51 protein-coding genes and 3 tRNA genes (1 of these 54 running past the window's edge) are annotated in these 57671 nt (G+C 26.6%); 38 read left to right on the top strand and 16 right to left on the bottom strand.

All coding sequences use genetic code 4. From position 1 onward, the window contains the following. On the bottom strand, positions 1-737 hold the 5' portion of the coding sequence (gene nadE, locus ACWXVM_RS01675; RefSeq protein WP_455994002.1) for an NAD(+) synthase. It extends 31 nt beyond the left edge of the window; 737 of the gene's 768 nt are visible here — the first part of the coding sequence; the start codon lies at positions 735-737; its stop codon lies off the left edge, out of view. 139 nt (positions 738-876) lie between these two features. Here nadE and efp point away from each other — a divergent pair, with 139 nt between their 5' ends. Genes efp through ACWXVM_RS01660 form a run of 3 tightly spaced genes read left to right on the top strand, consistent with a single transcriptional unit; the run spans position 877 to position 3579 of the window. Beyond that, positions 877-1434: an elongation factor P gene (gene efp, locus ACWXVM_RS01670; protein ID WP_438340799.1), complete on the top strand. Its 558-nt coding sequence runs from the start codon at positions 877-879 to the stop codon at positions 1432-1434. Further along, positions 1434-1745, top strand: coding sequence for an MMB_0454 family protein (locus ACWXVM_RS01665; protein WP_438340798.1), 312 nt, complete (start codon positions 1434-1436; stop codon positions 1743-1745). Before efp ends, ACWXVM_RS01665 begins: the two co-directional genes overlap by 1 nt. Then, positions 1738-3579 (top strand): hypothetical protein, encoded by a 1842-nt coding sequence (locus tag ACWXVM_RS01660; protein WP_455994000.1) that lies wholly within the window; start codon positions 1738-1740, stop codon positions 3577-3579. Before ACWXVM_RS01665 ends, ACWXVM_RS01660 begins: the two co-directional genes overlap by 8 nt. A 17-nt stretch (positions 3580-3596) precedes the next feature. Here ACWXVM_RS01660 and ACWXVM_RS01655 read toward each other — a convergent pair whose 3' ends face one another. Next, entirely contained in the window at positions 3597-4304 is a 708-nt protein-coding gene (locus ACWXVM_RS01655; RefSeq protein ID WP_438340796.1) for a pseudouridine synthase, read from the bottom strand. A gap of 124 nt (positions 4305-4428) precedes the next feature. Here ACWXVM_RS01655 and ACWXVM_RS01650 point away from each other — a divergent pair, with 124 nt between their 5' ends. From ACWXVM_RS01650 to ACWXVM_RS01630, 5 genes are all read left to right on the top strand, one after another. Beyond that, positions 4429-4737 (top strand): MG284/MPN403 family protein, encoded by a 309-nt coding sequence (locus ACWXVM_RS01650; protein ID WP_455993998.1) that lies wholly within the window; start codon positions 4429-4431, stop codon positions 4735-4737. Beyond that, positions 4721-5854, top strand: a complete 1134-nt coding sequence (locus tag ACWXVM_RS01645; protein WP_444705105.1) for an MHO_1580 family protein — start codon at positions 4721-4723, stop codon at positions 5852-5854. Before ACWXVM_RS01650 ends, ACWXVM_RS01645 begins: the two co-directional genes overlap by 17 nt. Further along, positions 5854-6399, top strand: coding sequence for an MHO_1590 family protein (locus tag ACWXVM_RS01640; protein WP_438340793.1), 546 nt, complete (start codon positions 5854-5856; stop codon positions 6397-6399). The genes ACWXVM_RS01645 and ACWXVM_RS01640 overlap by 1 nt, the downstream gene beginning before the upstream one ends. 8 nt (positions 6400-6407) lie before the next feature. Then, positions 6408-6632 carry a phosphopantetheine-binding protein gene (locus tag ACWXVM_RS01635; RefSeq protein WP_438340792.1) on the top strand — a complete coding sequence of 75 codons (225 nt, stop codon included), beginning with the start codon at positions 6408-6410 and terminating at the stop codon, positions 6630-6632. Between the two features lie 36 nt (positions 6633-6668). Then, positions 6669-6743, top strand: a tRNA-Trp gene (locus ACWXVM_RS01630). 101 nt (positions 6744-6844) lie between these two features. Here ACWXVM_RS01630 and ACWXVM_RS01625 read toward each other — a convergent pair. Next, positions 6845-6919 (bottom strand) — tRNA-Thr (locus tag ACWXVM_RS01625). Between the two features lie 95 nt (positions 6920-7014). Here ACWXVM_RS01625 and prfA point away from each other — a divergent pair. From prfA to ACWXVM_RS01575, 10 genes are all read left to right on the top strand, one after another. Beyond that, positions 7015-8094 carry a peptide chain release factor 1 gene (prfA, locus tag ACWXVM_RS01620; RefSeq protein ID WP_444705103.1) on the top strand — a complete coding sequence of 360 codons (1080 nt, stop codon included), beginning with the start codon at positions 7015-7017 and terminating at the stop codon, positions 8092-8094. Beyond that, on the top strand, positions 8094-8804 hold the full coding sequence (locus ACWXVM_RS01615) for a peptide chain release factor N(5)-glutamine methyltransferase (RefSeq protein ID WP_438340790.1): 711 nt from the start codon (positions 8094-8096) through the stop codon (positions 8802-8804). The genes prfA and ACWXVM_RS01615 overlap by 1 nt, the downstream gene beginning before the upstream one ends. A gap of 35 nt (positions 8805-8839) precedes the next feature. After that, the gene (dnaJ, locus tag ACWXVM_RS01610) at positions 8840-9946 is read left to right on the top strand and encodes a molecular chaperone DnaJ (protein ID WP_455993996.1); all 1107 of its coding nucleotides are present in this window, start codon (positions 8840-8842) and stop codon (positions 9944-9946) included. A 90-nt stretch (positions 9947-10036) separates the two neighbouring features. After that, entirely contained in the window at positions 10037-11878 is a 1842-nt protein-coding gene (gene topA / locus ACWXVM_RS01605) for a type I DNA topoisomerase (protein ID WP_438340788.1), read from the top strand. Positions 11879-11959: 81 nt separating this feature from the next. Beyond that, complete coding sequence (locus ACWXVM_RS01600; RefSeq protein ID WP_455993994.1) at positions 11960-13069, top strand: hypothetical protein; 1110 nt, start codon at positions 11960-11962, stop codon at positions 13067-13069. A 3-nt stretch (positions 13070-13072) separates the two neighbouring features. Then, the gene (locus ACWXVM_RS01595) at positions 13073-13363 is read left to right on the top strand and encodes a hypothetical protein (protein ID WP_444705101.1); all 291 of its coding nucleotides are present in this window, start codon (positions 13073-13075) and stop codon (positions 13361-13363) included. Further along, positions 13363-14031, top strand: a complete 669-nt coding sequence (gene cmk, locus ACWXVM_RS01590) for a (d)CMP kinase (RefSeq protein ID WP_455966296.1) — start codon at positions 13363-13365, stop codon at positions 14029-14031. The genes ACWXVM_RS01595 and cmk overlap by 1 nt, the downstream gene beginning before the upstream one ends. Beyond that, on the top strand, positions 14031-15347 hold the full coding sequence (gene der / locus ACWXVM_RS01585) for a ribosome biogenesis GTPase Der (RefSeq protein WP_438340784.1): 1317 nt from the start codon (positions 14031-14033) through the stop codon (positions 15345-15347). Before cmk ends, der begins: the two co-directional genes overlap by 1 nt. Positions 15348-15349: 2 nt before the next feature. Further along, positions 15350-16324 carry an NAD(P)H-dependent glycerol-3-phosphate dehydrogenase gene (locus ACWXVM_RS01580; RefSeq protein WP_455993992.1) on the top strand — a complete coding sequence of 325 codons (975 nt, stop codon included), beginning with the start codon at positions 15350-15352 and terminating at the stop codon, positions 16322-16324. A 29-nt stretch (positions 16325-16353) separates the two neighbouring features. Next, positions 16354-16650, top strand: a complete 297-nt coding sequence (locus tag ACWXVM_RS01575) for an HU family DNA-binding protein (protein ID WP_438340782.1) — start codon at positions 16354-16356, stop codon at positions 16648-16650. On the opposite strand, the gene recU is transcribed toward ACWXVM_RS01575, so the two are convergent. The 5 genes from recU to ACWXVM_RS01550 all read right to left on the bottom strand — a co-directional run bounded on the left by recU (position 16640) and on the right by ACWXVM_RS01550 (position 22155). Beyond that, on the bottom strand, positions 16640-17143 hold the full coding sequence (gene recU / locus ACWXVM_RS01570; RefSeq protein ID WP_438340781.1) for a Holliday junction resolvase RecU: 504 nt from the start codon (positions 17141-17143) through the stop codon (positions 16640-16642). The genes ACWXVM_RS01575 and recU overlap by 11 nt on opposite strands. Before the next feature lie 51 nt (positions 17144-17194). Then, positions 17195-19321 carry a UU173 family protein gene (locus ACWXVM_RS01565; RefSeq protein ID WP_455993989.1) on the bottom strand — a complete coding sequence of 709 codons (2127 nt, stop codon included), beginning with the start codon at positions 19319-19321 and terminating at the stop codon, positions 17195-17197. Continuing rightward, complete coding sequence (locus tag ACWXVM_RS01560) at positions 19311-20162, bottom strand: MAGa7180 family putative nuclease (RefSeq protein ID WP_455993987.1); 852 nt, start codon at positions 20160-20162, stop codon at positions 19311-19313. The genes ACWXVM_RS01565 and ACWXVM_RS01560 overlap by 11 nt, the downstream gene beginning before the upstream one ends. A 185-nt stretch (positions 20163-20347) precedes the next feature. Further along, a complete protein-coding gene (msrA, locus tag ACWXVM_RS01555) occupies positions 20348-20866 on the bottom strand; it encodes a peptide-methionine (S)-S-oxide reductase MsrA (RefSeq protein WP_455993985.1) in 519 nt (172 codons plus the stop codon). Between the two features lie 221 nt (positions 20867-21087). Further along, on the bottom strand, positions 21088-22155 hold the full coding sequence (locus ACWXVM_RS01550) for a hypothetical protein (RefSeq protein WP_455966302.1): 1068 nt from the start codon (positions 22153-22155) through the stop codon (positions 21088-21090). Positions 22156-22378: 223 nt separating this feature from the next. Between ACWXVM_RS01550 and ACWXVM_RS01545 the strand changes: the two genes are divergently transcribed. Genes ACWXVM_RS01545 through ACWXVM_RS01535 form a run of 3 tightly spaced genes read left to right on the top strand, consistent with a single transcriptional unit; the run spans position 22379 to position 25490 of the window. Further along, positions 22379-23314, top strand: coding sequence for a Vmc-like lipoprotein signal peptide domain-containing protein (locus ACWXVM_RS01545; RefSeq protein ID WP_444705096.1), 936 nt, complete (start codon positions 22379-22381; stop codon positions 23312-23314). Between the two features lie 51 nt (positions 23315-23365). Beyond that, the gene (locus ACWXVM_RS01540) at positions 23366-24325 is read left to right on the top strand and encodes an ABC transporter permease subunit (protein ID WP_438340775.1); all 960 of its coding nucleotides are present in this window, start codon (positions 23366-23368) and stop codon (positions 24323-24325) included. Further along, positions 24315-25490: an ABC transporter permease subunit gene (locus ACWXVM_RS01535; protein ID WP_455993983.1), complete on the top strand. Its 1176-nt coding sequence runs from the start codon at positions 24315-24317 to the stop codon at positions 25488-25490. Before ACWXVM_RS01540 ends, ACWXVM_RS01535 begins: the two co-directional genes overlap by 11 nt. Positions 25491-25551: 61 nt before the next feature. Here the strand turns inward: ACWXVM_RS01535 and ACWXVM_RS01530 are convergent, their stop codons facing one another. Continuing rightward, positions 25552-26562, bottom strand: a complete 1011-nt coding sequence (locus tag ACWXVM_RS01530) for an HxHSH motif-containing lipoprotein (protein WP_438340773.1) — start codon at positions 26560-26562, stop codon at positions 25552-25554. Positions 26563-26565: 3 nt separating this feature from the next. Next, complete coding sequence (locus tag ACWXVM_RS01525; protein WP_455993981.1) at positions 26566-28431, bottom strand: MAG3240 family lipoprotein; 1866 nt, start codon at positions 28429-28431, stop codon at positions 26566-26568. A 101-nt stretch (positions 28432-28532) separates the two neighbouring features. Here ACWXVM_RS01525 and ACWXVM_RS01520 point away from each other — a divergent pair, with 101 nt between their 5' ends. The 4 genes from ACWXVM_RS01520 to ACWXVM_RS01505 are packed head-to-tail and all read left to right on the top strand — an operon-like array spanning position 28533 to position 32957. After that, positions 28533-29483: a hypothetical protein gene (locus ACWXVM_RS01520; protein WP_444705092.1), complete on the top strand. Its 951-nt coding sequence runs from the start codon at positions 28533-28535 to the stop codon at positions 29481-29483. 22 nt (positions 29484-29505) lie between these two features. Continuing rightward, on the top strand, positions 29506-31854 hold the full coding sequence (locus tag ACWXVM_RS01515; RefSeq protein ID WP_455993979.1) for an OppA family ABC transporter substrate-binding lipoprotein: 2349 nt from the start codon (positions 29506-29508) through the stop codon (positions 31852-31854). Positions 31855-31864: 10 nt separating this feature from the next. Continuing rightward, complete coding sequence (locus tag ACWXVM_RS01510; RefSeq protein ID WP_455993977.1) at positions 31865-32338, top strand: hypothetical protein; 474 nt, start codon at positions 31865-31867, stop codon at positions 32336-32338. A 37-nt stretch (positions 32339-32375) separates the two neighbouring features. Beyond that, complete coding sequence (locus ACWXVM_RS01505; RefSeq protein WP_455993975.1) at positions 32376-32957, top strand: hypothetical protein; 582 nt, start codon at positions 32376-32378, stop codon at positions 32955-32957. 78 nt (positions 32958-33035) lie between these two features. Here ACWXVM_RS01505 and ACWXVM_RS01500 read toward each other — a convergent pair whose 3' ends face one another. Next, positions 33036-34088: a helix-turn-helix transcriptional regulator gene (locus ACWXVM_RS01500; protein WP_455993973.1), complete on the bottom strand. Its 1053-nt coding sequence runs from the start codon at positions 34086-34088 to the stop codon at positions 33036-33038. A 12-nt stretch (positions 34089-34100) separates the two neighbouring features. After that, the gene (locus ACWXVM_RS01495; RefSeq protein WP_438340766.1) at positions 34101-34505 is read right to left on the bottom strand and encodes a cytidine deaminase; all 405 of its coding nucleotides are present in this window, start codon (positions 34503-34505) and stop codon (positions 34101-34103) included. Between the two features lie 195 nt (positions 34506-34700). On the opposite strand from ACWXVM_RS01495, the gene rpsP reads away from it, so the two are divergent. The 3 genes from rpsP to rplS are packed head-to-tail and all read left to right on the top strand — an operon-like array spanning position 34701 to position 35981. Then, positions 34701-34961 carry a 30S ribosomal protein S16 gene (gene rpsP / locus ACWXVM_RS01490; RefSeq protein ID WP_438340765.1) on the top strand — a complete coding sequence of 87 codons (261 nt, stop codon included), beginning with the start codon at positions 34701-34703 and terminating at the stop codon, positions 34959-34961. Between the two features lie 2 nt (positions 34962-34963). Next, positions 34964-35641, top strand: a complete 678-nt coding sequence (gene trmD / locus ACWXVM_RS01485; protein ID WP_455993971.1) for a tRNA (guanosine(37)-N1)-methyltransferase TrmD — start codon at positions 34964-34966, stop codon at positions 35639-35641. Further along, positions 35631-35981: a 50S ribosomal protein L19 gene (gene rplS, locus ACWXVM_RS01480; RefSeq protein ID WP_438340763.1), complete on the top strand. Its 351-nt coding sequence runs from the start codon at positions 35631-35633 to the stop codon at positions 35979-35981. Before trmD ends, rplS begins: the two co-directional genes overlap by 11 nt. A 697-nt stretch (positions 35982-36678) precedes the next feature. Here rplS and tyrS read toward each other — a convergent pair. Beyond that, positions 36679-37911, bottom strand: a complete 1233-nt coding sequence (gene tyrS, locus ACWXVM_RS01475) for a tyrosine--tRNA ligase (protein ID WP_444705085.1) — start codon at positions 37909-37911, stop codon at positions 36679-36681. Positions 37912-38182: 271 nt separating this feature from the next. Here tyrS and ACWXVM_RS01470 point away from each other — a divergent pair, with 271 nt between their 5' ends. From ACWXVM_RS01470 to ACWXVM_RS01435, 8 genes are all read left to right on the top strand, one after another. Continuing rightward, a complete protein-coding gene (locus tag ACWXVM_RS01470; RefSeq protein ID WP_438340761.1) occupies positions 38183-39061 on the top strand; it encodes a DegV family protein in 879 nt (292 codons plus the stop codon). Between the two features lie 140 nt (positions 39062-39201). After that, positions 39202-42000: an Ig-specific serine endopeptidase MIP gene (mip, locus tag ACWXVM_RS01465; RefSeq protein ID WP_455993969.1), complete on the top strand. Its 2799-nt coding sequence runs from the start codon at positions 39202-39204 to the stop codon at positions 41998-42000. After that, the gene (locus ACWXVM_RS01460) at positions 42000-43481 is read left to right on the top strand and encodes an MSC_0624 family F1-like ATPase-associated membrane protein (RefSeq protein WP_455993967.1); all 1482 of its coding nucleotides are present in this window, start codon (positions 42000-42002) and stop codon (positions 43479-43481) included. The genes mip and ACWXVM_RS01460 overlap by 1 nt, the downstream gene beginning before the upstream one ends. Continuing rightward, positions 43468-43977 (top strand): MSC_0623 family F1-like ATPase-associated protein, encoded by a 510-nt coding sequence (locus ACWXVM_RS01455; protein WP_438340758.1) that lies wholly within the window; start codon positions 43468-43470, stop codon positions 43975-43977. The genes ACWXVM_RS01460 and ACWXVM_RS01455 overlap by 14 nt, the downstream gene beginning before the upstream one ends. Position 43978: 1 nt before the next feature. Continuing rightward, the gene (locus ACWXVM_RS01450) at positions 43979-44887 is read left to right on the top strand and encodes an MSC_0622 family F1-like ATPase gamma subunit (protein WP_455993965.1); all 909 of its coding nucleotides are present in this window, start codon (positions 43979-43981) and stop codon (positions 44885-44887) included. Further along, positions 44887-45360 carry an MSC_0621 family F1-like ATPase epsilon subunit gene (locus ACWXVM_RS01445; protein ID WP_438340756.1) on the top strand — a complete coding sequence of 158 codons (474 nt, stop codon included), beginning with the start codon at positions 44887-44889 and terminating at the stop codon, positions 45358-45360. Before ACWXVM_RS01450 ends, ACWXVM_RS01445 begins: the two co-directional genes overlap by 1 nt. After that, positions 45344-47473 (top strand): MSC_0620 family F1-like ATPase-associated subunit, encoded by a 2130-nt coding sequence (locus ACWXVM_RS01440; protein WP_455993963.1) that lies wholly within the window; start codon positions 45344-45346, stop codon positions 47471-47473. The genes ACWXVM_RS01445 and ACWXVM_RS01440 overlap by 17 nt, the downstream gene beginning before the upstream one ends. A gap of 267 nt (positions 47474-47740) precedes the next feature. Beyond that, positions 47741-52135, top strand: coding sequence for a hypothetical protein (locus ACWXVM_RS01435; RefSeq protein ID WP_455993961.1), 4395 nt, complete (start codon positions 47741-47743; stop codon positions 52133-52135). Positions 52136-52268: 133 nt separating this feature from the next. On the opposite strand, the gene ACWXVM_RS01430 is transcribed toward ACWXVM_RS01435, so the two are convergent. Beyond that, positions 52269-52344, bottom strand: a tRNA-Arg gene (locus ACWXVM_RS01430). Positions 52345-52801: 457 nt separating this feature from the next. Between ACWXVM_RS01430 and ACWXVM_RS01425 the strand changes: the two genes are divergently transcribed. Continuing rightward, on the top strand, positions 52802-54496 hold the full coding sequence (locus ACWXVM_RS01425; protein WP_455993959.1) for a S41 family peptidase: 1695 nt from the start codon (positions 52802-52804) through the stop codon (positions 54494-54496). A gap of 61 nt (positions 54497-54557) precedes the next feature. On the opposite strand, the gene ACWXVM_RS01420 is transcribed toward ACWXVM_RS01425, so the two are convergent. Both ACWXVM_RS01420 and ACWXVM_RS01415 read right to left on the bottom strand, forming a co-directional pair. After that, a complete protein-coding gene (locus ACWXVM_RS01420) occupies positions 54558-56252 on the bottom strand; it encodes a GIY-YIG nuclease family protein (RefSeq protein WP_455993957.1) in 1695 nt (564 codons plus the stop codon). A 3-nt stretch (positions 56253-56255) separates the two neighbouring features. Then, on the bottom strand, positions 56256-57170 hold the full coding sequence (locus ACWXVM_RS01415; RefSeq protein ID WP_438340751.1) for a gamma-glutamylcyclotransferase: 915 nt from the start codon (positions 57168-57170) through the stop codon (positions 56256-56258). Positions 57171-57364: 194 nt separating this feature from the next. Here ACWXVM_RS01415 and ACWXVM_RS01410 point away from each other — a divergent pair. Continuing rightward, a partial coding sequence (locus ACWXVM_RS01410) for a hypothetical protein (RefSeq protein WP_455993955.1) occupies positions 57365-57671 on the top strand: 307 nt, incomplete at its 3' end.

Here is a 57671-nt window from a genome sequence, read left to right as displayed (position 1 = left end):
TTTCTTTTATGGCTTGTTTTTTTATGAAAATACTCAATTTTAGTTGAAATATCACTACTTATTAAAGTGTTATCCATAATATATTTTTCGAAATCATCATATGAAAAGCCAAGTTCATCTTCATCATATTGATCATTAAGCAAATTAGCAGAAGGCCTCTTATCCAAAATTTCTGTTGGTGTATTTAATAGTTTAGCCATTTCATAAATATCAAATTTAAATATATTTGCAAATGGTAATAAATCGCAACCACCATCACCTCATTTGGTAAAATATCCTAAATAATATTCATCAAAATTGTCTGTACCCAATACCAATGAGTTATTTTGTTGTGCTTTGGTATATAAAACATTCATAAAATATCGTGATTTAGTGTTGGCTTTTATTCAATCCTCCTTTAAATTAAACTTATCAGAAAAATCGTTAAATTCCTTTGTTAAATCAATTGTTTCAATCTTATTTTCAACAACTAAATTTAACTTCTTGATGTGCATTTCATTAATATCATCTGCCCTTGTTTTTAAATAATAAAAATGAGCATCTTTTTTAAAAACTTGATAACTAATAATTGCCAAGGTTGAACTATCAATGCCGCCAGAAATCCCAAGGACAACCCCACTAGCATTAGCTTTTTTCACCTTATTTCTTATCCAATTTTGAATTTTTTTAATCATTATCAAGTATTTATTGTTTAAGTTTTTTTTATCATTATAATTATTTAATTCATTTTTTTTCATAGTAATTATTCTATTATTAATTTAGATTTTATAAATGTTTTTAAATTAATATTAATTTATTAATTTATAATTTAGATATTTTTATTATAACAATATAAAGCAAATATAATTAATAAACAATATTTTAAGGAGTTAAATTATGATAAATGTTAATGACCTAAAACCGGGTGTAACCTTTAAATTAGACGGTAATATTTATGTTGTTTTAGAAGCACAGCACTCAAAACAAGGAAGAGGCCAAGCCAATGTTAAAGCAAAGGCAAAAGATCTAAGAACCGGATCGATAACTGTAAAATCTTTTACTGGTGGTGAAAAAGTAGAAAAAGCAATGATTGATAAGGTCTCAATGGACTATCTATACAATGCAGGAGATAACATTGTGCTAATGGACCAAGAAACATTCGAACAAATAGAAATACCTGTATCAACAATAAAATGAGAAGTCAATTTTTTAAAAGAAGGTATGAAAGTTATTGTTAGAAAATATGAATCAGAAGTTTTGGATATTGAATTACCAGCTAATGTTGGATTAGTAGTAACAGAAGCACCAGATGCAGTTAAAGGAAACACGGCTCAAGCCGCCCAAAAGAAAGTTACTTTGGAAACCGGTTATGTAGTCGAAACTCCTCTATTCATCAAAGAAGGAGAAACAATTTTGGTTTCAACTGAAACTGGTAAATATGTAGGAAGAGCATAATGAGCAATTTTATCTCAGTCAACACAAGAATGAATTTTGACTTCAAGGTTGAAGAACATGTTATTTATCAAGCAATAAATCAATTCTTTGAGTCTCAAGACTCAATAATTCTTACAAAAAAACCTATTATTAATATAAAAAATAGCACAAATAATATTGAGATTTTTATTTCTTACAAGTTAAAAAAAGAAGCTATATTATCATTCGAAACTAAGAACGCAATATTCATGCTTGAACAAAGAATTTATTCATTAATCAATGTTAGACCAAACAATATTAACATTGTTTTTGAAGGAATTGAAAATGTTTAAAAATAGAAGAATTAATAATTTAGCTATTGATAATATCAAAATTAATTCATTAGCCCAGATAGCAAATACTAAAAATCCAAATGTAGCAATTAATATTAGCGCTGCAAAGATTTTTCATGCACTCTTTGCTTTTCATTATAAATTTGATATAAATAATCCCCAGTGAATATCTAGAGATAGATTCATTCTTTCGTGTCCGGATGTAAATACCACCTATTACACAATTTTATATTTAATGAATCTTATTACGAAGGAAGAAATTGAAAGCATTAATAAACCAAGTTGCAAATATCATAACTATTTAAAACGCAATAACAAACTTGGTATTGACTTTTCATCAGGCAAACATGGTTGTGGTATTGCAGAGGCTGTTGGTATTGCGGTTGCTGAGGCCTTTTTATCAAGTAATTTTTCTGAAATAAATCACTTTACATATGTTTTCGCTTCAAGCAAAGATCTAGAAACAAGCATTGCGACTGAAGCTCTACAATATGCAGGATCAATCAAACTAAATAAACTAATTGTGCTATATGATTCAAACACATTATTAAATAACTTTAATTCTAAAAAGAATAGTAATGACATTAGAAAAACATATGAATCATATGGATTTAATTATATTATTTTAAAGGATGCTAATTACAAATCTATTGCAAACGCAATATCGAAAGCTAAGAAAGCAAAAAAACCAACACTTATCGAAATCAAAAGTTCAATTGTTGAATTAGCAGTTAATAATTTTAACAACTACTACAATAATAAATATTATTTAACAGTAGATGAAATTGAGGAATTCAAAGAAACAACTAACTTCAAGCGTGGTGACTTTTTTGAGAAATATCAAGAAGTGGTAGATGAGTATAAGAAAGTTATTAATTATAATAACGATTTATTTAATAAATGAACTGCTTCAGATAAATTAATTGAATTCTTGGGAGAAGATCTAAAAGAAAATGTAAATGATAACTTTATATCAAATTCAGGCGATATCTACTCTAATATGGTTGTTATCTTAAATAATATATTTGATAAATACAAAAACGCTTTCCTACTTTCTTCTTCGCTAGATCCAATAACAAGAATTAAATCAACTAACGGAGTTTTTGATTTTAACAACAAAGATGGCCGTTCTTTACTATTAGGATTAAAAAACGAGGCAATGAGTTTAATTGCAAATGGTATATTTGGACACTCAAATTTTAAACCAATAATAATTGACTCCTTATCAAATACAGACAAGTTAATTCAAGGAATCAAAAAATCTGTTAGTGATAACCTAAAGGTATTATATATTCTAAAAAATGACTTAAATTCTGTTGAAAACTCTAATATTTATTACCAAAATGAGGAACAAATAGGTATTTTATTGCAAATTCCTAATATAAAAATTTTATATCCTGGCGATCTTAATGAATTGATGGGCTCTATTGAATATTACCTTAATAAATTTAATGGTCCCGTAATCATTATAGCCAATTTTCATAGCAATTGAAATTGTGAAAAAACTTCAAAATACAAATTTCTATCAGGGTCTTATCATGTACTAAAAAATGATTCAAAATATAGCCTTTTAGCCAAAGGCAACGATCTCCAGATTGCATTCAAAATTGCTAATAAACATAACTTGAATTTAATTTCAATATCAAATGATGAAAATATTGCAAAATTAAATTATGATAAAAAAACGGCTATAACATTCACAAAAGATATTTCTGAAGGTTGAATGAAATATGCTAAATATAACCTCAACATAAATAACTCAAACAACAAAATTAAATCAGATTTTAATTATATTGAAAAAAATATAAAATTAATCATTAATAACAAAAGCTAGGTTCTTATATATCTTACCTAGCTTTTTTTAATTTTTTTAAACCATTCCAACTCAGAGGCCGTAATATGCCTATGTTCTCCAACTCTTAAACCATCATCTGTAATAACTCCATATCTTTTTCTGTGTAATTTTTTAACAAAATTATTAACTAATAAAAAGAGATTTTTCACATGATGATTTCTACCTTCTTTAAGAACTATAGAGTAGGTTAAATCTTTGATATGTTTTATTGTTTGTTTAGAAAAAACACCATTAAGTTTTACAAAATTAGAGTTTAAAAAATTTAAATCTTTTTCACTCATTGGCTTTTCCAATGTTGCAATGTATTCTCTTTCTATATTAGATGAAGGATGGGCCAAAATATTAGCAAAATTGCCATCGTTAGAAATAATTATTACTCCTGTTGTATTAAAATCAAGCCTTCCAATTGAATAGCAATATTTATCCATTCCCATTCATTCATAAATAGTTTTTCTGCCCTGCGGATCTCTTAAAGTGCAAATGGTGTTTCGAGGTTTATTAAGTAATATATAAAATTTTTTATCACTTCTTTCGATGATCTCGCCATCTATTTTAATAACAGCCTCAGCATCAACTCTCTGACCAATTTTTGCAACTTGACCATCAACTAATACTCTTTTTTGCATAATCATTTTTTCGGCCTCGCGTCGCGAACAAAAACCAAAATCCGAAATCATTTTTTGCAATTTAACCTTGTTTTCCATAATTAACAAACCCTTCAAATAACACGTTAAAAAAAATATATTTATATTATAAATATTTTGCGTTCATAGTTTCTTTTTTATTTATCTTTTTGATTTATCTAATTTAATTAAAGCAGGAGGAAAAATGTTGGAAAACAAAATTAAAAATCTTAAAAGTATGAGTTTGCAAAGAAAACGAGCTTTTATAATTGATTTTTGCCTAAATCAAAAACTTAAAAGAATACAAAACAACATGAAAGATACTAAGAATGTAGGATTGTTAGATTTTTTCATAAGTTCGCTAAGTGAGGACTATAAAAAAATCTTCATTAATGATTTCATTACAGTAGAGGGTGATTCGTCGTGATATCTTGAAAACTGATCTAAAAATGCTTATTATAAGAAATTAAATTATTTAGTAGACCTATTTATAGATTATGTTTATTGCTTTTAATGAAACCCCCAAACTTCATTCATTAGAAAATAAGCAAGAACAGTGAATGGAAGAATATATCATAAATGCAAAACAAAGAAAATATTTAGAAAACTGAAATAGTTTCAATGAATTAACCACAATTAAAATCAGACGCATTATAAGAAGCGATAAATTCATTATTACATTTGAGCATAAAAATCCATTAAAAGAAATAGAGGCCATAAGAGTTAATGGACTAATTAATAATAAAATAATAGAATTCAAGCCAAAATATGAATATAATAGTGGGCATTTTATACTAACTTATAATAGTGATAATGATTCTAAAAATAAATTGGAATTTAATGACATAGCAAATATCAATTTTGAAATTGAATATAAGGTGAAAAATTTATGATATCAAGCAAAAGCATTTACCTATTGAATTAAAAACAATCCAAGATCTAAAAATATAAATCTAAATAATACGAAGGCCATAAATGTATTAAGTGAAATTGAAATAAAATCACTACCAGACCGCATTAATAAGAACATAATTAACCATAAATTCAAAACAAAATATTTGAATTTATTCTTTAATACCAACAATTTAAAACAAGGAATTCATAACATCAAACTATTATCACTAAAAATTGCCAAAAGCGATCAAGAGACTAATGAAGAATACATTCTAGATAATAGCGATATTTATGATTTAACATTTTCATCTGCAAACATTTATGACTACGCAAAAAATAAGTATGATACTAAGCTTAGCTATCATAATTTTAATAATGCAGACTTAGTTATAGATACATATTCTTATTATGATAAATTTTCAGATACTGTTATGGTAAATAATCAAAACCTTAATGCAAAATTAGGGATTCTAATACCATTAAAATACAAGGGAACATATGGTTATGAAATTAACCTTGATATAGGCAAAAATTTAAAGTCCTTCAAAATGAGTTATTCGCAAGAAATTGAAAAACCTTTTTTTGATATCAACAATGGATTAATAAGAATGAATACAAGATCAATTAAAGGTTGACTTACAGATGAAAAATGGCACAAAATTAAATACGATAATTTTGCGGACGTAATCAAAATGGCAAACTCTTTGCAATCAATAGAACAAATAGGAGGTAAATAATGAGTGAAAAAAGTAAAAAATTATTATTATGAACATCATTAACAATAGCGATTGGTGGTTGTGCTGGGTTGGCGACAGCATTTGTAGTATTACAACAAAAAAACAAAGAAAAAGAAAGTAGCCAAGTCGATACTATTCAAAAAGAAAAATTAAACGACAAAACTAATAAACTATCAATTAAAAAAAGCCAACAACAAAAAGATTTAAAAAATAAAGAGAATGAATTAGAACAAAATGACCATAAAGAAGATTCATACATAGAACCACAGGAAAAGAAAAATATTAATTGAAATGATGTTTTCCCTAATATAAAGAGCAGTGACTATTATGACAAATTAAACTATAGAAACGGGCAGGCTTGAATTGATGAAGACATGATAGTTTATATCATAAAAGACATCATAAATAGAATGCTTGTAACTGAAGGCGAAGTTGAATATGCTTACAAACAAATTGATGACCAAAATTTGTTAATAACTTTTAAATGGAGCAGTGAAAAAGAAAAAAGTGTTGTAACATACAAGATAAATACAAATAAGTTATAATAATATTTATGAATTTTAAAGAATTAGTATTTAACGAACTTAAAAAACATACAAAAAAAATTTTTAATAACGAAACATTAATTAAGGATCTTGATATCGATAGTTTAGATCTGGTTCTATTAGTTTCAGATATTGAAGTAAAACTAAAAATAGAAATAAAAGACGAAGAACTAATAAAATTAAAAACCATTGGTGATATTATTTACATAATAGAGCAAAAATATACAAAATAGAAAAAAAATGTATAATATTCTATGAGCGTTTCTTATACGGGTATAGTTCAATGGTAGAACAACGGGCTTCAACCCCGTGTGTTGTGAGTTCGAGTCTTGCTACCCGTGCCATATCATTAATAAATGTTTTAATAGAACAACTAAGGTTGTTCTATTTTTCTACAAAAAGCAAAATAAAAGCCAATTGAATTGGCTTTTGGCAATTAAACATATGGTGCCGTCAACTGGAATTGAACCAGCGACCCCTTCCTTACCATGGAAGTGCTCTGCCCCTGAGCTATGACGGCAATATTTAATACGCTAATAATTATATAAAAAAATGCATATTATTTTTAATAAATTTGACGCAAATTATAGTAATTTAAAATATACTTTTATTACTATGGAAAAAACAATGTATGAATCTCTATGCTCAATAAAGAAGCAATTCCTGGAATTAGAGCAAAAACTAAACGATCCTGAAATCTATAACAACATCAAACAATACACAAAAATATCTAAAGAAAAAGCAAGCATTGAAGATATCTATGTATCATTCAAAAAATACCAAGATATTGAAGAACTATACTTATTATCAAAAGATATTATTAACAATGAAAAAGATGCTGAATTGATTGAATTAGCAAGAAATGATATTAATAGACAAATAGAACAGATGCATGAACTTGAAGAAACAATAAAAGAATTACTATTGCCAGTTGATGAAAACGATGAAAGAGATGTTATTGTGGAAATTCGCGGGGCTGCTGGCGGCGATGAGGCCAATATTTTTTCAGGCGATTTGTTTAGAATGTACCAAAAATTTTGTGAAGAAATGGGATTTAAAATAAAAATTATTGATTACACATACGGTTCAGCAGGTGGATATAGTCAGATAGTTTTTAGTATAAAGGGTGAAAAAGTGTTTTCAAAAATGAAATTTGAAAGAGGAGTTCATCGAGTCCAAAGAGTACCATTAACTGAAACACAGGGAAGAGTTCATACTTCAACAGCGACAGTTACGGTTTTACCTGAAGTAGATGATGACGTTCATATCGAAATTAAGCCTGATGAAATCGAGATTGATGTGTTTAGATCTTCAGGAGCAGGAGGCCAGTCAGTTAACACAACGGACTCTGCAGTTAGAATTACACACAAACCATCTGGAATAGTAGTTACATCACAGGATGAAAGAAGTCAAATCCAAAATAAAGAAACTGCTTTAAAAGTATTAAAAAGTAGACTTTATGAACTAGAAGTTCAAAAACGCGAAGAAGAAGAAAGTGGACTTCGAAAACTTGCGGGTACTGGGGAAAGAAGTGAAAAAATTAGAACTTACAACTATCCACAAGATCGGGTTACAGATCATAGAATCGGGTTTTCAACTTCCTTAAAAATAGTTATGGAAGGTGATTTGAAAAAAATTATTGAGGCGCTAATTGCTGATGAAAAAGCTCACAAAATAAAAGAAGCAGGTTTATAATGATTAAAAAAGAGGTATTGCTACAAGAAAAAAGAAGATATGAGCTACCTCTTTTTGTTTCAAAAAAGGAAGAAAAATTATTAAAAAAGGACTATCCGGTACAAAAAATTATCGGATATCAAACAATGCAAAATATCCACATCGATATTAGATATAATGTATTAATTCCACGATACGAAACAGAAGAGGTTATCATCGAATCATATAATTACATTAGCAAATATTCTGATGTCCTAGATTTATGCTGCGGTTCAGGTTTTATTGGTCTTGCTATTTGCAAAAATATAGGATGTAATGTAACATTATCAGATATTTCAAGACAAGCAATCAAACAAACTAAATTAAATGCAAAAATTAATAATCTATCAAAATACAATATTATAAGAAGTAATTTATTTAAAAAAATAAACAAAAAATTTGATTTAATTATCTCCAATCCACCCTATTTAAATAAGAAACATTTATTTTCTTCTTCTTTAAAATGAGAACCAAAGCAAGCGCTATTTGCCAAGGATAATGGATTATTTTTTTATAAAAAAATTACAAAAGAGGCACCGAATTTCTTAAAAAATAATGGTTACTTAATTCTTGAAATTGATGATTATGCTAAAGAATGAATTGAAAAGGAATATTCTAATGTTACATTTAAAAAAGATATTAATAAAAATTTTAGAATTGCAATTCTAAAATATGATGACCTTAAAAAATAGCACTCTAATTAAAAATGTGCTAAAATTTTATTATTATGATGAATAAAAGAGACTATTATGAAGTTTTAGGCATAAATAAAAGTGCGACCGAAAAGGAAATCAAAGCTGCCTACCGTAAATTGGCAATGCAATATCATCCAGACAAAAACAAAAATGCTGATGCTGAAGAAAAATTTAAAGAAATATCAGAAGCATATGAAATTTTATCAGACACAAATAAAAGAGCAAAATATGATAAATTTGGTCATAACGCCTTTGATGCTAATGGATATCAATTCGGGGATTCGGAGGATATTTTCCGTAGTTTTTTTGAGGGTTTTGGCGGAGGTTTTTCTGGTGCTGATATCTTTGGGGATATTTTTGGATCATTTTCAAATTTTGATGAATCAAACCATCAAAGAGGTCAAGATCTACAACTAATATTAAACATTGATTTTGAAGATGCACTATATGGAAAAACAATTGATCTTAACCTAGATAAATATGATGTTTGCGGTCATTGTAAGGGCAGCGGTGCAGACACCCCTTCTGATGTAATTTTATGTAATAATTGCCATGGTTCTGGAAAAATACAACAAAGAGTTGCAATATTTACTACCATAAAGCCATGTCCAGTATGTTTAGGATTGGGCAAGAAAATAAATAAGATATGCCATCAATGCCACGGCAAAAAAACAGTAAATTCAAAGACTATTCAAAAGATAAATATTCCGGTAGGGATTGAGGATGGGGATACAATTAGAATTGTTGGCTTTGGGAAACCTTCATCAAACGGAAATAATATTGGAGATTTATATATAGTATTCGCTATTAAACCTAGCAAAAAATACAAAAAAATAAATAATGATCTTTACATTGAAATGCCTTTATCAATTAAGAGCTTATTACTCGAAGAGGAAATTAATGTTCCAACACCATACGGAACAAAAAAAATTAAGTTAGACCATAGCATTAAAATAAATGAACCATTTAAAATCAAAAATTGCGGATACCCATATAAAAATTCTAGTTCCAAGGGCGATTTATTCATTAAATTTGATTTATATGTTCCTAAATTAAGCAAGAGCGATAATTCTCAAATTAAGGAAATATTTAAAAATACAAGTGATACAAAACGAGAAGAATGATTAAAAAAATTCTAATCGTTTTTTTAATTCGTTTTTTAAAATAAAATTGTGCTATTATTTTTGATAACATTTTAAAATATTTTACTCAGAAGAGAGGCTTAGCTTATGTCAGAAAAAATAATGATTGTCGAATCACCAAATAAAATTAAAACAATTCAAAAAATTGTTGGTGATCAAATTAAAGTTATTGCTAGTTCAGGGCATATTTTAAAAATGGCAACATCAGGCACAAATAATCTTGGAATAGATTTCGAAAATTGAGAACCAGAGATGATTCCTGATCCAATGAAAAAGTCAACCATTTCAGATTTAAAAAAAGCAACTAAAAATGCTAGCGAAGTTCTAATTGCAACTGACCCCGATCGCGAAGGCGAAGCAATAGCAAGTAATCTAATTTCAACCTTAAAATTAAAAGATAAATACAAAAGAATAAGATATAATGAAATTACAGATGAAGCAATAAAATTAGCAGTTGAAAATCCTTCTGAAATAGACGAAAACCTTGTAAGAGCACAAAAGTCAAGAAGGATGCTAGATAGAATTATAGGCTTTAGACTATCACAATTAATGATGCAAAAAGTAAAAAATGCTCCTACTAACCCTTCGGCAGGAAGAGTGCAATCCATTGCTTTAAAACTAGTTTGTGATCGTGAGCGCGAAATTGAAACATTTGATCCAATAATTTATTCAAAAATTGAAGCAATTATAGATAATGATGTCAACATTCCTTTGTACTTAAAAAAAGACAAAAAATATGAAGATAATACTTGGTTAACCAATGAACAAGGTGAAAAAATACTTTTTGAATTATTAAATAGCAACTATGAACTAATTGTTGATGACATCAATGTTTCTAAACGCAAGGAATCGGCTTATACACCTTTTAAACAATCAGTTTTATACAAGGAAGCAAAACACAATTCCCAGGCAGTGCAATCATCAGCCCAAAAACTTTTTGAAAACGGGTTAATTTCATACCCCAGAACTGATTCAACTAGATTAAGTGAAACATTTGTTAAAAAAGCTCGTAAATACATAACTGAACAATATGGTAGCCAATATGTAGCTAAAGAAATAAAAGGTTTTTCTGGCGCTCAAGATGCTCACGAAGCAATTAGACCCACATACATTGAATTAACACCAGAATTAGCATTACAAAAGTATAATCTTAACAATATCGATTTTGAAATATATAAGATGATTTATGATAAAACAATAATGTCACTAATGAGCTGTCCTGAAAAAGAAATTGTAAGATTTAATTTACATAACGGGAACAATAATTTTAGAATGTCGTATAGTAGAATACTTTTTGACGGTTATTATATTTATTCAGGCAAAGAGTCATTAATTAATATTCCAAATATTAAAATTGGCGATATCATCAAGGCAAAAGATTTTATTAAAGAGGACAAAAAAACATTACCGCCTGCACGTTATAGTGAAGGTTCATTAATTAAAAAACTTGATGATATTAAAGTTGGAAGGCCTTCAACATTTGCTTCAACAATAAAAGTATTAAAACAAAGAATATTTGTTGAACCAATTGACGGACATCTAGTACCCACAGAATTCGGAAAGGTTGTTCTTGAAAAACTTTTAACAAGTTTCCCAAGAACTATTAATGAAGAATATACAGCTAAGGTTGAGGAAAAATTAGACTTAATTTCAGAAGGAAAAGAAGAATACAAAACTTTAATGAAAAAATTCTGAGATAGTTTCAATGAACGCTATGAAGATATAAAGGATCAATTAAATGTTACCATTTTGGAGCCAGCCAAACCTAATGAAAGCTGCCCTTTATGCAATGCAGAACTCGTTTATCGCTATACAAAACTAACTAAACAAAAATTTATTGGTTGCTCTGCTTTCCCTAAATGCAATTTTATTAAGAACATTGATAATCCTGTAAAAAAATTCTACAGAAGAAAAAAAGCAAAAAAATAATAAAATACATAAGTTCGTAAAATACTATGTATTTTATTTTTATTTTATTTAAAAAAAATATTAATATGTAAAATATTAATCATGAAAAATAGGCAAAAGAAAGCTAGGGGAAAATCAGACTTTTGAACACTTTTTGTAATACCAACTGTCACGCTATCTGCAGTAGCAGGTGCTATATATTATATTGTTAAAAATAGTCAAACAATTCAAAAAGAATTTTGGTCAATTGATAAATTCAATAATAAAGCCAAGGAAATTCTCTTAGAAAAAAATATCATAGGATCGTTGCAAGCTAAGAATTTGTATGAAGATTTTAAAAATCAACAAAAACTTGCAGAAATCCGAACCAAAGATTTTGATAACACTTATAAAGATATTATTAAAATGAACAAGAGCAAACTTACTTTTGAACAAAGAAAAATCCTCAATAATCGGCCAAAACCATTTGACGCGGATAAATTTTTAAAAAACAAAATTAATATTATCCTCGATTTTGAAAAATCAAAGTTTTTAGATTTTCATTTTACAGATGTTGAAAGAATTCAGAATAACCCTTTTGACCTTAGAATTCATTATGAAGTTTTTTTAAATTATGAATATGCAAGTGGAGTTTTTGAAGCAAATAAAATAAAATCCACCCCTGAATCAAAATACTATTATAAATCAAGCCAAATTGTAACTTTTTTATCAAATACCTTAAAAACGCATCAAGGCACAGAGTTTTCAAAAGAATGACCAAAAATTAAAAAAGAAGCCGAAAAGATTGTAAGCAAATATGATGAGATAAACAAAAAAATTAAAGAAAAAATTCTGAAATATGAAGAAAAACGAAAAGACATTAATGAAAAAGAATCAAAAACTCCTTTGGAAATGCAGGAATTAGAAGATTTAAAAATTAAAATTAATAACTTAAAACAGGAAGTAGATAAAATCTTCAAGGCCAATAATTTTCAAGAAGAAATTTTTTCATGATTTGTTAAGGCGATAAATGAAACTAATGCTGCACAAGACATATATCCAAAGAAAACTTTTGAAATTGTTCCGTTTAAAGAAAAAGATAATGACCAATATGTTTTATGAAATCCAAAAAAAGGTGTTAATGAATTGACCATCAAATATCAGTTTGTTAATATTAATAACAAAAAAATTAAAAGCAATAATGAAATAAAAATTTTCACCTTGGATGTTTAAAATATGAGTAAGGATAAGGAAAATTATAACAATTTAAAGGCCATCATCAAAAGCGATCATCAAGTCGCAATAAAACTAATTAAAGTAGCGCAAAAATACAACCTTGACATCGACCAAAACGATTTACTTAATAAATTAAATAATAATCAATCTGATGATATCACACTATTAATCAAAAATTTAATCTATTTGCTAAAAAAACAACCAATCCAAGAAAAATTTAAACCTATCAAACTAAAAACTGATAAACAACTAGAAAAACTCATAAAAGACTTTAGGAAGGAAAATAAGTAATGAAAAATAAAATTAATATCGCAATAGATGGACCTAGCGGTGTAGGCAAAACTGTAATGGCCAGAATGCTGGCTAGTGAGTTAAATTATATTTTTATAAGTAGCGGAAATTTATATCGTGCTATTGCATATAATGCTATATTAAATGGCATTGATTCTAATAACGAATCAGAAATTAATAAAGCATGAAATTTTGAGGACTTATTCATAACAAAAGATGAAAAAATTTTTCTAAGAGGAGAAGATATTACCCTAAAAATTCGTGAGGATAGAGTTTCTTTGTATGCATCAGCAATTGCAAAATATCAATCTGTACGTTTAAAAGTTAATACATTCATTCAAAAAAAAGGCGCACAAGAAAAGGGAATAATTGTCGATGGAAGAGATGCTACTTACCGTATTCTCCCAGATGCAGAAGCAAAATTCTTCTTATGAGCCACACCAGAAGTTAGAGCTCATCGCCGTTTAAAGCAAAATAATTTACTTGGTATAGAGTCCAAATATGATGAAATTTTAGAATCAATTAAAATAAGAGATGAAAATGATACAAACCGTGATATAGATCCATTAATAGAAAGTGAAGGCAGTATAAGGATTGACTCAACAAATATGAGTGTGGATGAAAACTTTTTAGTAATGCTAAAAGAGGTCAAGAAGAGGTTAAACTAATGAAAAATACAATAGCGTTAATAGGAAAGCCTAATGTCGGAAAATCAACTCTTTTTAACAAAATAATTGATAAAAGAAAATCAATTGTTTATGATACTCCTGGAGTTACTAGAGATAGAATTTATCATAGCGCAAAATGGTCTGGATATGATTTTAATATTATTGATACCGGAGGAATAACACAAGAAAACGAAGACTTTAAAGAGCAAATTAAAAAACAAGCAGAAGTAGCAATCAATGAATCTGAAATTATCGTTTTCATAGTTGATGGTAGAGAACCGATCACATCAGAAGATTTTTTTGTCGCTAGTTTATTAAGAAAATCAAACAAAAAAGTTTTGCTTGTTTTAAATAAGTTAGAATCAAATATAAAAACATTTTTTGATAATCAAATATATAAATTGGGGTTTCAAAGCATTTTTCCAATAAGCGCTATTCATGGCGATGGAGTTGGCGATTTGCTAGATGAAATAGTTAAAAATCTAAATTTTAATGATGATAAACAAACAAATCATTTTAAACTTACCATATTAGGCTCGCCTAATGTCGGAAAATCCACGCTACTTAACACCCTTACCAATGAGGAACGTTCTATTGTATCGAATATTGCTGGAACAACTAGAGATTCTGTCTCTTCAATAATAAAAATTGAAAATGAGGAATTTGAAATTATTGATACAGCAGGTATTAAAAGAAAAAGTAAATTATCCAATAGCATCGAGCACTATGCATTAATGCGAGCCACAGATTCAATACAAGAAGCTGATTTATGTTTATTAATGTTAGACGCCACAGAAGAAGTTAGTCATTTTAGCCAAAATATTATTGGAATTGCCTATGATTTAAAAAAACCATTAATTATTATTGTAAATAAATGAGATTTAATTGAAAAAGATACCAATACAATGGATATTTACAAAAAAAACCTTTCTAAGAAATTAAAATTTGTAGATTGAGCACCTATTGTTTTTATATCCGCTAAGAACAGAGTCAGAATAAGCAAACTAAAAGATGAAATAATTAAAATTAAAAACAATATTTCTAGAAAAATAGTTACCAATCAATTGAATTCAGTAATGATGACTGCACAAATGATAAAACCCGCTTCACCCATTAAGGGTAAAAGATTATCAATAACCTTTGCAAGACAAATTGATGGAAAAATTCCAACTTTTTTATTATTTGTAAATGATGAAAAATGTGCGCACTTTACGTATTTAAGATATATAGAAAACCAAATAAGGCAAAATTTTGATTTCAGTGGAACACCTATTACCCTTATACTAAAAAATAAAAATAAAAAAGAGGACAAATAATTATGAAAAAAAGAATAGCTATTCTTGGTAGCGGGGCAATGGGTACTGCATGTGGAAATGTTTTAGCTGAAAACGGACATGACGTTATATTTTATGGCATCAATGATAATGAATTGCAGGACCTTGAAAAGGGCTTTAATAAAAAATATTTTGATAATAAATTAATTACCAATTTCAAAACAACAAAAATCCTTGAAAAGGCAATAGAAAATGTTGAATTTATCATCATAGCAATACCTTCAAGATTTATTCCACCTGTTTTTGAAGAATTAATAAAATTAATCAAAAACGACGTCACAATTATTAATGTAATAAAAGGTTTTTGGCCTAATACAAACAGTTTTGTACATAACAAAATGGCCGAAATGGCAAAAGATAACACAAACATCAAAGGCATAACTTCATTAATCGGTCCTTCCTTTGCTATTGATATAATAAATAAACACATAACAATTGTCAATGTCGTTTCAAAGGATATAAATAAAGCTAATGAAGTTAAAACGATATTCACAAATGACTGATTTGCGGTTTCGGCTATTGATGATGTTATTGGTGCTGAAATAGGCTCAATATATAAAAATATACTAGCAATAGCATCGGGCATAATCGCATCATTAGGATATTCGACCAATACACAGGCAGCGCTATTAACTATGGGATTAAAAGAAATGGTAAAATATGGAAAATTTTTAGGCGCTAAAACCGAAACAATATATGATTTATGCGGCTTAGGCGACTTAATTCTTACAGGATTATCAGAAAAATCAAGAAACTACCAATATGGTTTAAACTTCCTAAAAAATAAAATAGATGATAGCCAAACAACCGTCGAAGGGTTATATGCCCTAAAATATATTTATCATCAAAATATATCTAAAAATAAACTAAATTTACCATTAATAAAAGGAATTTACAAAATAGTATATAATAAAGAAAATCCCCAAATTATTATTAATAGCTTAATTAAAAGGGTTTAAACTATTTATTAAATTAAGGAGTCTGAATAATGACAAAGAGAGAATTAATTAAAAAAACATCGGAAGAAACGGGCTTTCAACAAGCAATGGTTGAATCAATTTTTGATCAAGTTGTCGATATCATTATTGAAGAGTTAGCTAATTCAAGACAAATAACTATTTCAGGTTTCGGCGTTTTTTCCTCCAAATATGTAGCTGCAAAAACCCAACAGCATAACATTACAAAAGAGGAAATTGAAGTTCCTTCAAAAATGGACCCAAGATTTAAGTTTTCAGATGTTTTAAAATCAAAAGTTGATGAAATATATCAAAAAATTAAAAAGTAATATTCTCAACTATGTTCAATATTCCAGGAAAAGATAATGATAATTTTTTTCCTCAACACAAGGCTTCTTCATAGTGAAGGGCTTTTTTTGTTTTAAATTTTTCCTGCAAAATATGATGTTCAATTAACAAAAATAAATTTTTAGGCTTAAAATAAATTATTCAAAAAGCAATACCATTATGCTTTTTAATAAGATCAAGGTATTCAATTTGATGCTGTTTAATATTATTAAAAGGTAAAACATCTGATTCAGTACTTTTGGCCTCAAATGCCAAAAACCTTCCTTTATATATTCCGTAATAATCAACAGAGCTTTTGCTGCTGATTATTGCATTATCTAGTTTCAACTTTTTATCATGCAATTGAACAGATTTAAAAGTAATATCAAGATTCTTCTTATGGATAATACAAATGCTATTCTTAAAATAAAACTCTCTCGTTTGATTGATGATTGTTTCTAATAACATACCGCGATTTTTGAAATTAGCTTTCATGTTAGAATTACAACAAAAAAACAATAAAATTTTTCCTTGTTTTTTCTCTAATTATTTATTGTATTTATAAAAATTCTCAAAATATTCGTCCTTATTTTTTAACAAATACTTAACCAGTTCTGCAGCCATTAACATTGCCATAACATCATTATGACAATAAATTTTTAGATCTTTAATTTTTCGGTTTCATTCATTATCCTTAATAAGATTTAGGGCTCTTGTCGTAGCAATTGTTAGCGCCTCCGAACCATTTTTAACATTAAGTTTTGAATATGGAGTGATATTATATTTTAAATGTTTATTTAAATTATTATTTGTTACAAAATATTCAATCTTTTTTATTGAATATGATCCATTAATATATCCTAGATTTATCATTCTATCTACAACAAAAATTTTCTGTTTTCGTCCAGAAAAAAAATTGCATATGTCAACAAGACGGTTTACAATAAAATCGATTTTTTTTGCATATTCATTAAATTGAATCTCGTCTAATTTATTTTGTAAACAATAAATATGAAGCGACTCTTTTATTTCAAGTAATCTGCTCTTCTCATAATTTATATTGTAAATAATATAATATGAAATTTCTTGGTCATATAAATCATCGATAATTTTTTTATATGTATTGATATCAAAAGTTAAAGGATCATAAACATAATCATTACTTTCATAAATTTCATCATTCTGCGTCTTTACAATTGATGTTTGAGATATTACCTGATTTCATGCTGGCAAATAATCGAGCATTGGAGTAGGTAATGTTACACCTTCAAAATCAAACCAAGCAATCTTGGCATTCTTATCCGTTATTACATTATACTCATAAATGCTTTGTATTTCTGGATTTATAGAAATAAGATTATTATCATAAAATTCACTGACAGTTCTCTTTGTTAGTAAATCAACATCATTATTTAAACCGGAAATTAGCTTTAATATTTTTTTGCTTCCAAATTTATATTTAGGGAACTGTTTTTCAACTAATTTATAAAAGAAAATATTCGAATTAAAATTGTCAATGAAATCATCCTTAGTTAAAGTTCAATCCATTTGTAGCGAATCTCTATTATTAATAAAATAAATAAACTCTTTAAATGAACACGTATAATCACTTATATTTTTTGTGTGCTCTTCAATATTTGCCAATCTTTTCTCATTAAAATCGTATCCAGCGGAAATCAATTCACCTTTAACATGGTCAATGATTGATAAATTATTTGTTTTTTTTGATCTTACTGGTTTTGTATATGCAAAATTAGGATCACAAATATATTTAGCTTCAACTTCATCCTCTGATAATAAGACTTTATCATTAGGTTTAATATCTACGCCGCCTTTATTTGGAGAACAATATTTTGACAGATTGAACTTTAGGATATTTTTTCTTACATTCTTTTTCTTTTGATATCTAGGTTTTAACAAAAATATCTCATTAATATCACTATTTAGTGATTTGGTGATGATATTATAATTTCAATATGCCTTTAATAGATTTTTTCTATTCGTTTTTTGCGAATAAATTAAATCACCAAAATGTTTTAATTTTGTATCATAGAAAGCAACTTTTGCATAACAAGATTGATATTCAAAGGCTGGGTTTATAATCAAGCGATAATTTTCATTTATTGATTTAATTGTATCAGCCAATACATCATCCTGCTTTTGCTTCAATGATATATATTTGATTTCTTCGTCCTTTATATGATATCTTTCTTTATAAAAATCAACTAAAAAATCAATTGCCTGATCATAAACGGTATCTAAGCCCGAGGAAAGAATATTAACTGTTGTAAAAATGGAAAAAAGAAAATTTAAATTTTTATATACATCTTCATCAACTGTGTTATTAATTAATTCATGATTATTACGAACTGTTTCCTTTAAAAAATCTATTTTTTCCAGGGTGTCGAGTTCTTGAATATAGTCTTGCTTTTCCTTATCTAAATATTTAGACGCAAACTCGTTTGAAATATTGTCTATTTTATCAAAATAAAAGTTAATAAGTTCATGATTGACACTAGAATCATTATCGTCCTCTAAATCAAAATTAAAATTACCTGCAAAAATTTCATGGCTTGAATCTAAACTGCCATCAATGCTATTAAATACTAACCATGGGTGTGTAGTATTAGCAACTAAAAAATCGCTAAATGAATATCTTGCCTTATTTTTCATACTCTGCCACAGCCTTGCCTTCATTAACTCACTCTAGATATAATTTTTTTCATTCATCATAATTCTTACATTCTAAATATTTTACAATATCAACATCTATACTATTATTTCAAGTGGGACTAATACCTAATTTTGTGTATTTATCATATCATTTTTTGCATGCTACCATATCATCCAAGACTTGTTCTTCATTTACCTCAAAAGGTCAACCCTTAACAACTCGATTATTTATGTCAACTAAATTAGGGTCTTTGTAATCTTCTTCTTCTAAAAAACAAGCAATAATTGCAAAATGTTTGGCCCCCATCAAATACGAATATAATTGTGCTTGTTTTAAATAAGCAACATTAATCATACCTTGTTTCCAAGATTCAAGTTTTTTGCTTCCGACGGTTTTTATTTCAATAATCATCTTCTTTTCAGCAATATAGCCATCTGGTAATCCGCCAAAGAAAACATTATTTTTGAAATAATCATAGTTAAACTTTTCGGCAGGGAACCGTTGAATAGGTAAATTGAATGATTTTTCAATTTTTTCAAGAATTTTAGGTTCTAGAATAACTCCGGCATTTACATATTTCGGATCCAATACTGGAAATCTAAAATTAGCTATTCTCGCAAATGCAGCAAAAGGGCTATTAAACTGAGTTAGTTTTAAAATATCTCCAAGAGCTGAACCAGTTATTTTTCTAAAACCGCCAAATTCACCAGGTTTTTTTGATAATAAGTTTTTATGGTATTCAGCAGTTAATTTAACTGTTTTTGTTTCATGATCAACTACATATTGATTGCCGTTATAATGCAAGCGGTTGGGAATAATTATTTTCTTTTCTTCATTCATTTATTTACCTCACTTATACTTAAAAAAATAAATACATTTAAGTTATTATTTATTAATTTTACTAAGTATTATGTTAACTATATTTGAATTTTTTTAAAAAAATAAACGAAATAATATGGATTTAACTAAAAACATAGCTTTTCTTGCTATGTTTTTTTCTCGTTACCTATCTTAATATAATGATATTATTTTAATAAATTAATAATTTTTTTCTCACTCTCATTTAATTCAGGTTCAATATCAAGTCTTACGTGACAATAACCAGATGGATTTCTTTGCAAATAATCTTGATGATATTCTTCTGCGATTACAAAATTTGTGAGAGGTAAAAGTTCTACATAAAATTCACTATAATTTCCCTTTAAAATATTAAATAACTTTTCTAATTTAGTAAAATCACTTTCATTATCATAGTATACACCGGTTCGATATTGGATACCAATATCACCTCCCTGCTTATTTAAGGATCCTGGATTAATAATTCTAAATAAGTGTAAAACAAGTTCCTCTAAAGAAATTTTCTCATCATCATAAATGACCCTCACTGTCTCAGCATGTAAGGTTGATTTAATTTGATAATATGAGGTTACATCAGTATTACCGTTTGCATAACCAGTCTTAGTTTCTATAACACCTTTTAAACGCGAAAAATAGGCTTGCACACCCCAAAAGCATCCGCCAGCTAGATAGATAGTTTTTTTCATAATTTTCCTCCTTGATTTAATTAGTTTTAAGTTAATATAGTACTTAAAAAACCAAGCTAAATATATCTTAATTTCTATTAGGTATTCATAATTTAAATTATTATTAGTTTATTTTAATATAATAACATTAAAAATAAAAAATAGATATCAGCCTATATTTTATGTTTTTTTATTTTGTTATAAATCAACTTATTTTTAGTAGTTTTTAAAATATTTAGCATCTAAAATTTTATTTTTTTATATTTTTTAGCAATGCTCTTATAAATTTCAAGAATATTTTCATAAAAATTAGCATTATTCTTATCAAGCAAAGAAATTTGCTTAATTCCTTCTAAAATATCATCAATCATTCTTAAATTTCTAGCCTTATTGTATCCTCTTCAAATATCATATTTTTTTCTAAATTCTTCATAATACTCTTCTCTTGATAATCAAGGATTAAAGCAAATCATAATTTCTCTAAATAATGAAAATAAAATCAATATTTCGGAATTATACATATCAGTTATAATAATATATTTTTTAGGACCAAATGAAAAAGTTATCGATCTTGTCATCGTTTTTTCAATATAGGGAAGTTTTATTAACTCAATATTTCTATCTTTAAGAAGCAAAGAAACTTTACTAATTTTTTCATCAAAAGAATCAATTTCATTAAACAGTGTATCAATTAATCTAACAATAACAAATTTTGGTAAATATTCCTTAAATCTTGATCTTGAAGCAATGTCTTTTCCTTTAAAATTTTCTCTAATGAATAATTCACAAAAACGAATAAAAGGGATTCTATTATGTTTTGTAATTTTGCAATGATTAATATACAAATGTTTTGAAATATACTTTGAATATTCCTCAATGTTCAATGTTCCATAATATTTTTCAAGAAATTCAATTATTTCTTCTTCACTGGGCGACTGGCTAAGCCTATTATCGCCTAAGATATTAGTAAGATAACGATTTTTTTCAAGTATCTCCCAGCCTAGTCTTTTAATTATTTCTGCTTTATCTAATGGGCCAACATTAAGATTATTTCTAAAAAAATATCATTTATTTGTTAAATAGCCAATTTTTAGGTCTAGCATTTTTTCTAAATCTTGAATTAAATTAAGACTAACATCATCTCTTAAATCGTTTAACAAGTTAAATATTTTTCTTCGATCGGCTTTAATCTTTTTGCAAACATCATTTGTCTTAATATTGGCAATTGTGAAAATATTTCTTAAAAATTCTCCAAAGGTTGTACATGAATTTATTCGATTCTCTAACATCAATAAATCTTTTTTACTCATATAACATCTTAACCTTTCAGCAACAAGTTTATAATACCAATTGGAAACAATTTTATAATTAATTTTAGTTAATTACTTTGTTAATTTAAATTTTATTTAATTTTTCACATTATTTTAATAAAAATCGCATAAATAAGACAAAAATGCAAAAAAAATAAAAATATAGTTAAACTATTTTTGTTATAATTTATTAAAGTAATTTAATTTTAAATGAGGTAAATATATGAAAAAAAACATAAAGTTATTTTTATCACTATCACCTTTAATAGCAGTTTTAAGCACTCCATTAGTAGTTGCATCATGTAGTAATAAAAATGGCGATTCAACTGCGGAAATCAACCAAATTATTTCAAAAAAAGACCAAATTCAAAAAATTATTAAATATGAGGAAGATTTAAATGAAAAAGAGAATGCTCAAAAAATACTAGAAGAGATAAATAAACTTAAAAAAGATGAAAAAGACGAAAAAAAGGTTAAATCATTATTAGAAAAAATAAAATTAGCAATATCAAGTTTCAATAAAAGAAACACACAAGAAAAATCAGGATTAATTGTTCAAAAAATAGCCGAAAATCAAGAAGAAGTTATTGCTTCTGATGTAGTTAAGGAATTAAAATCAGCAAAAAAATGAGAAGATGTTAAAAAAGTTTTTTCAAAATATTCAATTATTTTTATCGAAAATGAATTAAGAGAAAAAGAAGAATTAAGTATCTCCGCTTCAACTCATTCGCATGATGATGAGGGTGAAATCCACCTAGATATTAAATTCAAGGTTTTAAATACTACAATTAGATTTACATTAATTGGTTTCAAAAAAATCGAACCTGTAAAAACGATTTCAAATTGAAAATTTACAACAAAATTAAAAAATAAAATTGAAGAAAAAGAAGCACAAACTAATTTCTTGAATAAACTAAAAGCAGAGCAAGAAAAAGGCTTTAAAAATTTATTAGAAGAATTACAAAAAACACTACCAATCGAAAAAATTGATAAAAATAAAAATGATATTGAATTTAGTATCAATTTTGATGATTCAAAAACTAAATTTGTAGATAACTTCTTAATATTAAATATAAATTTCTATAACACCGCAGACAAAAAAATAGTTCAAACAGAATCAATTCAAATAGAAAATATCGATGACCATCACGAAGAATAATGCATTCAAAATACGCCAATGATAGATAAAGTTAAAAATAGGGGGTAAATTATGACAACTAAAATTAAAATAAACTTGTTCAAAAATATTGCTTTCTATTTTTTTATTTTCTTTATTTCAATTGTTATTATATTCTTTGCAATAAATGTTTTAATTGAACCTCAAATTAAAAAAAATATAGCTATTTATTCACAAATTTCACATAACTATGGAGCTAGATTTAAGACCTTTTTAACAAATTTATTTACATTTAATCCCGGAAAAATATACTCTCATGAATTAGCAAGTGTTGAAAATAACATTTTATTTCTCTACCTACGGCAATTTCGTTGGACCTTTTTAATAAGTCTATCAGTATTTATTATTAGCTTTATTGTCGGCAACATATTAGGAGTGTTTTCTGCTTATAAATTTAATAAATCATATGATGTTATAACCTCTATTATTATTTCTTTTTTAGGTTCCTTACCAATCTTAATTATTTGCATTCTTGCTTTATCAAGTGCAGACATATTTGGCTATCCCTCGCAGTTTTTAAATAGTAAACTTAGCTTTGCTTCGCTAATAGTTCCTATACTAATTTCTTCACTTCCAACAGTAGCTATCTTCTTTTCTAAATCAAGAAAAAAAACGTTTGAAATTCTTAAATCAGATTATTATCTATTTGCAAAAACATATGGAATGAAAAAGCGTGATTTACTAAAAAAAGTTGTTTTAAAAGAATTGTTAATTGGCGAACTCAACTTATTTTTTGTTCTCTATGTTTTATTATTCACAATAACAATTTTAGTTGAAAGAATTTTTTCAATCCCAGGCCAAAGTTTATTAATTTCATTTGCTTTCAGAAAAGGTGAAGTAGATATTATTATGTTTTACTTTATCTTTAATTTTATTTTACTAAGTTTTCTTTTATTAATCAATAAAATCGCTATAATAAAGTTGAGCCCGAAAAACGAATTCACTTCTTTACTTCTTTTTAAAAAATATAAACGAGGTAAAAATGCACAATAATCTATTTAACTTTGCAAGAGAAAAAAAATCGAATTCGAATCCTTATGTTATCCATACAAATTCTGCAAAACAATACTGAAAAAGATTTTTTGCCAATAAATTTAATCTTATTTGTTTTATATGCTTTGTTATTTTAATATTAGCTTTATTAATTGCCACATTTTTAATTAAAAACTCTCCTACTCACTCAATCAATGAAAATACAACACTAGTTAATGACCTGCCATCAAATATTTCTCAAAAAATAACAAAAAACTTTAATCGTGGTGTTGAATTAGATTTTATAAGAAACATCGCAAAACTGGAAGCAAAATCAGCGGCTAGTGAACATAGAAACTTAATATTTTGAATTGAATTTGACTCAGCGAGAGATATTGGTGGAGAGCAAACTATTTATACAGATATTGTTACTTTAACATACAATCCTTACAATCTAATCAAAGCAGTAAATCTCTTACAATTATCTAAAGATATGCCCATAAAAATTCCTAATGGTTTATTTCTAGGAACAAACAACCAAGGAATTGATATATATGCTAGAACGATAACATCTATTTGGTCAACTATTTTAATAATTCTTGCTGCAATTATCATTAATATTTTTATCGGTTTTAATTTTGCAGTTATTATAAATATTTATAAGCAAAATATAATTGTACGATTTATTGATAGAATAATTAACTCTATTAGTGTTATCCCAGAAATTATTTGAGTTTTTCTATTATCTATTTTTATCGGAACAAGTTTATATGGGTTGTTTATATCATTATCAATAATTTGCTGAATTTCATATTTCAAATTTGCAAAAGAAGAAATCAATTCCTTGCTAACACAAGAATTTATCGTTGCTTCTAGGGCTGTTGGTGCATCAAATTGAAGAATTGCCTATAATCATATTTTCAAAAGAATTTTTGCAAACTTTCTAATAATATTAGTTGAAAGATTTTCTATTAATATCTTAATTGCTTCTTCATTAGCATTCCTAGATTTTATTAATGATTCAAATAGCATAAATATAGGTTTCATTTTAAAAGAAGCAATTAGTTTGGTATCCAATAATCCTGGATATCTCTTAACCGCATCAATATTTATAATTGCTTTTTCAATAAATTTAAAGCTACTATCATCAGGTTTAGCTAATACATTTAACCCAAAAACAAAATAAAATAGGCCAAGCATACTTCGCAAAGAAATTCAACTTAGGCCTATTTTTTTAAAAAATTCAATTAATTAAGATTTAATTTATCAGATATACCTTCCTTTTTAGCAACATCAATCAATATTTTCTTAATACTTTCCATAATTTGTTTAGCTTTGGCTTGATATTCATCATTAATTAGATTATTAGATTTGTTAAAATCCATATTTTCACTAAATAGTTTAATTAAAAAATTATAATCTGATTCATAGTTTTTTTGGCCAATGTTGTCAATAACATTTTCTTTTAAAACTTTAAAATCTTTTTTTAATTCACCTATTATTTTTTGATCCTTTACACTCTTTTTTAACAATAAATGCCATAACCCCATTTCAAAGGTAAGATTAACAATGGCATGTGAATGAGTATGAGAATTCTTGTCACTCTCGATATTTATCTTGTCAAGATCTTCTATTTTCGAAACTTTTTTTTCATTAAATACATTCTTTCTTAAAAAATCTCAGGCATCGATAATGGACTTTTGCAGCTCACCAAGATTAATATCCTTTCCACTCAATCTCTTATCAATAATTTCGATAAATTTAATAAACTGTTGATTATCAAAAACTAAATTAACATCGTTCAAAACGGCATCAACATCTTGAAAAATTAGTTGATATTTATCTAAAAGTTTAGCTAAACTTGTTTTTTGTTTACCTGCTTCTTCTAATCATTTAACAAAAAAATCATTAATTTTTTTTGAATTCTCAGGTTTTCCTTGGTCGATAATTAATGCAGCAACCTTGTTTCTAAAAGCATCTATTCTTCTTATAATTCTAATATATCGCTTACGATAATTTCGATACGTCTGTTTAACTTCTAAAAATAATTTCAAGAGTTCATTATCGTATATTTTTTTTATTTCAAGTGTTGGTTTATTTTCAAGTTTTATCTCAACAATGTTACTCTTATTTTCTATCGATTCATTTAATGATACATTTTCTGAATCATTTGGATATCTTATACATGAAATTGAAATAGCAGGCAATCCAAATAAAGATAATCCCAAAAAACTAGTCAAAATTTTTTTGATCCTCATTAGTTATACCAACCTTTCAAAATTAATAAGTGTAAATATATCATTAGATTTTTGAACATCATAGCCCTTAAAATAATTTCAATAAACAGAAGCCTTTGCTATAACTTTATCATTTTTTGATTTATACTTAAAATCAGACGGATTATTAAATGAAATAAAATTTAATTCAATATATAATTGACCTAATTTATTTTTTTCTGGTTTTAAATTAAGTTCAATTCTCTTTATACCATCTAATGTTTTGCCTTGTTTATTTTCTAGAGCATAAGCTAATAAATAGTTATTAATATATGCTTCAAGCACCTTGACTTGATATGAATTATTATCTAAAAGCGAAACATCAAAATTTTGTCTACTATCGTTATTTCAATAATTAAACAATTTATCCATCTTATTTGATGCTTCATTAAGCCCTTCAATAAACGCTGAATCCTTGTTACTGTTAACAAAATCCGAAAGTTTTATGCCAGCTTTTATCCCATTATTACTTGGTTTAAATGAATAAATATCCTCAGGTAAAATATTTGCGTTATTTTTATTTTTAGTAATCAACCCCTTTAACCTGTGTCCATGATCATCAAAGTTAGAACTTAACCAGGAATATTTCTTTTTTGTGCCATCTTTCTTAGTAACCTGAACAATTGCTCTAAAAACCTGATTAGTGTCAAAATAATCAGTAAATTCAAAATCAACTATTTTATATTCAAGATCTTCTTTTTTTCTATATTCTGGAATCTTTATTACAAAGATCTCATCTTTTAGATTTCAAAATAAATTCATCAAACCTTTGGCATTTCAATAATCTTTTGAACCTGATGACTTTATGAAGTGATTAATATTATCAATAATTGTTAGATATCTCTTTCCATCCATGAATAAAAGGGGATTTTCGACGTAATCAGTAAATAATGGATATTCTTCTTTTATTCCTTTAGTTCCGACACCAAATTTTCCATTTGTGGCATAATTTCTGAAGCCATTTAAATAATACTTTTTATTCTTATTTTTAGATTTTATTAATTCTTGACCGTTCCAATCCTTAATACTACTTATCTCAAAGGAAATATAATCTGTAGCTCCAGAGTATGAATGTTTTATTTCGCTATTGCTTCAATCAATATCGATTGATGCCACATCAACGTTAAACTTATTTAAATAAAGTTTTAATAGTTTTACAAATGTTGATCTCATCTCATTATGTTCATTTGACAAAAAAGATTTTGCTTGTATATATTGAGGTTGAATTCAATTTGAAAACAATACCCTATGCTTTTTAGCATTAATAAGATATTTACGATTCATTATAGAATAATTCAAATCAATATCTTGGTTCAATCTAAAAATTACTGTCTGTATGTCCTCAAAATAGGGATCCCTATTTCTATTAAAATCTTTTCCAAATATCAATGATAAAGTTGTAAATCATTCGTCATTAAAAGAACCTGCTGAGTCAACATCATCAAACGAATATTCATTCAAAAAGCTATTAATATCACTCTTTTCATCTGAATCGAATATACGAATATTATTATTGCCAGTAGTAAACTGCTTTCAATTATTTCTATATGGAAAATCCGGTTTATATTCAACCCATTCATTTTTATTAAGTAGGTACATTTTTTTGTTTTCTATCTTTACTGCATCAAAATTATGGCGGCCATTCTTATCGAATCAATAAAATATATGTTCATCTTTTTCTATTGAGGCTATTTGGCTAAGAGTTAATCTATTCAAAAATACTCTCGATACCTTATCAATATCTAAATATACTTCTTTTTTAATATTTTGACTACAACTTAAAACTGCAAAAGGAATTGCCACAATAGGAGAAATTAATAACAAATTTAATAGCTTTTTTCTTATTTTCATAATACAAATTTTATCACTTTTTTTTATATTATAGTTATAAAAATATTGTATAATTATTACAAAATTACGAATTAATAAACATTGTGAAAGGAGGTAAATATATGATAATAAATAACGTGGGGACTGCATTTGAAAATAATATAGAATTAACCATATTTATAAATATACTAGTTTATATCCCGATATTAATGATTTTACCACTCATATTATTAGGTCTCCTTTCGTTTATAAAGCCATCTGAAAAAGCAAAAAAAGGTAATGCAATTATTTATATGTATGCTTTTTCAACTGGAATGTTTTTAATGATTGGAGCATTCGGTTTTTTGCGAGAAGGATATAAAATTGCTATCGATTTTACACATGATGGCCCAAATAAGTTTGGTTCAGAAATAAACAGGACACTAGTAACTGTCGGTATTCTCGGGATAAGTGCATTAATAGGCTTTAGTGTTGTTATTGCAGGAAGGTATTTATTTATTAGAAAATCTAAAATAGATCCTCATAAAAGTCATGAAGAACATAACCACTCAGATCACCTAATTTCATTCAAAGATATTGATAACCCCAAAGCAGCTTGATTAGCAATTGTTATGTTATTAAGTCACAGAATAATTGATGGTTTTTTTATTGGATATTCAATATTTAAAATAATATTTACTCAAAATACTTTTTCAAGTTCACTTACTCTACTAATAACATTTACCATCCATATCCTTATTGAAGTCACAATCATATACTTCCGTCAAATTCAATATGGAGAAAAAAAAGGAAAGGCAGTTTTATATAATTTCATAACTTTTTTACTTATAATCCCCTTCATTTTTTTAGGAGCATTTACTGGGCGATTCATAAACGATGATTTAAAATGAATACAATCCTCATTATTGATTTTTGGAGGCGCAATTATCATATTTACCGCTATCTTTGAACTAGTCCCTGAATTTATTCATATAAGAAACAAAGATACTAAAACTTTATATCGAACATTAATAATTTTTGCTGCTTCTATTGTCACAACAATAATGCTTTTAAGTTTTCATAGCCATGTTTAAACAAACTAAGGGAGGAAATAAAATGAACAAAAAAATGATTTTATTAACACCGTTAATCAGTTTAATGCCCATAATTACAATATCATGTGTAAAAAATAATTTCAACACCAATAAATATCGTTTCATTGAAAAAAATAATTATGGTAATGATTATGCTAGCTTTAGCTACCTTGATGATAACTATACTAGTAAAAATATTCACAAAATTAACCTAGCAACAGCAGCAAAACTAATACGAATAAAATCAAGCCAACAGCCCTTAATTGATTTTAGAGACAATATTGTTTTAGCTCCCTCAGAACTTCATTATAAATTAGAATGGGCCAACAAAATTAATATCACAACGCCAATAGGCACTAATGAATATAGCAATGATAATACTGATATTGTAGATTATGAAAATGAATCAAACAAACCAGAAAATGGTATTTTTAAGCCTAAAAAGGATAAGGGTAATGGTTTTAACTCACCCTTCCTATTTGTTCCTTCGAGCGATATCAAATCAATAAATAACCCAAACTTTGCTAAAGATTTGAATAACACAAATAAAGTTACAATAGAAATTAAAAATAGAGACAATGTTTGGATTAATTACCTAGGCAATATTATAAATACCAATAACCATATTAACCACAAATCATTTAAACTGGGGTTATTATCAAAATTGTTACGAAACAAAGAATATCGCCACTCTTTTGCTACAAAGCATAAGATTGATCTTTCAAAATATAACAATAAAAAACTACAAAAAAATGATGGTTTCGATCTATATAACTACCTAATTCAAAATGATATTGATGTTGATGCACTACTTAATTTTGATAATAATAAAATTACTATCAAAACAAGGGACGGATCATTTAAAAATCTAAAACAAATATTTGATAATATCCTTATTATTCAAAATTATCTAGATGCAATTCCTTATGAAATAATAGAATCAAGTTACAAAGATCCCCTAAAAAATCTTGATTGATTTTTTAATTATGGTGAAACCTACCAAAACAGATTTTATGCAAGTAATTATTTTATTTCGCATATGAATGCCAATGAAACTACCTTAAAAATAAATAAAAACTATCAAAAAAATGAAGATGATAATCTTAAAGAAATAATCATTCAATACAACTCGTTGCCCTTATCGCAATCTACGTTTTCACTCCAATCATTAAATGCTTTTAAGCAAAATATTATTTCAAAAATAGAATATGAAGACCTTAATTTAGATGAAAAAAACTATATTCTTGAAAACTATAAGAAATATAATTTTTCATATCAAAAAAATTATAATAGATATTCAATTAACAACAATATTATCATTAACCAAAATCCTGATATAAAAACGAAATATATGAATAAAAACTTTATGAAACTATATTATGGATTAAAAGATAATAACTCACTAGAATTTAGCAAAAATAATTTGACATTTCAATCATTATTTAACAACCTAATAAACCAGTATAGCCTAATTGAGGATGACAAAAATCTATGATTAAGTCAAGCACCAGAAAATCTTGATATTTTAGCCTCTAATGATGCTATTGGAATAAGTGAACTAAAGGATGCATATAATCAAATATCGAAACCTATTATTTTTGGAGCGAATAATAAAAAATTAAGTGATACATTCCAATACCAAAATAAAAATAGACTAAATGATCCATTAATTGTTTTTGTTGAAGACAAGATTAAATCAACATGATTTAAATTTATTGAAACTAACCTAAGAAATATAATTGATAATTTTTATAAAACATCTAATTCAAATGAAAATATTTATGTAAATATTCCTATAATGATCACCAAGGATAATCAATTTATTAACAAAAGGATACTGCTGATTAAAAAGATTTTTAATTCTATCGACCGCCGGCTAAACATAGATATAACTAAAATTGATAACTTTGAAAAATATCAAGAATTTTTTGAGAGAAATAAATCAATATACAAAAAATCTACATTTAAACTATTCCAGGGAACAACACCAGAATATTTATACAAACAATTAACAAATTTTGAAAATAATTTAAATAAATTAATTGACCTTATATCTAAAAATAAGAAAGATTATTTAACTAGTTTTGAACAGATTATTTCATTGCATAATTTTTTAGTGAATAATAATATAAATCTCAAAAATAGTTTGAGCAAAACACAAGAAACATTATTTATCACTTATCTAAGTAATTTAGAAGTAGAAAACCAATTAAAACTTATTAATGAAATTAATAATCTAATTAGTTATTCAATAAATCTTATAAATCAAATTAACATCAATAGCTTTTCTAAAATTATTTATCAAAATAACATCATTAAACCACTTGGTTGAAATAACTTAAATTATTTACAAGATATAAAAATTAAATAAGGAGAAAAAAATGATTAAAAATAAGAAGAAAATATTCTTATCAATAATTGCTACTAGTTCTATCCTCACACTGCCAATTGTTACATTATCATGTAATTTTGATAAAAAAAATCCAAATAAACCAAAAGTACAATTATTAACCGACTCACAAATTCAAGAAATAAAAGAAAAATTTGAATTCGCATTAAAACCTGAGGGCAAAAAATTAAATGAAGAAGGAAAATTATATGCCTTATGAGATAAGTTTACAAAATCAAAATATAATACTAAAATAAATACTTTTCAAATCATTAATTGAGATGCTGAATTTAAAAAAAACTTTTCATTTAAATATCATAAATTAAATGGTTTAGGTTCAGCACATATATATGAATTCAAACTGGCATTTGATGGACAAACACCAATAATTAAATACACTATAAAATGTGTCGATAGAAATTATCAAGAAGAAGCTAATGGAATAGTCAAATTGCAAACTGATTAATTTAAAACATTAAAAAATGGAGTGGTATAATATAGATATGAAAAAGATAAAAAAATTTCTAATATTTAGTTCATTTAGTGGAATCGTATTTCCGCTAATAGCTGTTTCGTGTGGAGGACCGACAAATAGCCAAAACAATCAGCTTTTGCCTGACAAAAGTCAAAATAATGCAACAGGCAAAATAAACCCTTTAAAACGTCCTAAAGCAAAACTTCTAACGACTTCACAATTAGGCGAAATAAAAAACTCATTTTCATATACCCTAACAAATGAAGGTAAAAAGTTACCTCGTGAAGAATTAATGAAAATATTGCAAAAAATTAGAGCCGATTCCTATCCAATTGATAGGGGAATTACATCAAAAGCTGCTAATGACCCTTCAAGAACGTTCGAAAATGTTAAAGCAAATGAAAATTTTAAAAAATATTTATCTTTTACATCAACATTAGGAAGCTTAAAATATCTTTCTGGTCATGTTATAGAGATGGAATTTGTACTTGAAGGTCTCGAAAAGAAGCAACCTGCTATCAGATATTCTGTAAAATGCCTAGATATAATTGTTAATGGGAAAATGAACACTGAGGCCACTGAGTATATTTATTTGGATTTAGACAATTAAATAAAAATAGGATCTATTAAGTCAGATCCTATTTTTATTTCTTAATTATTTCATTTAATGAATATTTTACAAGAAATATTAACTAAAAGAAACTTTTTCGTATTTATAAAAAACTTTCTTAGTTATATCGCAAACCTCACCCTTGCGATCATCATGTTGCACTGCACTACACTTGTCAAAAGCCAATAGAGCATCATCAATACCCTCATATTTAAAATTATATTCAGACTTAATTTTATGATATGCCTCAATATAAATATCATCAATTTCATTTTCGCTTTTATTAACAAAAAAACAATGTGTTAATTCATGTAAAATATAGTTAAAAATAAATGCTTCACAATTAAAAATATCCGAAACAAATATAAGTCTTCTAGCTCCTTTTTGAAAAGTAATGGCCGCAATATCGCTATTCTCGATAAAAGGCATTGTAATCAAAATAATTCCTTTAGTCAATAAATAATTTTGTATTTCATCAATTTTATTTTTAAAGTTTAAATTTTTAGCGCATATTAATTTAACAACTCTTTTATACACAACTTCAAAATTATTTTTTCTAAAAACACCAATTTTTTTAGTACTAATTGTTTCTAAAACCGATAATTCACAAAATCGAATTCAAACCTTACTATTAGGGTTGGCATAAATACTTTCATCTGCTAGTGCATTTTCACGCAAATATTGGGTATAATTATCTAAATTAGCAACGCCATAAAACCTATTCATAATCATCAATTTTTTGCTAATAGGCATATCCTTTGTTAATTTAATATTACTTACCAGTGGCAAACTTGGATTCTTAATGATAAAGTCCTCTCCATATTGCACCAAAAGTTTTTCAGCATCTTGTATATTAGATTTTTCCTTATTAGCATATATTGAATAAACCTCAGATAGCGTACCTAATTCCAAATTAAAAACATTTTCCAAGCCTTCAATAATTGCAATACTTAAATTAACATTCGTTTTGCTATTAATGATTATATAGACATATTGAGCACTAAGCCCTAAACGTTGTGCTAATTCTTTTTGTGATATTGAAAATTTTTCTAAATAATAAGAAATTTCTTCTCCAAAATTATTTCCATGCAAATCAAGATGTTTTAAATCGCAAACATGTTCAGTTTCCATAAAATCCCCATTTTATTTTGCAGCGTGGATAATGTCTTCATTTTTTACTGCGCTAGGTATTAATTGATTCATCGAAAATTGTCTTTCCTCAGTTAGATCAGTAGAATGCAATACTACCTTGGAATCTTTATCTAAAAATTGAGACATTACTTGTAGACAGGCACCACATGGGAATAATATTTTATTCAAATTGCTAATTATATGTATTTCCTTAAATGTCCCCACTTCTGCGCCATATGCTACCGAACCAAAAAGTGCAGATCTTTCAGCGCAAAGTCCACTAGGATACGCAGCATTTTCACAATTGACTCCATAATATTCATTGCCCAACTTATCAATAGCTAAAGCTGCCACTTTAACCTTTGAATATGGTGCAAATGAATAGTTTAATTTTTCTTTTAATAATTCTTTGTTCATAATAATAATTATACTATTTATAGTTTTTAAAACTATAAAACTAAATAATACAAATTATCTTTGCTTATATCAAATATAAAAATCAAATTAAAGTGTTAAGCATTTTTACTTAACATTTATTTTTTTATGTTAAAATTTTTTTATTAAAATTTAAATATACTAAAAATATATAAAAAACTTCAAGGAGGAATACTTATGGTTAAATTAAGACTAAAAAGAACCGGAAAAAAATTCCATGCTACATATAAAGTTGTTGCTTCTGATGCTAGAGCACCACGTGATGGAAAATTTATTGATGAATTAGGATACTATGATCCTCATACAAAAAATTTATATCTAAATGAAGAATTAACAACTGTATACTTAAACAACGGAGCAAAGCCTACTGAAACAGTTAGAACTCTTTTAAAGAAGAACGATTTCTACAAAAAATACATCGAATCAAAAAACAAATAGTTATGAAAATAAACATTCTCACAATATTCCCAGAACATTTTGAAGCATTTAAAACCTATAGTGTTATAGGCAAAGCAATACGTCTTGGGCACCTAGAATTAAATATTATTGATTTTAGAAAATTTTCAAAAGAAAAAAGAAATAAGGTTGATGATTGTATATACGGCGGGGGTGATGGGATGCTTCTACAAGTCGAGCCTATCGATCTCGCTCTTGAAACACTACCCAATAGTTATAAAATCCTAATTAGTCCACAAGGACAAAAATTCAACCAAATGAAAGCACACGAACTTGCTAAGCATAATGAAATAACACTCGTGTGTGGCCATTATGAAGGTTTTGATGAACGCGTTTTAAATTTTGTGGATGAAGAATTATCAATTGGAGATTATATTCTAACAGGTGGAGAAACTGCAGCTATGGTTGTTTGTGAAGCTGTTGCTAGATTAGTTCCCGGAGTTTTGCGCAAGGGGAGCCATCAAAACGAAAGTTTTGAAAACGAAGGACTACTTGACTATCCCCAATACACTAGACCAGCAGAATATAAAGGACTAAAAGTTCCTGAAATATTACTTTCTGGTAATCATAAACTAATAAAAGAATGACGTGAGAAACATGCTTATTTAAAAACACTAAAAAATCGTAAAGATATTATCGAAAGGATAAAAAATGAGAAGTAGCTTATTAGAACTTGTAGAAAAAGACCAAATTAGAACAGATCTTCCCGAAATAAGAGAAGGGTACATAGTTAGAGTTCACGTTAGAATTAAAGAAGGCGATAAAGAAAGAATTCAAGTATTTGAAGGGCTAGTTATTGCTGCATATGGTGAAGGTATCAATAAATCTATCACTGTTAGAAAAGATTCATATGGTATTGGCGTTGAACGTGTATTTAAAATTAACTCTCCTTTAATTTCTGCTATTCAAGTAACTAGAAAAAATAAGGTTAGAAGAGCTAAACTTTACTACATGAGAGGTCTTAAAGGAAAAAGCGCAAGATTGAAAGAAATTAAAAAATAGTTATTCTTGTATCTTAAAAAAGCATGTTTCACCTAACATGCTTTTTTATAACAAAAATAATTTTTTCAGCAATCACCCTTAAAATAATTAATCTTGCTGTCTTAGTAAATTAATTGCAAAACATCGTATCCACAGTTTTTCAATAGCTAAAATAATTTTATTAATATCAATATTTTCAAAACAAGGAGCTTTATTACCAAAAGTATTAAAAAAATAGCAATTTAAAATAAGTATCAATACTTCTATTTTGCTTCTAAGGATTGCTATTTAACTTGTGCAAATACATATTCTTAATCTAAAAATTATTACAAAAGCAATTACTAAATTTTTGCTAGGCATTCTATTTTTTGCAAACCATAATATAAGTTTGGAAAATTACTGCCTAGCATACATCAGTTATCTTCATATTTAAATTATAAAAAATTATTCACAGCTAAAATCAGCATATACTCTTGGCTTTGTTAACAGCAAAAAAATTAAGGTTCGAGATTTCTTTGTATTTTTCAAAATTATCTAGTCTTTTATCTCCAAAATATCTTATGTTATAATCATCCTCTATTTTATTTCTGCAAAATCTTTAATAGTAATTTCCACCTTTTGCAAATATCAATTGTACTTTTGCTATTTTGCCTAAAACAAATCAAATAAATTAAATTTTATTTCATTAATTAAATTTAAGGGTAGAATATTTTTTCTTCTAATTTGCATTTATTAAAATAAAAAACTCTTTTTTTCCTTTTTTAAGGACTGCATACTTATTATCATATCTATCAAAATTAATTACAATATTTTCATTTTCAACAATCTCGTTATCAAGCATAAAGGATTTTTTAGCTATAAATTCTCGAGTTTCCCTATTTGAAGAAGTGATTTTATTTTCCTTTATAAAATCAATAAATTTAGTGCCGTGTTTAACACTAAAAGTTTTAAGGGATTCTTTAATTATTTCAATATCGCTAATTAATAATTCCTCTTTACTATTTGCAAATAAAATTTCACTTATTTTTTTTGCCTGATTTGCATATTGTATTCCATGAATATCCTTAACCACTTCAAATGCTAAAATTCTTTGCGCTACTCTTTTAAATTTAGCTTGCTCATGCTCTCTCATAATATTTTGAATTTCATCTAATTTAAGAAAAGTTAATGTCTTTAAATATTCATCCACTTTGGAATCTGATTGATTTAATAAAAATTGATATAGAGAATAAGGAGTTGTCATATTTTTATCTAACCACAAGGAGCCGCCGCCAGTTGACTTACCAAATTTATTTCCATTTTCATCAGTTAATAAATTAATTGTTAAAGCAATCGCACAAGCAGCTTCTCCATAAATTTTTCTAATAAACTCAAGACCAGTTGTAATATTACCCCATTGATCTGAACCACCAGCCTGAATCTTCACATCATACTTTTCGAACATGTTCTTAAAGTCTCAACCTTGAATAAGCTGATAACTAAATTCAGTAAATGTTAATCCATTATCCAATCGAGTTGCAATACTTTCTTTTTCTAATAAATAATTTACATTTATCATTTTTCCTATTTGTGAAAGAAAATCAAATAACGTCATATCTTTATAAAATTCGATATTATCAATCACTGATAAACCAAAATTTTCTAGTTGTTTTTTTATTGATTCCTTATTGTTGATAAGGGTTTTTTGATCAAGGAAGCTTCTTTCACTCTTTCTAAAACTTGGATCACCGATCATCCCAGTAATCCCTCCTAGAATTGCATAAGCCTTATAGCCTTGTTTCTTAAATCTTAATAAAGTAGCAATTTGCAAATAATTTCCTAAATGAAGACTTTTGGCGGTGGGGTCAAAACCAATATAAATTCCTGAATCATGAGAAATTTGAGAAAACTTTTCTTCGTTAGAAATATTATTTAGTATTTTTCTGTTTTTAAGCTCTTCTAAAAAATTCATAATGTAAATAACTCCTTAAATTAAGACCAACTAGTTTGGTTATGATTATTTTAAAACTCTATTGTTTAATATTTTTAAAATTATAGCTAACTTTTAATTTTTAAAACTTTTTATACTAATTAAAAAACGAAAAAGTACTAATGGCAAACATAAATATAAATATAAAAAATTTAATAAATCAACTTATTTTGTGGGTTTTTATAATTTTTTTTTAAATTATTTATATATAATACTAAATTATTTTGCTACAACCATTTTTTAGGAGGAATGTATGAAAATAAAAATTATTGTTGATTCTTCATCTGGATTAACAGAAAAGCAGGCTAATGAGCTTGGTTGAGGATTTATACCATTGCAATGCGAAATAGACGGTAAAACATATCAAATCGGAAGAGACATTGTTGTTGATGATTATGCTAAAATGTGAAGAGAAAATAAAAAAATTAATGCCACCACTGCAGCTTCTTCGCCAGCGATTAATGATATCGAGATAAACAAATACTTAAATGAATATGATTTAATTTTAGTTTATCCTATCTCTAAATTTTTATCATCACAAACATCATTTCTTAAAACACAATTTCAAGATAACAACAAAGTATATATTGTTGAATCAAAAAGAATTTCCTTCTTGATTCTAAAAGATTTATTTAAATTTGAATCTCAAATTAATTCAGGTGTTTCTTTTAAAGATGCTATAAAACATTTTGAAATAAATAATGAAAGATTAATCTTAATTCCACAATTTAACGACGCTCTAGTCAAAGGTGGAAGGCTTTCAAAAGGTGCTGCTGCAATAGCTAAATTATTAAAAATAGTTCCACTAATCGCTTTTGACAATGGTGTATTAGAAAAGGATTCAATTGGGCGCGTATTTACTAAATCACTTGAAAAAACTGTTACAGATATGTGAAATAAAAACAAAGACACTCCTGATGGAAAAGTGCTTTTTGTTCTTCATTCAGATAATGAAATGATTGAGGAGCTTTTGACAAAATTTAAAAACATCATAAATGATCAGATTCCAATTTATACATACAAGTTACCAGCCGATGTTTCTATTCATACAGGAATTGGGGCCGTAGCAGTTTCAATAGTTTCTATAGATAATGAAACCCAAAAAAAATTCGACTCATTACTAAAAAAATAATTAGGTTTAAACAACGAGTAAAAAACTCGTTTTTTAAATAAAAGTAGTATATAATTCCTAATAATTGAATACAAGTTTAATTTATAAATTAAAACCTTAAACTATAAATTATAAAAATATAGCATTTGAAAGGAAAGATTATGAATACAAAGAAAAAACGCACTTTGCTAAATATTTTAATATCATCATCGGTATTAAGTTTTCTGCCCACTCTAGGCTTAATTTCATGTGAAAATGAGCAAGATAAAGAAAAGCGTTTAGTTAAGGAAGCTCTTACTAAATTAGAAGGTTTATTAAAAAATGTTGAAAATGAAAATAAAACAAATTTCAAAAGCAAGGCCTATATCGAATCAAAAAATGAAATTAAAAAAATTAATGAATTGCTTGAAGATAATAACATTAGTAACATTGAACTAAAAAAAGCAAAAACTAAATTATCTCAACTAAACAATCAAATTTCTAGTGAACTAGAAAATATTCGCAAAATTAACGAAGAAAACGATGGTAAACCAAAAATTGATAGCACTCTTAAATATTCTGATGAACAATTTTTAGCTGATTTTAATAGATTAACTAGTTCCCAAGATATTGAGACTAATTTTGTTTTATCTTTTGAAAATCTCTTCCCTTATCATGAAAAAAAGCAAATCTTTCCTAGTCAACTTCAAAAACAATATGCATCACTGCTTATAAAAGCCAAAGATGATGCGATAAACAAAAAAATTGAATTTAGTGTCTTTAATATTGATTTGGAAGATAAGGCCAACACCACTGGCGAAGCTGAAATTAGACTTGTATTTAGAAACAAAGCAACTAACACGCAAAAAAATTACAAATTTAAACTATCAGGTTTAAACAAAAATAATTTCAATGTTGATAGTGAAGGTAATAGACCTAATGGAAGAGTTTCTGATGAAAAAATTGAAGAAAGTGAAATTCAAAAATATCAAAAATTAAGTCAATATGATCGTTATAAAAAAGATAACAATGAATATGTAGAAAGACTGAAAGATAATTATAAGAAAAACGGTATTAATAATTTAAAAGATTTCAGAGCTTTCCTAAATATAAGCGATGCAAAGAAAAAAGAATTTGATCAAAAAGCGCAAGAATTAAAATTAGATACCTATGAAAATTCCGCCTACAAAGGTTTCAGTGTCCCTACATACAAACAAGATGGCACATTAGATGGATTGGAATTAAATGGTGTTGAGGTTGGTAAGCAACCTAGTTTAATTGATTCATTAGGAAAACCAGATATCTTTAAAACCATCGGTGTCGCAAGAACAATCATTAACGAACAGTATCTAAAAATAGCTAAACAAACATTTTCAATTTCAATAAGTAATTACAAAACTTATGAAAAAGAAATTTCTGAATCTAATGATTTAATTAAATTCTGAAAAGATGAAAAAAATGAAGAAACCTTCAAGAAAAAAATTCAAGAAAAAATTACTCAGCTAAAAGAAGATAAAAAACAAGTTGAAGCAGATTGAGATAAAAAAATAAAAGAAAATACTGATGAACATCTTGTGGAAAGTCTTAACAAGCAAAAAACACAAAGTCTTAAAGAATATGATGATAGAATAACTCATTTCGAAAAACATACAAGACCGGCAGAAATTAAGGAATTAGAGCAAAAAATTAATGAATACAAAAAACGTGCTGAATCAAAGAAGGAAAATAATGTTGAATCTGGTACTATGTGAATTCTAGACTTTCAACCAGATAGCACAGGAAAATATCCAACTAAATGATATTTTGGAACAAATGCCCACGTTGCAAGGGCTATAACTAAGGATTTAAGTGGATTCTCATTAACAAGAATTAATAAAGACATTCATAGCGGAGCAAAACTAAGAATATCAGATATGGATGACAATATCACAACTTTTGGAACTCAAAATAAAGATGCAATTAGAACCATTTTTAATGCAACTGACTACCTAAGCACTCATCCAACTGATTTTTTATCAGAACGTCAAAAGAAAATTTATGAAGGTGTTGAAGAATTTGCTGATTTTGCTGTTATTGAAATTGACTTTGAAAAAATTAAAGATTTTTCAGCATCCTCTAATTCAGCAACCTTAACTGAAGCTTTAAAGGCTAAAAAAGATTTCAATCTAGCTAAAGAAGTTACAAATGATTATGCCAATGATAAAAAATCTCATATCAAATTTAGAAGCAAATCATATCTTGTGGATTATCAAGCAATAGATTATCCGTTAAGTGGAAAGATTCCACCTAGTCTTGATCATTTATTTGCCGTTGGATGGCCAAGCGCCCGTGAAGATTTCTATTTAAAAGCATACATCGATGATGATCAAAGAGAAAGAGCAAAGTTTGGTTATTCATTTAGTTTATGATTTAATGCTAATTATGACTTTTATGATGCAAAATTAACCAACTCTGAAAACGGGCCATCTTCATTCCCTAGTGATGTGCTAAATAGAGGAAATTATTTATCATATCAAATTGGTTATCGTTCATTCGCTGACAAACCTGGGGTTCTAGATTCTTTTATTAGTGCGCCAATCAATGGTGATAAATTATTTGAATATGAAAATAAGAAATATATCAGCATGAGCCTTAACTATCTACCAAGAAGATGAGCACCAGCTGGCGGATCATCTGGTTCATCAATTAGAAACCAAAATAATGAATTAGTCGCTATTCACCATACAACCAATCAATTTGCAAGAACTGGGCTTGCTCTTGCGTTTAGATCAGAAGGATTTAATTATCAAGGTTTATTCGGAAAATATAATCTTCCAGAATATGACTTAATTTATGGTGGTGGCAAGGATCAAACAAAATCATATAGACAAGCTCTAAAAAATCTTTATCCAAATCTACAAAAAACCAACCTATTTGCAAACGGATTAGGTGATGAGAATATTCCAGAGCAATTTAAATTCAAGAAAGGAACCACAAGATAATGCAAAATTCCACAGTCAAAGAAAATCGCATATATGATGACTTTGAGTCATTATTCAATAATAAGCGAAAAAATCTGTTAGTATCAATCTTGAAAATTACTATCATTTCCTTGTTTATTTTTTTATCAGGATTAATCTTATTTTTTGCCCCCATAACAATTTTTTCAACAAAACTTTTCGCTCCTTTTACAAATACCCCTGAATACTTCCTAAACTTTTCAAGTTTATCATTGGAGCGTATTAATTACCTCGCTATATTCAGAATTTCACTATTAATTAGTATCTTTTTATACACAATTAGCAAAAACTTTTCTAATATCTTCACCCATAAAGAATCGGCTAAAAAATATATACCTTGATTTATCATATATTCAACCCTATCAATTATTTCTGTAATATTGTTATTTACGATGTTTAGTGAAAAAACACTAAGTTACTACTATTTATCATTCTTATCAGTTATATTATTAATTGTCGATGTTGCCTATGCAATTTATACATACAAATTAAAGAAAAAAACTAATCCTTTATTTTATAAAAACAAAAAAACTCTTATTATTTCAATTATTTCTCGATCAATTTTAGTCATAGGTTTTATGGCTACGATATCAGCATGAATATTCACCATCGAAAAAGATGAGCAAAAATTTGATTTTCTAGATAATAACCCTGTACATCAATTCTTTATAAGTTTATTTTCACAAAAAAGTGGAATTAATCTATTTTACTTAATTCTAATTTTTGTTACATTAGGAGTGCTAATATTTGGAATCAATATCGAAAGAATTTTATGAACCGCATCAAAACAACAAAAAAATAATGAATCTAGAGAAAGACTACTTCTTTATATTGGTTTTGCCTTTACTACTGTAATTTGATTTATTCGTGCACTATTTTATAAAACAAGTTCAAATGTCATTGATGCTGAAAAACCATCAAGAAATTATATTTATCTTATTGGCTTAATATTTATTGTCCTATTTTTTATTAGTTATGTCCTAGTAAGTTTTCTAAAACCACTAAAAATTAAAGGGGTTTTATTAAATACAATTTTTACCGGCTTTATTTTTACACTAATTTGAATAATAACCGCAATTGTAAGTTTAAAAAATCAAGAAATTATTGTCACAAATATTACTCTTTTATTTTCTTCAATATTCAGCATTATAATATTAATGCTTTATAAATACAAAACTTCAAATGAACCTATATATGTTTCAATAATATTGAAGAGTTTGGTTTTATTAGTAATATTTACCCTAATAATTAATGGTTTAAATGCATTACTACTTTCAAATAATAACCAATCATTCTATAATATTCCTTCAAAACTTTCGCTGGACCAAATTTTTGTAATCACTACTTTAAGTTTTGCTGTTTTATTTAACATATCAACTGTTATAAATCTAATTTGAACTCTAACAGTAATTACGAAGAAAAATAATGTCATAAACCAAGGAGTTTCAAATGAAGTTAAGTAGGAAAGAACAAAATATTTTAAAAGCCGTACAAAATGATTTAGAAGTATTTAATTATGATTTCATGCAACTAAAGAAACAACCTAACTTTATCTCCTTTGATAAATTAATGTCAACAATTCAATTAAAAGCTCAAACAAAATCAAAGGATATAGATGTTAAAAAATTGTTTAATTATCTAAAACAGGCTCAAAATAAAAAATATGAAATTATTTTGGATGAATTTGTTTTATCCTATAAATTGGACGAAAGATTGAATAATTACTACCTAGTACCATTTATAAAGCAATTTCCATCAACAAATATTGAATCAATTAATCTAAGAACTGAAACTAACCTATTTAAATCAAAAATAGCGCTTTACTTCAATGAAGAGATAAAGCAATTATTAAATAAGAATTTCTTTGTTGAAATTATTGAAAATATTATTGTTAAAACAGATAATGAATCTAATTTATTAAACATATTTTACAACGAAAAAAGTATTATAGGATGATAGTATGCATTTAAAAAAATGAGAAGAAAAATTACAAAACCTTGAAGGAATATTGACAAAGGTAAATAATTCCAAAAATATTCTTTTGATTGAGATAATGAAGCTTACGAGAAAGCTAAAATTCAATATTTCTAATGCATTGCTAAATATCAACTTAATCAATGCTATTAAGGAAAAATACACAATAAAAAATAAGTTAATTAATGATTCTGAAAATAATAATAAAACTATTCAAAAATTACGTAATATATTTAAAAAACGATCAGTACTTTGGATTTATTTGACCGAGAACCAAAAATACTCAACAGATTCATATAGTAGATATGAAAAAAAGCTACTTACAAATGTAAATCCTAAACACGATGATTTTATAACAATTGGCCAAAGAGCTAGTGAATTTTGTAATCAAAACAAGTTTAACGTAATAAAATCCTTTAGTGAAGAAGAAAAACAGGCTACCAATCTTGCTTGAAGAGTTAGTCAATTAGTTAAGACCTTATATATAGATAATAACTATTCAAAAGTTAATTTTGTTCTTAATACCAATAAAAATTATAACGGGCACTTTACAGTTCTTCCTATCGATGAATTCAACATTAATAAACTAGTAAATGAAGTTGATAAACAAAATTCAGTTGGTGATATTTCTGGTTACAAAATTTATCCCGGTATTGAGGATTTTGTTGAAAATGAAATAAACATCATTTTAGAAAATGCTATATATTCATTGTTAATTGAATCATTTTTCTACAATGCCAAAAATGACCTTGTTACAACCAATAAAATTATTAATCAAATTGAAGAAGATATTGCAAAGGTTAAGAAAAAAATAATTCGTACTAAACGTGAAAAGGAAATTGAAGAAATTGTTTTATTAACAAAAGCAAACGAAGGTTTTGGGGGTATTAAATAATGATTAATAATAATTCATTTAAAATTAATATTCACTTCATTGGTAATAAACATCTATCAATCAGAAATGCCATATTATTTATCAATATTGATGAAGAGGATGAGTGGGGTCTTGCTAATTCAAATTCAATGATGGCATTTGAAAACACAGTTATTAAAATTAGAGACCTTGATCAAGAAAAAGAATTATTTTTATTTTTAATTAACGCAAATATAATCATCAAAGAAAACGAAATTAACATTAATTCATTTAGTAAGTTAGAATTATACAAACAAAACAATAAGATAAAATTTGATAATTTGCAAATCAAAGAAATAACAACTAAAATTAATTACTATGAATCATTGCAAAAAATTGGACTAAGTCTTGACCAATTTCTTGAAGAAAAACATTTAAAACAAAGGCTATATATGTTAAAAATGGAGCAAAAACTAAAATTAGTCAAGGAGGAAAATTATGAAATTAAAAAATAAATTATTCTCTTTAAGTTTAATCAGTGTGATCCCGCTTCCCTCGTTAGCTCTTATTTCTGCCTACAATCGTCAAGACGAAACAAAAGAACTCAAACAAGATGCGCCTCAAAAACCCGCTGATCCAAACAAGCAAAAACCAAAAGCTCCAGAAAAACCTAGCCTAGCTCTCGACTTTGATACCTTTGCCAAATTTACAAAAGATAATGTGGAAAAAAATGTTGAAAAAATAATTGACTTTACCATTAAATATCTTGATAATGAAAAAGGAAAATTGTTGAAAGATTTAGACAAGGATTTTAAACCTAATTTAGAAAAACTCATCTACATCCAAGTCCTACAACAGTATCTTGAAAAAAACAAAGATGCATTAAAAACTAAGCATATGAATAACCTTGGTTTCACAATTGTTTTTCCATATGTAATGTCAACTAATAAAAATTACATTCCATCTGTAGTTGAATACGAAGGGCAAAAATTTGATAACATAAAGGTCGGAAAAACTAAAGAAACTAACTATGAAGAACAAATTAAGCCAAATGGAAAAATTACAAAAGATAAAGAACAACTTAATACAATTACCAAACAAAGACTTGATAAATTAATAAAGGATTACTTTGGTGCGTTGCAAAAGCAACTTCCAAACATGCTTTTCGACAAGGTGGACATCCCTAAAATAGGAGAACAAATTAATATTAAATTCGGCACCTTCAAAGAAAAAGAAAATACAATTAATGGTTTTAGTTTTACTCAGCCCAAAGACTTTGCATCATGAGAAGATTACATTGTTTCGAAATTGCATAAGAAATTTGTTAAATTTGATCTTGATCAGAATAAAAAATTCATTCTTGATGAACAAAAAAATAAAAAAGAAGATGAACCAATAAGAAAACCGCCAATAATTCCCGGGGATAAACAACAAAAAGAAATTGATACCCAAGAGCAAATTCAAGCTCTTCCTTCGCTAATACCTAATGTTTCTTCAATTTACACATCTAAAACAGCAAACAATCTAAAAACGTTTTTTGATAGTTCAAAAGCAGAAGAAAAAGAAAAGATATTCTTTTTTGATAATGCCATTAACACTAGATTTAAATATAGCGTAATTAATCTAAAAAGTGAAGGTGGAAATTCATTATCAGCAACAGTGAGAATTAGTGATAGAGTAGATCCTAAAAAGAGTCGTGATTATGTAATTAAAATAAATATTGATACTTCTCCGGAACAAGAATCACTTAATTACGCATATGAAGAAATAATTAAAGAAAATAAACAACTATTTAGCAAAATATTTACCGCTTTGGGAATTGATGACAAAATAAACTATAATGATTTAAGAAATGATACGCTACGTAGCGTTTTATATAATATGGTTGGTACAGGGGTTTTAATCACTAATAAAGAATCGTATGTAAATGCTGCTAACGATATAATCACAAAAGCTGCTGAAAATCTCTTAAAAAACGAAAATAACAAATCTGTTATCGAAGCCGACATTAAAAACTCAAATTATCTATTATTAACTAGTTTATTTTCTTCAACAATCAATGGTGTAGATTATTTTAGTAGTCTTGCTAACTCTCTTAAAGCTGTTTTAATACAATTTGAAGAAATAATTAAGATAAATAAAGACATTATTAAGAAAAACTTTGCTCAAAATGGATTTGATTTAAATTTAATAAATCAATATTATGACCTTATAAATAAACAAATATCTCGTTTAATTTCTTCAACTGGTTCAAGAACTATTAATATTTTTAGCTGATATGATAATTACACTAAGCAAGTCAAAAACATTATTGAAAGATTTGATATTCTTGCTGCTTTAATCGATAATAAAAAACCAGATAAAAAAGAGGACAAAGAAAAATTTACAAATTCATATCTAAAAGCGGAAATTCAAATTAAAGATAATAATCTAGAAGGAAAAAAAGCTTTAAACCAAGCTGGTTATGCAATATTTGCAATTAGTGCATTATTAACAATAATTGCAATTACCTTTATTGCTATAAAAAGCAAAAAACTCGGTACTATAAAATTAAAAAAACTTTCAATTTCAGTAATCGGCATAATCTTGTTTGTTCTTGTTCTTTCTATTGTAATGTCAATAATCTAATTCAAAATAGAGTTTTTAATAAGAAATTGTTACGCAATTATTAAAACTCTATTTTTTTTTTTTTTTTAAAAAAAAAAAGCAAAATTAACTAGGCCAAAGTTTCAAAAGGCTAGTAAATTTCGCATTTCAATAGCAAAATAAGTTCAAATTTGATGTCCAATTTATAACCCTGCCCAATGTTCATAACCCGAAATTCAAAAAAAAAAAAAAAAACATTATTATATTAGTAAAAAAATTAAATACCAAAACATAAGAAAAGGTTTAAATATGACTGAAAACAAACATGAAATTAAAACAAAAAAGAAAAAAACACCTAGAGTTTTACTAGGAGCAGAACTAGCAATAGCAGCAACATTGGCGACTGGTGCCATAATAACAGCATACCTAGTTAGCAATAACCAAAATAAGTTAGAAATAAACAAACAAAAAATAACTAGTAACTCAGCTTCATTTATACTAAAAAACTATAAAAATTATGAAAACACCGAATTTACAGCAAGAATCTTTCCCGAAAATAATCCAAAAGCTTTTCTTGAAAAGAAATACATTATAAACAAAAATAATGAAACTATTTCTTGGGGTGAAAAAAGAAACGAAGCTCCTTTAGAATCTAGCACTGATTATGAATTTCAAATAATTTTTAAAAATAAACCTATTTTAAGTCATAAATTCAAGACATTAAACAATATAACTGAACTTAATAAGAAAGCAATAGAACAAGAAAGAACAAATAAACTATTAAAAGAAGCGCAAAAAATTAAAGAAGATTTAGAAAGAAAACTCTTAGATTCACTTACAAGAAACCAGGAATTAAAAAAACAGAATGAAAATCTAAAAAAAGATAAAGACTCGCCAAAAACAAATCCTTCTATTGATTCAAAAAAACTAAGTGCAATAATCAAAGAACTTCAAATGGCAATTATTGAATTAAAGCAAGCTGACCATAACCAAAAAAATGCAACAGAAAAATCATATGAGGCTAACCAAAATTTAGTCCAAAAACAAAACGAAATTTCTTTAATAAACAAAGAGCTTGAAGAAACAAAAAATAAAAAAGAACTAATAAATAACCAAAAACAAAATGCTGATAAAAATCTAGAAAGAATTAACAACATAATTAGCCAAAAAGAATCTGAAATTCAGGCACAAACTAATGTTAGAAATCAACTAGAAGCACAAAAAAATGACAATCAAGAGAAAATCAATAAACTACAAGAAAAGATCAAACAAACCAATCATCTTTTAGCACAAAAACAAAGTGAAATTTCAACTAAAAACAATGAATTAATAGAGGCAAATAAAGAACTAGTGCAAGCTCAGGAAGCCCTAAATAATTCAATGCAAAATTTAGATAATATTAATCAAACAATCATAGACCTCGAAAAACAAAGAAAAAATCTTGAGGCAAATTTATCACAAAATAACAACAGTTTTCAAGAACAAACCAACAAAATCGATCAAATAACAATGCAACTGCACTCTGCTATTGATGAATTAAAAAAAGAGAATGAGAATCAAAAAAATAAAGTAGAAAAAGCTGAACAAGCAAAGCAAAACCTGCTAGAAAAGCAAGGCGAAATTTCACTAAAAAACAAGGAATTAGAACTTACACAAAAACAAAAAGAAACTCTCGAAACTCAGAAACAAAGTGTGCAACAACTTCTTGATAAAATTAGTTTAGATATAGGCAAAAAAGAAAAAGAAATTCTAGATAAAACCGATGTAAAAAAACAATTAATGGTTGAACAAAATAAAGCACAACAAGAAGTTACAAAAGCAAATGAAAAGCTAACACAAGCAACACAATCACTAAATCAAAAAGCAAGTGAAATTTCAACTAAAAATAATGAATTAATAGAGGCAAATAAAGAACTAGTACAAGCTCAGGAAGCACAAAAATCAACAAAGCAAAGCCTAGAAAACACAAACAGACAATTAAAAGAACTAGAAACTAAAAAAGAAGAGGCTGATACAAACCTTTTAAATATCAACAATAATTTACAAGAGGAATCAATCAAAATTTTGCAATTAGCAAATGATTTACAAAGTGCAATTGATGCATTAAAAAAGGCAAATGAGTCTCAAAAGAGTGCAATAGAAAAAGCAAAACAAGCTAAGCAAAAACATTCGCAAAATCAAAATGATATTGCTCTAAAAAATAAAGAATTGCAACAACAAAATAATCTAAAGAGTTCACTACAACAAGAAAAAGCAAAACTAGAACAAGACCTACAAAAATACACGGAAGAAATAAAACAAAAAACCGCTTCTAAAACTACCAAATCACAAGAAAAAAACAAAGCTTCAAGTGCATTAGATACAAGTAAACAAAAAGTCACAGAAACTGAGAATAAATTAGATGAAACTAACAACTCAATTAAAGATAAATCAGTTGCTGTATCTAAAAAAGAAAAAGAATTAGAAATAGAAGAAACTAATTTATCAAATCTACAACGTTTAGAACAATATAATATGCAAGTGTTGCAAGAAAAGAACACCGAATTAGACGGAATTAGTCAAATTTTAGCGCAAACAATACATACATATGAAGAGGCTTATAATCAACATAAATCAGTAGAGCAAGAAAGTTTGAATGCAAAAAATAATATTGAAAGAATAAAAAAAGAAAAAAAGAATGAATTAGAAACTATTAAAGAAATACAGGATGAATTTAACCAGGAAAAGAAAGAGCTTGACGACGAAACTGAAAGAAGATGAAAAAAAATAAAAGATATCGAAAACGCCCCTGACACCAAAACAGATGAGGAAAGGGAAAAAAGAGATGAAGAGTGAAGAAGTGCAATAATATCATGATATGTTTGAAATAATTTTTCACTTAAATCTCGGTTAGAGAGACTCAAAAAACAATATGATCGAGAGCTGATGGATTGGGATTCTGACAAAATTATGTCTGAACTTAAGGCTGCTGAGCAAAAATATAACGATGCCCAAAAGGTATTAGAAGAAAAAACAAAAATACTTGCCGAAAAAACTAAAGAAAAAGATAATGTTCAACAAGAATACGACAATGCTGAACGTGAAAAAAATAACGCAATGCACGAACTTGAACAAACAAAATCTTCTATTCAAGCAAAAAATAATGAGATAGATAGGATAAAAAGAGAGTTAAATGCTGCGAAGCAAAAACTTCAGAATGCTAATGCTACAAAACAATCAAATATAACAGAATTACAAGAAGCTAAAAAAGAATATGAAAGTAATATAAAAAACTTAAATACAAAAATTGCAGAAGAACAAAAAGCTGTAGATACATTAAATAATGTAGAAACAAATAAAAATTTATTACAACAAAAAATACAAGAAACTGAAACAAAAATAAATCAAATAGATAATGAAATTGCTAAAATCAACCTTTCATTAGCGCCATTAACTAATTCAAGCAAAACATTGCAAACAGAAAATAACGGAGCTGAAAGCGAATTGAGTCAAGCTAATAAAAATGTAACACAAAAAACTAGTGATCTTGAATTAGCAAACACTAAATTAAAAGAAGCAAACGCTAAAATTCAGGAAATTAAGAAAAATAAAGAAGAAGCAACCTTAGCCAAACTAGAAGCTGATAATAATTTAAAGGAAACTCTAAAAAATAAAAGTGATCTCGAAACCCAACTTCAAACCACGATACAAACAATAGATGAAAAACAAAAAGAAGTAAACAAAAAAAATAATGCACATGAAATAGCAAAACTAGAAGAACAAAAAGCCCAAGCTAATAAGGAAAAAGCAGATTTTGAACATAAAATAGCAACCCAAAAACTAAATAATAAAAATCAAGAATTAAACAACATATCAAAGCAATTAAATGATGAACAACAAGTATTGCAAGATTATAAAACTACAAAACAAAATACACAACAAGAAGCTGACAAATTAGCAAGTCAAATTAGCATTGTTAATGAAAATATTAAAAATATAGAACATGCTATCAATAACTCAAATCAATCAAAAACCATAACTGAAAACACAAATGCACAAGCACAAAAGGATTTAGAAGAAGCAAATAAGAAGGTAACAAATAAAGCTCAAAATATAGAAAATATAAACTTAAAATTACAAGCAGCAAATAAAGAAATTAAAAAAATTAAAGATACTAAAGCTAATGATGCTTCAAAATTAAAAAAAATAAATAGTGATATTCAAATGATTTTAAACAAAAAAGAAGAAAAAGAAGCTGAGTTAAAAACTCTGACACAATCAAAGGATAAAAAAATTGCAGAAATAAATAAAATAAACAAAAATCTCGAATTCACAAGATTAGAGCAACAAAAAACTCAAAATAATAAAGAGAATACAATATCATTTTTAGATATTGCACAACAAAATCTAGATAACACAATTGAGCAATTAAAAAATAAAGATAACGAGTTGCAAAAAACCAAACAACAACTTAGCGAATCTCAAAGTGTCTTAAAGGAAACAACACAAGATATAAGTGAACAAGAAGAAAAACTAGAAACTATAAATAAAGATATCACAAACCTAAACCAAACTTTAGTAAGTAAAACAAAGGAAAAAGAAGAAGCAAATTTAGCAAATACAAATGCTAAAAAAGAATTAGAAAAAACAAGTCAAGAATTAGTTGAAAAATCAAAGAAACTTGAACAACTAATCAATAAACCACAAACCCATACTAATAACTAAAAAATAAAAATATCAGAAAAAAACATCAGACTCAAATTTAAATAAAAAGATTTGGGTCTTTTCTTGTTTTGTATTAAAAACAATTAAATTAAGTTTTATTAATAATTTAATATAAAAAAAGAATAAAAAAAAATGGCGATCGTAGCAGGATTCGAACCTGCGACCACATGCTTAGAAGGCACGTACTCTATCCCCTGAGCTACACGACCGTTGCATATAATATTTTAGCACTAAAATAAATTTAAGAACGCTTTTTATAAAATTTATTTTTGCATTAATTATCACAATACATATAAAATGAATTTTGATATCAAAATATGAGCTTTTTATATAGGCTATTATCCTATAATAAAAGATGCAAAATTTTGATAAAATTGTAGTTAAACAATTAAATAAAATCATAAATCTATCTTAATTTAAGTTGAGTTTGTATTTTTAAATCATAAAATTGGGAAAATAAATATTTAATTTCAAATATCAAAAAATTTTGTTCTTGTATAGAGCAACACAAACTTATAAATTTTTCAAAATCAATAAGTTTTTATAAAAAACTAATTAAATTAATCTATTTCACATCTTTGAATAAGTAAATCAATAATTTTGATAATGAACCTTAATAAAAGCGTAAAATTTCAATATTATAGGGAATTAAGAGGGAATTAAAATATGAAGAAAAAGTTCTTATTTCTATTAGGTACACCATTACCATTAATATCATTGAGTGCTGTTTCATGTTATAGTGATTTTGATTATTTAGACAATGGTCCTTCTAAAATTTTTAATATCAAGAAAACAAAATTTATAAATTTATCATCAAAAGATTATTCAATAAAAAATAAAAATCTAAACTTATATTTTCTTGACAATAAAATTCATCAACCATATGTTGCTATTGAGGAAATGCTAGGTGTTTTAAATGGCTTCGTTGATACTTCGCTAATTAGAAAAATACCGACTTATGACATCAATGCAACACAACTAGTTTCAAATAATCAATTAATGTATATTGACGCAGATCGTGATATTATTAGTGTTAGCAACGAAGCATTTTTTAATTTTGTTAAGCAAAGCAATTCAACTAATTACTCACGCTTCATAAGTTATGAAGGCTCAAAAATTGAAAATATTAATGATTTAAGCGGATCTATCAAATTTGATTTAAGAAGTTATCACATCGATATTTTTAAAGAGGGGAGAAGAACTTTTATTCCTTTAAGTATTTTTAATACCTTATTTTGTAGTCAAAACTATTACAATCTCTACTATAATGGCGATGCGGTTTATGGTAAATTTTTTTCACTAATGGAAGATGAAAATGACGCTTACTCATATCAACAAGGTTCATGGTCGGCGGATAAAGAAACAACACAGGATCGAATTTATAACCTTGATAATCTCTTATTTACCCTTGATAATTTTTATGGACTTAAATCATATAAAAATATATCAAACTTTCAACAGTATATCAACGATATAAAAAAAGAATTATTAAGCAATAATCCCGATATATATAACAAGGCATATGCAAAATTATTCTTTAACAAATTAAATGACTTGCATACTAGAATTAATATGTTAAATATATTCACAAACAATAGTAAAAAAATCAATGATTATGCATCTAAATTATATGGAACTGAACGAGGTGAATATGCCAAAGTTAATGAATACCTTGAGCAAAAAAGAGCCATACTTGAGCAAAAAATTAAACAAGATGGCTTTATTATAAATGGTAACTTAGCATATATTATTATCGATAATTTTGAAACAGCATCTAATAATGAAATTTATGCAAAAAATATCAAAAGTGACACATTTGAATTTTTAAGAAATACATTGCAAAAAATATTAAAACAAAAAAATATTAAAAATGTTGTGATTGATATTTCTAGAAATGGTGGTGGAAATATTGGAGCAATGTATCGTGCTGTTGGTTTATTAACAAATAAGGACATTGTTGTGCATAGTAAATCACTACTTTCTGGTATTATAGAAACACAAAAATATAAAATCGATGCTAACAAGGATGGCAATTATTATGATAATGATGCATTTGAAAACTTTAATTACTATATATTAACTAGCAAAAATACTTTTAGTGCTGCTAACACATTTTCAGGAATCATAAAGGAACTAAAAGTAGCCAAAATTATAGGTCAAAAATCTGGAGGAGGGACCGCGCCTGTATTGCCCTTGGTTTTAAATGATGGAACATCAATATCAACTAGTTCACCATTAAATTATTTATATAAACATCACGGATCAGAAATAAATCTAGAAGATGGTGTAAAACCAGACATTGAAATTCCATATAACAACTTTTATGATATAGACTATCTAACTAAAATTTTGCCTAAATAAATCTAAATTTAAATTGAATTTTTTCTTTAAGCAATAAAGTAGGAATTTAAAATTCCTACTTTTAGATTTTTATTTTCTTAATTTCACTGGCGATTTTTGTATTAATAATTTTAGATAATTCTAAAATATCTGCGTCAATTATTGCCTGATATGAGCCAAACTTTTCTAATAATTTTTGTTCTATCTTAGGCCCAACACCTTTTATTTTTGTTAAGAGACTATCTGTAATTATTTTATTGTGTCTTTTATTATAAACGGCCTTAGCACTCTTATCGACATCATATTGAATTTGCGATAAAAAATTAAACACCTTAGCATCTGAAATTTTAATTTCTACGCCACTATCATTAATTAATCTTGCAAACTCGTGGTGATTATTTTTTACAAGTCCGAAAATAGGCACATTTTTATGAAATTTTTTCAAGGCCTTAATTGCAGCATTAATTTGAATCTCACCGCCATCAACAAAAATCAAATTAATATCTTCAGCAATTGAATGGTCACAAAAAAACTTACTAATATTTTGATACATATAATGGTAATCAGAATTAGCATCTTCATTTTTGCAAAGTATATAAGAACGATTAAATTTCTTAACATTAATTCCATCAACAAAAATCATGCCTCTGCCAACGACTTCTTTAGTTGCTGATTGAAACGAATTATCGAATATTGCAAGCCTTGAACAATCAATATTTAATATATTTTTTAAAGATTGGAGAATATCATTGGTTTTTGTTTTATCTTTTATTTTCTTTATTTTATTGCTTAAATCATTCTTAGCATTAGCATTAGCTAAATCAAGTAATTTAGAATTTATACTATAATTCTTTTTAATAATTGAATTTCTAATTTCTTTATTAAAAGGCTGATTTTTATATTTATCATCAATAATTATTTGATCAGGAATAAGGTTGTTTTTATAAAAATTTTCTATAAATTCAAATACCAATTCTTCTTCATTTTTTTCAAAACAAAATTGAAAGTCTTGGCGATTATTTAACAATGAATAACGATATTGTAAAATAGAAGCAAACAAAATATTATCATATAAATATACGCCCCATACATCAATAGATTTTTTTGTCTTTAATCTAATGTTTTGAATATTATTCTTTTCGTTTATAAAATCAAGAATTTTTTTAAGTTCTTCCGCCCTTCTAAAATCAAGTTGTAAGGAGGCGCTTCTAATTTTACTAATTAATTCTTGTTTAAATTCTTTATTAAATTTTATTATTTCCTTTGCTTTTGCGAATCTTTTATCTACCTCTACCGGAGTCATTTTTTTAATAATTAATCCTTCTTGCGTTTTTAATAAATGGACTAAATATTTAATTAATAGACGTGTTTTTTCACCATCTACAACCGGACCATAATAAATAATATCATCACGTTTTTTATATTCATTTTTAAGTTGTATATCAATACTATTGGCTTTTTTTATAATACAAATATAAGGATAATTATTATGAGAGGGGAGCATTACATTATATTTAGGTTTATATCTATTAATACTAGCTCGTTCAAACATCAAGGCTTCCGATTCCTTATCAAAAACGGTTGTATCAAAAGAAGCAATATGTTTTAACATTGCACTAGTTTTAAATGAATTATGAACATTTTTGTCAAAATATTGTGACATCCGTGATTTTAGGTTTTTGGCTTTGCCCACATAAATAACATTGCCATCTTTATCTTTTCAAAAATAAACACCAGGTTTTGTTGAAACGTCTTTAATTAATTCTTTATCAATCATTAGTTATTTCATATTTTCTTCAAGAGTATGAATAATAATATCTAATCTTCTAAATGGATCGATATCAAAATCATTAAGGGTTATTTCATAGGCAATATCTTCAAATACACCAAACTTAGGTTTTTCGATTGTTTTATCTAACTTCAAATTAATGTACTTAATTGGCTTTTTATCTAATAAGAAATCAATATTAAATTTATAAAGTGGTTTAATATCTTTAATAATTTCTACCCCTTCAATTTTATTTTCTATAGCATGATAATAAAAAATACTATTTAATGAATTTTTTCTACCAAACGAAATTAACAAAGCATATTTTTTATCATGAATTTTAATACCTAAAACTGCATAAGGGTCAACCAAATAATTCTTAAATTTTTGGTCATCCAATATCAATGCAACATACGGATGCGAAAGATGAATTATTTTTTCAAATTCTTCATCGGAAATTTCATATAAAATAGCATTATCAACCAACGGAAATAATTCTGTTTGTTGTTCTAACGTGATAAAAGCTTTTAAATTTTGCTCATTTTCATTAGGTGAAGTTGAAAATCCCATGTCATCGGTTGCTAGATAATATTTACCAAATTCTAATTTAGTATACACATATACGTTTTCGATAATTTCGTTTGTATCAGTGGCAATAACATTGGCCTGAAATCTTTGATATTGCGGAAACATTTCTCATCTATCAATCATAAATAATTCATCCTTTGTTATTTCAAAAAGAGTGCCTTTAACTTGATGGGCAATATCTTTTTTTAATAAAAAATATGCAGTTTCATCAACACACTTAGCATAGCCATTTAATAAAGCGGGTCTTCTTACGCAATCAGGCGACAATAAATTTTTATAAAATAATTCATCTTGAATAGTTCCATATGAAAATAAATAAATTTTGTTGTCTTTTTCCATTTTTACTCCTTAAACATAAACTAATTTTAGGTAGATATTATTAATTATATTTAATATTATTTTTTTAAGCCCATTTTAGCTTGTAATATTTAAAAATTTCCTAATTTTGAGCCTCTTTCTTTTTTTTTTTTTTTTTATCTAAAATATTAAATTAATATAAAAAACTATACAAAAAATATTTTATTGAGGTGTTTATGAAAAAAACAAATAGAAGAAAAAAAGTTGTAGCCGGAATAATAACCGGTGTTTCAATTGGGGCAACAATTGGAACAGGCTATGTTCTTTTAAATGAAACAATAAAATGAAATCACACAATGGCAAAATTGCAAGCATTAATAAAAAAGATGAATGAGTGGAAGAAACAAAATGAAATTGATAAAAAAACATATACTCACGATCTTTATGCAACCTTTGAAAAAGAACTAAATGAGCTAGAACAATTATTGAATATAAAAGACATCAAAAAAGTAGATGAAATATTAACTAAATTACAATCATCTA

It is taken from the genome of Mycoplasma sp. 2261, from assembly GCF_053851575.1.
Note: the sequence above shows the minus strand (reverse complement) of the source record. Positions and strands in the feature narration are given on the sequence as shown.